This is a genomic window from bacterium (assembly GCA_026414725.1).
In the GTDB taxonomy this organism is placed as follows: domain Bacteria; phylum Ratteibacteria; class UBA8468; order B48-G9; family JAFGKM01; genus JAAYXZ01.
In genome coordinates this window covers 1-56,588 of the sequence record JAOAIL010000008.1, presented here as the reverse complement: position 1 = coordinate 56,588, position 56,588 = coordinate 1, and the positions used below count along the sequence as shown (strand labels likewise).

Here is a 56,588-nt window from a genome sequence, read left to right as displayed (position 1 = left end):
CTCCTGTCCTTTTTATATTTTTACAGGTATGGCTTGTCTTCCATATAGAAATGCCTATACGGTCAGAAGAAAGGTTTGTATATGCCCCAAAAGTGCCAGCATTAACAGTGCCATCAGGGTGAAGTGTGACAATAAGAATAACTGGTTTTGTTCTTATAAGTTTTGTAAGTTCTTTATATATAAGTTTCTTTGCCATTATATACTCGTTTTTATAACTCTTGTTTCAGTTATTATAATATCCACCTTCTGGTCCCATATATCTACAGGGAGTTTTTTATCCAGAACTTGAAAATCAAAGGCAAGTGAAACCTTCAGCATATCTCTGTTAGCAATTTTAAGAAATTTATCAAAAAAACCTTTCCCCATTCCTATTCTACTGCCATATATATCAAAAGCAACACCAGGAATAATAGCAACCTGTATAGATTCAGGAGGGAATGGATTTTTTTTAAACGGCTGGGGAATTTTTTTTGTCCTATCTATATCCTCTACTGAATATATCCTTGATGGTATAAATGTCTGGGCCTCCCACTCATTATAGGGAATACATACCACCTTATTTTTTTCAAGGGCGTCATTTATGATAATATCTGTCATTACTTCTTTATCAAAATAACAATAGACGAGGATAGATGAGGTGTTTTTATAAAAATCCTTCTCTATCAGTGTTTTCTGGACTTTTATACTTTTTTCTATCCATAAGTTTTCATCCAGATATTTTCTTCTCTCCAGTATTTCCCTTCTGATTTCGCTTTTCATAGTCATTTTTCAGTCGTTCTATATGCTTTAGAAAAAACTTTATTTTCTTTTCATATCCTGAATCTGAAGGAATGTAAAATATTTTATTCAAGGGCATATATATCTGCGGAACATAATGTTCTGGGAAATTATGAGGGTAAAGATATTTTTTCTGTCCTTTTTGGGTTAGATGTTCTGGTATATCCACTATCCTTTCTTTTTTAATCTCATCTATTGCATTTTCAATCGCCTTATAGGATGAATTACTTTTTGGTGCTGTAGAAAGATATATCGCTGTCTGAGCCAGTATAATCTTTGCTTCAGGCATTCCAACAACATCTACAGCATAGAAACAATTTGTAGCAATAGAGAGTGCCTGTGGTTCTGCATTACCTATATCTTCTGAAGCAAAGATAATCATTCTCCTCGCAATAAAACGTGGGTCTTCTCCACCGACTATCATCTTTGCGAGCCAGTAAAGTGAAGCATCAGGGTCAGAACCACGCATACTTTTAATAAAGGCAGAGATTGTCTCATAATGCTGGTCTTCGTCTCTATCGTAGGCAATGATTTTATTCTGAACAATTTCTTTTACTGAATCATATGTTATGTTTATCCCTTTTTCTGAAGGTACAGATAGTATGGATAATTCAAGTATATTCAGTGCTCTTCTCGCATCTCCTTCACTAACTTTTGCAATATAAGAGAGTGTCTCTTCAGTAATTACTATTTTTATATTTCCAAGTCCTCTTTCACTGTCTACAATTGCACGTTTTAATATTTTTTTTACCTCATCTTCTGAAAGAGGATTAAACTGGAATACCGTACTTCTTGATAGTAAAGGGGTATTTATGTAGTAATAAGGGTTGTGTGTTGTAGCACCTATAAGGATGATAGTCCCTTCTTCAACATCTTTCATCAGAGCATCCTGTTGGAGTTTATTGAAGTGTGCTATTTCATCAAGGAAAAGTATAGTTTTCTTCCCCGTTTCTTTTAGTCGCTGTTCAGCAACTGCTATAACCTCTCTTACATCTGCAACTGTAGAGGTTACTGCATTAAGATGATGGAAATAATTTTTTGTATGTCTTGCTATAATAGTAGCAAGAGCGGTTTTACCACAACCGGGTGGTCCATAAAAAATAAGAGAGGTTATTTTATCCTGTTCAATCATATTTCTGAGGGGTTTACCTTCTCTCATGATGTGTGTCTGACCTACAAAATCAGAAATGGATTGTGGTCTCATTCTGATTGCAAGTGGCTGGTTTTTAAAAGTATCTTTCTTTTCGGATGTTTCAAAAAGTTCTTTCATTTGTGCTAAATGTTTATACTTGTTCTACCCTTCTTTCTTCAAAGGAGAAGGAATCTTATATAGAAAGGTAGTGGGCGGTGCAGGACTTGAACCTGCGACCTCTCGCTTTGCTCTTCAGGAGGGGGTGCTTCCCCCTTCCTGATATAGTCCTCCCCCCAATACGGAATACACGAGGGAAAATACTTTTCCCTCTTACCCTTTGGAGGTCTCGGTTCAATCCTTTTTCAACGAAGAACTATAGTGGGCGGTGCAGGACTTGAACCTGCGACCTCTACGATGTCAACGTAGCACTCTATCCAGCTGAGCTAACCGCCCTGTAAATAAATTGTATCATTTTTTTATTACAGATGTAAATAACCCTGCATTTCTCAAAAGTAATCTCTCTGGCAATGGATTGTTTCCTTATGACAAAGTAAGTATGCAGTTGTAAAAGGATAGTACTGCTATGATTCTTCCAGCAAATTCAAGAAATCAGAAGGATATTAAAACACAGTGAAACCAGACAGCATTAAATCTTTTTCTATCTCTTGAGGAACTGGGGACGTAGGTAGTGATATATGATATAGGGTATTTAATACAACTTATAACCATTAAATCTGTTCAGGATTGACTTCTACTGTTGCATCTAATTCAGAGACCAACTTTTTTATCTCTTCTCTATCAAAGTTATCTCTGAATCTTAAAAGATATTTCCAGATACCCTTTCCTTTTTTTACGGGTGGGAAAGAAGGGCCAGAATAAAATAGTTCATATCCTTTTTCCTTTATATACTCCTCCACCAACCTTTTCTTGCGTTCAAAAACATCTTTTCTGGTACCTTTTATCTCTATTTTTATCATCTCTGAAAATGGCGGATAAAGAAGTTGTTTTCTTACAGATATTTCTTTACTGTAAAATATTTCCGGGTTATTCTCAACCAGAGCTCTGTATATTTCAAGGTTTGGGCTTCTTGTCTGTATAAGAATTTTACATTCAGGATTATCTATAAGCCCTTTTATCTCATTGATAGTAATTAAAAACTTCTCTTCGCTGTTATAGTCAGGGGTATTAAGGAAACTCTCTCCATTTATTATAATTACAAGAGAAAATCTATATCTCATAAAAATTTTCTTAATGGCAATTGTACCAATAACAATATCAGAGTCCTCATAGGTATTCATTCCACTTGTAAATTTTGTAATTTTAAAATCAGGATAAAATGTTTTTAATACCCTGAATATCTTTTCAATACCATATACCCTTTCCTCCACTCTTTTACTTTTACAGGCAGGGCACTTTTTTTCAAAAGGTATGGTTGTTTTACAGAATCTGCACAGTAGATTTTTCCCGTCTTCTGATAGAACCGTAGGATAACTACAGGTATCACATGGAAACTTATATTCACATTTTTCACATCTCAGTATTCTGGAAGTACCTTTACTGTTATGTATAACAGCAACCTTTCCTTTTTTAAGTAGTGTCTCCTCTAAGATTGAAACTGTATCTGTTGCAAAAAATGAAATGTCTTTATCAACTGTTTTTCTGCTTATAAATACAGTATATATAGACGGTAATTTCTCTTTATTATGGACCTCACTTGAATAGTTATGTTTATGGATATCAAGATATTCTCTTATAGAGAGGGCTGTTTCTCCTATAATAAAAGGTATTCGGTAAAACTTGCATCTGAACTCCGCAACTTCAAAAGTGTTGTATTTAGGGGTTTGTTGTTCATTATAAGCATGGTCATTTCCCCTGTCTATTATGATTGTTTTTATATCTGCCACAGGAGAAAATACAGCAATCCTTGTTCCGATAACAATGAGATTCTTTTCTGTTAACATTTTCAGCCATATGGCTATCTTTGCATCCTTTTTCAATTCAGAATGGAATAAAACTACTCTGTTTCTGTATGTGTTAAAGATTTCCCTGTAATATTCTTCAGCGAGAGATACTTCAGGGAATAACAGGAGTATTGAACCATTCTGTACTGATTGGATAATCTTTATATATATTTCTTTCCTCTTTACATCTTTCGGGAAGAGAAGATATTTCTTGCTATAACTCTGACAGATAGAGTCCTCTTTATTAGTTAATGATATGATGGAATGTTTATATTTCAGTGGAAGGCCTCCTATCATAGCAAAGAGTGTCTGTCCTAAAGAGGAAAAGTATTTCTTTGAGATAAAATCAGATAGAGTGAAAAGGGCATCATTCAAAAGAGGAAGAGTATCATACACAGAAAGAATATTTTTATAGGTGTTTATATCTGCATCTGTAATATCTTTGACAGAAATAACCAGCCCTACTTTTTTTTGTTTCCCAAAGGGAGCACAAACCCGTACACCTCTGCATATATTTTCTGAAAATTTGCCTGCAAGATAAGAAAATGGTTTATCAACAGGAATATCAAAAACCACTTCAACTATTTTCATCTATTCCTGCCTTTAAGAGTTTTATGTACTGTGGCGTGGTTCCGCAACATCCACCTATAAATCTTACCCCGTCTTCTACCATCTGGAGACAATTGCTGACAAACTCTTCAACACATTCAGGATAGATAACTTTCTCCTTATCAAGATATGGTTGTCCTGCGTTGGGTTTTATCCATAGAGGGATATCTGTGATATCTTTTAATTTTTTAACTACTTTTACCATCTCTTTACTTGAAATTCCACAATTTATTCCAAGAACTCCAATTTTTTCTCTTTCAGCAAATTTCACTATGTCTTCCAGTCCCTGTCCCATAAGTGTTTTAGGATTATCTCCTGATGTTAAGGTTATAGAAGGAAGCACAAAACAATTAAGATTTTCTCTAATAGAACTGAAAGCAACTTTTAATTCTTCAAGGTCCTGGAATGTCTCAAGGAGGATAAAATCCACACCTGCTTCAGTTAATATCGTTGCCTGCTGTACAAAGACATCACGCGCTTCTTCAGTTATAAGATTTCCGTAGGGTTCAAGGAGTTCTCCCGTTGGTCCTATATCTCCAGCGATGATAGTATCTTTTCCTTGTTTTGCGTCAACAGCAATTTCTACTGCCCTTGAATTTATATCCGTTATCTTTCCATACATACCCTTTTTGCTAAGTCGCAATCCATTAGCACCAAAAGTATTTGTAAGTATAATCTGTGCCCCTGCTTCAATATACTCTATATGGATTTTTCTTATAAGGTCAGGGTTTTCAATAACGGCGAGTTCTGGGGTTTTTCCTTTGTATCCGAGGATTTCAAGATAAGTTCCCATACTTCCATCTGTTATCACAACTCTTCTTTGCTTTGTTAACTCTTCTATGTTCATTTTTTATTCCTTTCAGAAACAAGTCCATTGATAAAGCAATAACAGGTATTTCCCACTGTATTTACATTATAACCTCCTTCAAGCAAAATAAAAATATTTTCTGTTATTAGAGATATTTTTTTTGCCATTTCGTAATAGTGTTTATCTTCAAGAGGCATATTTAGTAATGGGTCTGAATGGTGAGCATCCAGACCGAGAGATATACCTAACAGGTCAGGAGAAAACTTTTTAATTATATCCACTGCCTTTTCAAATTTCTGAAGATAATTTTCTGGTGTGCTATCTGGAAATATCGGGAAATTATAACAATTACTAAAAGAGGATATACCTGTGCCAGGGAATGCAGGGTATTGATGTAAAGAGATATATATTATATTTTCTTCTCCTTTCAATATCTCTTCTGTCCCGTTACCATGGTGCCCATCTATATCTACTACAGCAATTTTTAATCTATGTTCTTTTAGTGTTTTTTTTACTGCAACTGCCATATTATTGAAATAGCAGAAACCCCCTAACCTATTTCTACCTGCATGATGTCCAGGTGGTCTGGCAAGTGAGAATGCAATATCTCCATTAATAGCAATAGAAGCAGCATTAATTGCAGAACCACAGGATAATGTGGCATAGTAGTAGATATTATGGATATTTGGAGTATCAGAGTCATAAAAGAGGTTTTCCTTTACTTTTTTTACTAACTCTTCTGTATGTGCTAGTAATATATCTTCTTCAGTACATGGATTAGGGGAAATAAAATCTCCTATCTCTTTTTTTTGTAAAAAATCCTTTATTACCTTTACTCTTTCAGGAGATTCAGGATGTCCTGGTTCACGATATCCAAGAAACTCCTCAGAATATAAAATCTTCATATAGAATAACTTAAAAGTAGAATATTAATAAGATATTTTCTTTTTATCTTCCATAAGTTTTATCTATCAAGGAAATAAAGTAATTCTCTCATATCAATAAATCGTTCTTTAGGTTCGGATTTTGTAGATATATCAATAACATATTTTATATTCTCCGGTATTTCAAATCCAAGTTCAGAATATACCCTCTGAATTGTTTTACCAAAAGAGTAGATATCAGACCTTATATCTACAGGTAGTCCTTTCATCCTTTCAGGAGCGATATAACCTTCAGTTCCTCCCCCAGGACTGTTCTCCTGTTTTAAATGATGCAGGAAAAACAATTTTTTTGTTGCTAATCCAAAATCAGTCATTTTGATTTTATCCATTGAGTAGGAAAGAAGTATATTTGATGGATTAACATCCTTATGGATAATACCATTCCTATGTATATATTCAAGTCCATATCCTGCTTTTTTTATTATTTCTACTATATTTTCGTGATTAAAAAGTTCAGGTTTTGTTCTGATTGCTTTTAAAAGGTCTGTATCTAGAAATTCCATAAAACTGAAGTAGTTGCCCTCCTGTTTTCTTATCCCAAATACCTTAACTATATTTGGATGTTCAAGCATAGTAGCCATTTTTACTTCTTTTACGAATCTTCTTATTTGCCATCTGTCCAGTCGTCTCGGATGTAATACCTTAATTGCTATTATTGAGTAAAATTGTGGAATAGGCTCTATACTTCTTGCTTTATAGACAGTTGCAAATCCACCGGAGCCAACCATCTCTTCTAATATATAACCATCAATGATATATCCAGGTCTTACCCTGATTTCCATCTCCTGCACCTTTTTTTATAAATTATTATTTTACCATTAATTGATTTTTAAATCCATACCTTCTCTCTCTTGCACTTTTTTTATTAAAGAGGTATAATTTTTTTGTGGAGATAAGGTTAGAGGAAGTAAAAAATGCTTTTCTCTATATAGATAACTCCATCATTGAAGGGAAAATTGCAGATATAGACCTTCCCAAAAGAAAGATTATTTTTGAATTTAATCCGGACTCTCCTTTAATAACTGCAGAGATGGGAAAGCGGGGAGAGATATTCTTTGAATATAAAGGTAGTAAATACTTCATAGCAGGGAAGACATTTTTTCAGCCACCTTCAAGGGCGATGGTGACAGCAGAGACAAATATTGAAGTAGAGAGAAGAAGAGAACTAAGGTTTGAAACACCTGCTTTACCCGCAACTATTTTTTACACAGCAGGGATGTTTAGGAAAAGGCATATTATAAAAGGTACTATATTGAATATAAGTACAAAGGGAGCAAGGATAGAAACATCTGAGCAACTTGAACAGGATATTTCCTATGATGTAGAGACCAGTTTCCCTTATCGCCATTCCAAACTTGATTTTAAAGCATCCTTTATCATAAAGAATACAGGGAAATATAGAAATCTTTATATATATGGTATTCAATTTACTAATATGGATATTGTCTCTGAAAGCAATCTTAAAAGGTATCTATTCGGTTCAAAGCAATAGTTTACCATAGAAGTATTTCTAACCCCTCTATACCGTAATTAAATAGAGAGAATTCTTCTTTTATTACTTTCTCTTCTGTAAAGGCATTATTTCCACACCAGAGATTATCATCTCCATCTTTTTCATGTAGTGGTCCCCATGTATTCTGAAGAGAAGATATAAGTTCAACAGCAATAGTATTATTCCCATCCCTTACAAATTTTGTGATGTCAAGTATATATGGTTGCCACAAAATCTTTCCTGCTCCTTTCCCATTTACATTTACTTTAAATAGAATACCTGATGGATTAGAAAGTTTTACAAAAACCTGTTTTTTTCTTCTACGTATATTGAACGTTGCCTTATAGAGCATTCTTCCGCTGTAAAAAGGATAGCCCTGATGTACCCATGAACCCATCTCCAATACCTTTGGTTCTTCTGTTAATTTCCCTCTATAAGGGTCTATAAGTTTTACTCCAAAATCGCCTACAATATATGCGGGTTCTATCTCTGTAAGAAAATCATATTTTACTTTAAAGTCAATAATGTTCTCTCCTCTACTGACATACTCTGTTATCTTTATTTTTTTGAAACTTCTGTCCCAGTGCCATTCCAAATGTTTCTCATCTACTGGAATTTCCTTGCCATTAATATATACCTTCCCTTTCTGCATATCTTCTATAACAAGCGAACTTTTGGGTTTCTCTATTTCACTTATAAACCTGTACCTTAAAATAATCTCTCCACCTTTGCCTTCAAATATCCCTTTTTTTATCGCTACCCATGGTTGCCAGTATAACGCCTCTTCTACTCCAAAATATCTTGCTATTTCTTTCCTTACTCGCCAGTCCGGCTTTTCTTCTTCAAAGTGCTTCCCATCAAATGAAAAACTCATCCTGTCAAGCACAAGTACATTTTCATCTTGCCGTTCGAATTCAAATGGAGAAGGTAGTTTTATAATATCTGCATTTTCTAAATTCTGCATTTTTTTCTCTTTAGATGTATTTCTATAATCTGGGGAAAGTAAAAGCAATATAGACCCTGCAGGAGCCAGTGTAAATTTATATACAATACTATCGCCATCTTCCTTTATATCTGCTATATACATCTTCCCCGTCGTTGGTTCCAGTTTCAATAGTTTTCTATTACCTGCATTTTCTATGGTAAGTATATAGTGTCTTTCATCTTCCCTATCAGAATTTACTATAAAAAATATCTCTTCTTTTCCATCTATTCTGTGTTGAATGTATGTTTTTGTATAGTATCTACCATCAAGAGGTCTTAATGTATAGTTTGAGGGATGTAATGCTGTAATAATATTCTGGATTGATTCTATAGAGTTGGGTAAACAATAAACATTTTTGTTTTTAAGGATTTTATGCCACTTCTCTTTGTTATCTTTTCCTTCTATCTCTTCTGGTGGCTTACCGAGAATAATTAATATACCGCCATTTTTAGCAAATTGCTCCAGAAGAGATACAGTTTTTTCTCTCCATGTATAAGAAGGAGGGATTATTACTATTTTATAAGATATCTTTCCTATAATAAACTCCTTACCTTTAACTTTTCCCATATCTTCTATGAAGTTCTCATCACCGAGGTCACAGTCATATCCAGTATTTAAAATCGCTTCCAGTGCTTTTCTCATTTCACCATCTAATTCATCCGCTTCTTTTATATCATCTACTGGAATATCATCTCCTGCCTTCTTGGATATTACTCCAACTCTACTTCTGGATATTGCACTCTCTATGGAATGAAGAAGTAGTATCTTTACATCTGGTCTGCCTGAAGTAAGTGCAACTGCTATACGGGTAAAATAATCATTCAACACAGGAAGTTCCTTCCAGTAGGTCTGTTGATAGTTCCAGACAGGGGGATAGTCACGTTTTCTCTTACCTTTACCTGAATACCAACTAAGATGGGGACAGAAAAAGGTAACTCCTAATACGAGGTCAAAATCGCCCAGCCACTTAAAATCCTGAAATGTGTTGGTATGCCTGCTTACGCCAAATATCTCTGAAAGTACATACCTCCTTCCTGTCTGTCTGGCAGATGAAGAGACCTGTTTGATGGTAAAAAGCATAGGGATGTTTTTATCTATTTGCCTGCATAAGTGGTCTATACCTGGAATATGCTGGTATTTATAGTGTAACATTACACTACCATAACTACTTTCCATCTGTTGGGCAAAAGTATCTTCCATTAGATAATGTCCTGTATAGGCAATATTATGTCTATCACACCACTGATAAATTTGCTTGCTGTATGCTTCTATAAACTGTCGGTGCAATGTTCTGTAGATAAGTAATCGTATATAATAGGATTCTTCTCCATCAAAATATAGATATGGAAGGTCATTCCAGAAATCCCTATCTGTCCATTTTCTATATATTTCCGGTATCCCTTCATACCAGGGAAGTCCAGGAGATTTCGCTGCTCTTATATGAGGTTCATCTGTAAATATACCAGGTATCCTTTTACCAAACTCTTTACCTAATTTTTTATAATACTTCTCATAGGTCAGTTCTATAAATTTTTTCATCGCTTCAGGATGAAGTAGATTGGCGTATGACTCTCCGCTCCACCAAGATGTTCTCTTTGCATATCCTTTCACCATAACAAGTCGTTCACCACTTATTTTTTCAATATCCTCAATTGATATGGGTTCAAAATCTTTAAGTAGAAGACCGTTTCTATTGACTATTCTGTAGGCATATCGTATAGTTTCTTCTTCCCTTAATGGAGGTAATATCTCCCCTTCCTGTAATAGTACAGCACATAGATATGTTGATCTGTATTCATCTTTCATTCCTGCAATCTGACCACCTGCATTTCCACTTGGCCAGAGATCCTCATCATATAACCAGAGATATCCATTTTTCTTTCTTGCTACCTCAAGTGCAGATTCTATTGATTCAAACCATTCTTTACTCATATATTCCGTAATAAGACCTGGTCTGGAATGAAAAAAAACACCACTAAGTCCAACACTTAAAATATCTTCCATTTGCCTCGCTGTCTCTTTCGGTGTAATTTTGTCGTTTATCGCCCAGAAAGGTGCTGGTCTCATTATTACAGGTGGTTTTTGAAATTTTCTCCTATCCATATTTCCTTTTTCTCCTTTTTGGATGTTATTATACAATTAAAATTGACTTGTATCTACTATAGAAATATAATTTTACTATGAAAGTTTTTTATATTCTACTTATTATTTTTATAAGCGCTTTAATAGGAACTGCATTGGGGGAACTCCTCCTCTTGATTGTTCCGAATGGGACAGTTATATATGAAATCATATCAACCTCTATAAAACCATGCTGGTGTCTTGAAAATCTTGATTTGATAGTTCTATCTTTAAAATGTAGTATATCTTTTAATTTTAATGTGGTCACCCTTTTCGGTATAATGATAGGTGCTATATTTTCTCTAAGAAAAGTATAATCAATCTCTTTCTTTTTCCACTACAGGATGTTCCTGCCCTTCTATTATTCGTTCCATAAGTTCCTGTATCTGTCTATCACTCTCATCTACATAATTTTCTCTATGGGTTTTGAATTTCTCAATAAGTTGAGATGTGTAAAGACCACCCAAGAAGTGAGGAAGTATTACATAATCAGCACCATTCTCATAGAGAATCAAAGCATCAGAAATCTGTCTGGCAGTGAGAATAACTACTGCTTTTTTATTTTTCTCTCTTATAAATTTTACAAGCAATAGGTTTGTAGATAAGTCAGGTGCTGTTGATACAACCATATATGCTCTGTTAATTTTTAATATCTCCAGTAATTCAATATCTTCAGCGTCTCCATATACACAGTTTATCTTTCTATGTTTTAGTATCTTAATAATTTCAGGGTTAAAGTCAATAACAAGAACGTCAGAATATAACTTCTGTAAGCTTTTCAGAATATCAAAACCAGTTCTATTATAACCAATAAGGAAACATCCAAAACGTTTATTAATAATCTCCCTTTCTATAAGATTTTTTCTTTCAAAGATACCTAAATACTTTGAAAAGACAGAATAGATCTTGTCTGCATATATAATGAGGTACGTTGAAATACCTATTGTAATAACCCCTATAAGTGTAACGAGAGAAAGTATATCAGCGGAAATATGTCCTAACTTAACCCCCATTGCTGCTATAATGAGAGAAAACTCTGAAATCTGTGATAGTGTAGTGCCTGTCATAAAACCTGTCTTTTTGGTATATCCGGAAATTCCGGTAAAAAGCATAATTATAATGGGCTTTCCTATAAGAACAAAAATAGATAAAGGTAATGCATATAAAAGTAAATTTTCAATATCATGGAAGATTATATGATTTCCAAGAAATACAAAAAAGAAGATAACAAAAAAGTCTCTTAGAACTTTTAATTTAGAAGTAATAGCATAACTATATGGTGCTGTTGAAAGAAGAACCCCTGCAATTAACGCTCCCATCTCCATTGAAAATCCTGCATATCTAAAAAGAAAAGAAATCCCGAGGCCCCATACAATAACAAAAAGGAATAAGAATTCTTGTGAAGAAATAAGGAAATGAGTTATTTTAAAAAGGATGTATCGGGTAAAAAGAATTAGAATTCCAACGATTAAAATACCTTTAGTAATAACCAAAATAGCCTGTGATAACACTTCATTTTCAACGGATGAGAGGACAGTGAGGATGATTATAGCAACAAAGTCCTGTACAATTAGAATACCTGTAGATATTTTACCGTACAGTTTTTCTACATCCTCTTTATCAAAAAGTAATTTCATAGCAATAATAGTGGAAGAAAATGTCAGGCCTATTGTAATGTATAAAGAAGAAATTATGTCAAGACCAAACCATTTTGATATAAAAAAACCCAATAAGGAAGTTAAGAATATCTGTCCAAACCCAGTAGTTAAGGAGATTTTGCTATATTCTTTTATAATACTCGGAGAGAGATTAAGTCCAATGAGAAATAATAAAAATGATATTCCGAACTCAGAAAAGGTATTAATAAGTGTGGTATCCTGAATAAGATTGAGAAATGAAGGTCCTGCGAGGAGGCCTGAAATTATATAACCAATTATAAGTGGCTGTTTCAGTAATCTAATAATAAAGGACACCAGAAGAACTATAAGTATTAGAATACTAAACTGGGTAATCGGTACATTCTCCATTTCATAAATTCCCTATATATTTTAACTTTTATGGATGTAAAGGTAAAATATAATCTATAAATTTTAGAAATAATCAGGAGGTTGTATGTACAAAATATTTATTACTGCTTTAATGCTTACATCCAGTAATATCTTTATGACTTTTGCGTGGTATGCGCACCTTAAAAACTTAAATAGTAAGCCATGGATAGTAGCAGCACTTACCAGCTGGGGAATTGCCTTTTTTGAATATCTTATACAGGTTCCTGCTAACCGTATTGGCTATAATGTAATGAATCTCGGACAGTTAAAAATTCTTCAGGAGGCTATAACCTTATCTGTTTTTATACCTTTTTCTATAATTTATATGAAGGAGGGACTTAAGCAGGAGTATTATCTTGCATCTCTATTTATAATTGCAGCGGTAATATGTGTTTTTAAAGGGGCAATGGTAAAATAAAAGGCATCTCAATGAAAAGTATTTATATAAAAACATATGGTTGTCAGATGAATCTCTATGATTCAGAAAAGATAAAAGCGTTACTTATTAAAAATGGTTATGAGATAGTTGATAAACCTGAAGATGCAGATATTATTGCCGTTAATACCTGTTGTGTAAGGAAGCATGCAGAAAACAGAGCACTTTCTTTTCTATCTTCATATAAATATTTGAAAAAAAAAGGTAAAATATTCTGTATTTTAGGATGCATCTCCAGTTTATATAAGGAAGATATTTATAAAAAAAATGCTTTTATTAATGTTATCTGTAGTCCTGATAACTATAATCAACTTCCTGAGATATTAAAAATTTCTGATAAAGAAAAGATATGTATTACAGAAGAGAATAATAGCCCTTTTATTTCAGAATATATCCTTACTGATGGTAATGTTTCATCATTTATAACGGTAACAAAAGGGTGTGAAAATTTCTGTTCCTATTGTGTTGTACCTTTTACCAGGGGGAAACTGATAAGTAAACGGTCTGAAGATATTATCAAAGAGATTGGATATCTGGTTGAGAAAGGAGTAAGAGAAGTTATTTTACTGGGACAGAATGTTAATGAATATGGAAAGGATATTAATGAAAATTTCCCTTCTTTGCTTGATAAAATACACAGTATAAAAGAAATTGTTCGTATGGGGTTTATTACTTCACATCCAAAAGATATTCAGGATGCTCTTATATTTTCATTTAAAAATTTACCTAAACTGTATAAATACCTCCATCTACCTTTACAGTCCGGTTCTGACAGGATATTAAAATTGATGAATAGAAAATATACTCTTATGCAATATATGGAAATTATAGAAAAAGTCCGTAAGTCCACACCCGATATTACTATTACATCTGACATCATAGTTGGGTTTCCCTCAGAAACGGAAGACGATTTTAATGGTACAGTCCAGGCAATAAAACAGATAGAATTTGATGACCTTTTTGTCTTTAAATATTCTCCAAGACCACTCACATCAGCATCTCTAATGAAAGATGATGTACCTAAAGAAGAAAAGGAAAGAAGGCATAGAATTATTCTTGATATTCAGGAAGAGATTGCTATTAAAAGAAATAACAGATTTGTAGGAAGAACTGATGAGATTTTCATCCTGAAGGCAAACGATAAAAAAGGAGGCCATTCCTTTGGTAAAAGTTCTTCAAATAAAACAGTACTTTTCAAAGGAACTAATATAAAGGCAGGAACACTTCAAAGTATTACCTTTGTTTCTGCTGACCGACGTTATCTTTACGGATACTCTCCCTTTGAGAATAGAGAAGTATAAATATTGTAACTATCCCGAGTAAGATACATCCGATAATTCTATCATTCTGAATCATCTCTGGTATTACATATCCACTTTCAACTATTTCAAATTGTTCAGTATGTATATCCCGTTCTCCATAGTGGACAGGACAATGAAGATGATATGTGCCAGAAATTTCTATAGTATCTCCCACTATTCTATACCTACCTGTATATTTTATTTTTTCCTTATTAGAAGCATCTATAATAATCCCTATAAAGAAGTCCCCATCTTTTATGTTTATCCAGAATGCCTCACCTTCTTTCATTATATCCCCTATAACTTCACCTTTAACAGTAACAACCTTCCCATCATAAAATGAAGGATTTTCAAAAAGTGCCCTGACTGGAACAATCTTTTCTGACTTTTTTACATCAGATGAGGCAATGACAATCTCTAAAAAAATGACGGATATAACTATTAAGAAAAAATTTATTCTTTTCATATTCATTATCCACCTTTTATTCTGGACTTTTCAAAGATAACAGGAACCTGAATAACACAAATACAGATAGAAATTCTAAACGGCCTATCCACATCTGAATGATATATGTAATTTTTAATCCTGCAGGCATAAAAGGAGATGTAATTCCCATAGAAAGTCCAACATTAGCAGAGGCAGAAACAGATTCAAAAAGAGACGGAAGAAACGGATATCCGTAAACCACTCCTATTATCCCACCTATTAAGTAAAGGACGGTATATAAAATTATAATTATTGCTGCCATCTTTATATGGTTGTCTTCTATTGTAATATCTTTGATATGATGGAACCTTTCAACCACTACAGTTGCTCCAGGTGAAGTAAGAACGTTTATTTCTTTTTTTATACCTTTGAGAAGGATGCCTATCCTTAAAATTTTTATTCCTCCTGAGGTTGATGTAGAACTTCCACCCAATCCCATTGCTATAATAAGTCCAAGTATAGCAAGTGGAGGCCAGTATGAAAAATTATGTAAGGCTATATTTGAATATCCAACCCCTGTATGTGCAGAGATAAGTTGATAAAATCCTTCACGGAAGAATGATATAAAGTTAGGAAACGGGAAATGTATAATAAAACCACTGCATACAAGGAAAAAAGTTGTAAGGATGCTTATCATATAAAGTTTTAACTCATAATTCCTTAAAAGTTCCTTTGGTTTACCTGTCCATGCAGCATAGTGTACTCCAAAATTAACAGCACCCAGTAAACAGAACATTGCAGTAACCAGTTCAACAACAGGACTATGATAATAAAGGACATTTTGACTCTGTACAGCAAATCCTGCAGTGTCCCATCCAGCCATAAAAAGACAGATAGCATGAAAAAGTGCTCTTCCCGGAGAGATGTTTCTCAAGAGATTTATACTGAAAAGAATGCCTGTACCTATAACAAGATATGTTAAACTCACAAACCATATAAATCTTGCTGTCTGGATAATATTGGGCATTATCTTTTCTTCCCGTGCTTCTCCTACATATACTTTAAATACACTTCCCCCTCTAACAAAAAGTGTAAGGGCTACAAGAATAATGCCCTGTCCACCAATGAAACACATAAGATGCCTCCAGAAATTATAGGCGTAAGACATATGGTCAAGGTCATTTACAACAACAAGACCTGTGGTAGCAAAAGCACTCATTGCTTCAAAGGATGCATCCAGATAACTTATGTAATGTCCTGAAAGATATAGGGGAATAGCACCGATAAGCATTGCAATAATCCATGATAGAGCAACAACGCTCATACCCTGTCGCCAGTTAAGGTCTCTATCTTCATGGAACATTATAACAGGAATACTTCCAATTATAATTGAGATAAGTGCAGTAAAGAGAAAATTTATAGATGGTAACCATTCTTTGTTTATAACTCCAACAAAAAGAGGGATTAACATAATAACTCCAATCCCTTTTATAATCTTACCGAGGTAGTACAGAATAAGTCCTATGTCTTCTCTGGAAAAATAAGGTATCATGGTAAATTAAAAGTTAAATATACTTTTTGGCCTTCATTTTTTAATAAATACTGAGAGATAGAGTAAAAAACACAAGATTGCAGCAGCCGAAAAAGTAATAAGTGGATATATCAACTCTAATACAATTCCAACAATCCAACGCTCAATAATTTTTATATACTTTATTAATCTATCAATCATTGCTCACTCACTTCTCCAATCAGGGACTTAAATAAAAGTGATTCATGCTCTACTTTCGTAATAGCAATTATTTCATCTTTTTCTCTCAAAATAGAATTCATCTTAGGTATCATTATCTCACCATTTCTTATAATTGCTACAAGAACAGAATCCTCTGGTAATTCAATTTCGTTTAAAGTCCGATTTATTACAGGAGAGGTTTCAGGAAGGTCAACCCTTATTATTGAAAGATTTCCACGTTTGAATGTAAAAAGGGTTATGAAGTCCTCCCAGCTTACCTCGTCTTCTATTACTTTGGCTATTATTGCTGTACTACCTATTGCTATATCAACCCCTAATTGATAGAATATCTTCTCGTTCTTAGGGTCATTTACCTTTGCAACAGTCCTTTTTACATGAAATATATCCTTTGCAATCTGACATACAACAAGATTATCTACATCACTTCCTGTAACAGCAGCTACAACATCTGCTTTTGTAATACCTGCCTGTTTAAGAAGGTTTATATCACATCCATCACCCTGTATAACGAGAATATTCATTTTGCCTGCCAGTCGCTTTCCTGTTTCAGGGTCTTTTTCTATGAGTGTGACATAATTACTTCCACTCAATCTCTCAGCGAGGTTGCATCCGACATTTCCACCACCAACTATTATGATATTCATTGAAGTTTAAGTAACCTCCTTATTCTCTTTAATGCAGATAATCTGACAATACCGAGTATAAAGTCATTATCTTCAACAATTGTTCTTTCGTCAGGAATAATTGGTTCATCCCCTCTTATTAATGCAATTACCTTAAAGTCCCCTGAAATATTCAAATCATTAATATTTTTCCCTGTATATCTCCCAGTATTTTGGATTTCCAGAACATTTATTTTCTCACTCTCAAATAGATAACTGGTAAAATTTTTTCCTAAAAGTTTTTCTCGTAGAAAAGAAGCAAATATAGCTGTACTATTGACAGGGTCAACACCGAGATTTCTATATATCTCAGATTTACCTATATCTGAAACACGTGCAACAACTTTTGGCACATTGAATATTTTTTTTGCAATCTGTGCGACAACGATATTGGTATTATCGTTACTTGTGGTTACTACAAGGGCGTCTGCTTTTTCTATACCTGCTTCTCTTAAAACATCAGGGTCAAGTCCATCACCTGTAATATAGAGACCATTAAAACTATCCCCTAATTTAGAGAATGCCTTATCCTCTCTATCTACGATAACAACATTATGCTCATCCTGTAATAGATTTGCCAGATAAGAACCTATTTTTCCACAACCAATAATTATAATGTACATTTTATTAAATGTGAAAACATACCTTTATATTATACTATTTTATTCTACAACTTTCCATGATGTTTTACCACCGGGATAAAGCAAAAAGACCTCTCCTTTTAGATTTTCCTTTCTTATGATGGTTTTTACATCTGAAATTACTTTTTGTGTCTTTTCACTTTCAGTGAAGAACACAATAGAAGGTCCAGCACCACTCAAGCAACCTCCGAGGACAGATAGAGGTTTTTTGTCCACTAAAAATGTTTTTAGATGCGGAATAACTTTTACTCTGTATGGTTGGTGTAATTTATCGTCAAGACCAAGTTTCAACAGGTCCAATTTTTTTAAGAAAAAAGCAGCACATAGGAATGCCATACTGGAGAGATTATAAACTATGTCAGAAACAGAGATACTTTGAGGAAGAACTTCTCTGGCAATCTTTGTAGAAAGTCCTTTTGCTGGGATAAATGCAATAACTCTGAGATTGTCAGGTGGTTTAACGGAGATGACTTTCAGAGTATCAACTTTACCAATGGCAAATCCACCATAAAGAGAAGCAGCAATATTATCAATATGTCCTTCAATGGGAAGTGCAATTTTAAGGATATCTTCTTTTTTAATTTTCTGCTCTATAAATAAAAATGCTGAGATAATGCCTGCAATAATTAAAGTTGCACTACTTCCAAATCCTCTTTTGAAAGGTATATTATTTTCCATGTTTACTTTTACAGGGAATACGTCTTTACCATTAGTTTTCAATGTAGAATTAAATGCTTTCAGAAATAATAAAAGTATCTTTTTAGAGGATACATCTTCAAATGATTTTGAAAATTCCATTTCTGTTTTTTTTGCTCTTTCTACAATGAACCCATTATACAGTTTCAAACTTAAACCAGCGCAGTCAAAACCACTACCCATATTACCTATACTTGCAGGGACTTTTACATATATCTTTTTTATCATTTCATCCCCTCTTTTAAAAAGTAGTTTATGAGAGAATCTCCTTTACATAAACCATATATTCCATAAGAGCAGGATATTTCATCAAATGTTTCTACTTCATCAGGAGGCAATAGTGGATTATATATCAGGAAAGGTACCGGTTCAGAAGAGTGTGCCCCTGTTTCTACAGGAGTATAATGGTCTGGAAGGATTGCAATCACAGTATTCTCCATATCTATATGTGGAAGTATATTCCCTACAAGTCGTCTGTCAAAATCCTCAATACATCTAATTTTAAGTTCTATATTACCTTCATGGCTTGCTTCATCTATTGCTTCTACATGCACATAAACAAGGTCATGACTTCTCATAGCATCCACACAGGCATCTGCTTTGCCTTCATAGTTGGTATTCCAGAGCCCTGTTGCCCCTTTCACATTTATAACATCAAAACCACAGTATATCCCAATCCCCTTTATAAGGTCCACAGCAGATATTACTGCACCTTTTATTCCAAACCTTTCATAGAATTTATCCATAACCGGCTTTCTACCAGGGGACCAGGGCCAAAGCATATTTGCTGGGTCTTTCCCCTGTCTTTTTCTCTGAAGATTAACAGGGTGTTTGTCAAGTATATCATAGGACTCCTCTATTATCCTGTTTAAAATCTCTGCAGTTCTGACTGCTTCTTTACTTTTAGGTTTAACTAGCAGTTGTTTATATGGAGTGCTTGTATAGTCATGTGGTGGAAAACACTCAACATCAGAAGAATATCCGCCTTTCAATACAAGTATATGCCTGTAACTTACTCCAGGATAAAAAATAATCTCATTACTACCTAATCTTTTATTTGCCTCTTCTATTAAAATTTTTGCTTCATCAGAAGATATATGTCCTGCTGAGTGGTTTTTAATTCTTCTGTCTTCTGTTATGGTGATAGTATTACACCTTAAAACCACATCTATCTTATCAAGATTAATACCCATTGCACCTGCTTCAAGTACTCCTCTACCATGAAAATATTTCAGAGGGTCGTATCCAAGAATTGAAAGATTTGCAACCCCGGAACAGGTAGAAAAATTTTCAGGGATTGTTTTGAAAAGTCCACACCTTCCTTTCTTTGTGAGATAATCAATATGGGGCTTTTTAGCAATCTGAAGAGGTGTTTTCCCACCCAGTTCCTTCAGTGGTCTATCCCCTGCTCCGTCCATTATTAAAATCACATATTTCATTTTAAATCTAAAAGATATTCTTTAAATCTTTCATAACTGTTTTCAATTATTACAAACTCTTCTTTTCTACTGTCAAGGTCTTTAAGAGAAGCGGGAACAGGTGGGTCTATCCCCAGTAATGACTTTATCTTTTCAGGAAATTTGGCAGGGTCTGCTGTTTCAAGAGATATTATAGGATAGGATTCACCTGATTTCTCTGCTGCTTTTATACCAACCGCACCATGTGGCTCTACTAAAACATGGTATTTCCTATAAAACCTCACTATTACATCATCAACCTCTTCTTCCCTTATAGAGAAAGAAACAAAATCTTTTCTCATACTTTCCATATCAGGGGAAACCTTTAAAACTCCTCTTCTTATCACCTTCCCATTATTATCTCTCTCATCCATAAGCCACCCACCATAAAGGTCAATAAGTCGTGCGAGATTACTGGGATGTCCAACATTCATTGCATTTGAACTGCATTCTCTTGATGGTACAACTGGTTGATACTCACCTGTCTGTAGAAATTTAGGGAACTCATCGTTTTCATTTACTGCAACAACAAATTTTCTTACAGGAAGTCCCATCATTTTTGCAAATACACCTCCCATAAGATTACCAAAATTCCCAGATGGAACTGAAAATACAATATATTCGGTATTCAATCTTGAATATGCATAGAAATAGTAAACAATCTGCGGTAGTAATCTTCCAAAGTTTATAGAATTTGCTGATGTAAGTGAAAGATGCTTAAATGCGCTATCATTAAAAGCCCTTTTTACTATTGCCTGACAGTCATCAAATTTTCCTTCTAATGCAATCGCTAATATATTACTTCCTAATGTCGTCATCTGTCTTCTCTGTCTTTCAGTGACTTCTTTGTAAGGAAAGAGTACAACAACATTCAAATTTTCAAGGTTATAAAAGGCGTTTGCGACTGCACCTCCTGTATCACCTGATGTGGCTACAAGTACTGTAATTTTTCTTTTTTCTTCCTTTGCAAAATACTCCATTATTCTTGCAAGCATCCTCGCTGCGAAGTCCTTGAAAGAAGCAGTAGGTCCTTTTGTAAGCCAGAGAATATAAAATCCGTTGTATATTTCCTGTAATGGAACTTCAAAGTTGTATGCGGTAGATACCATATGTTTAAGTTCTAAAGAAGAGATTTCTTCTCCTGTAAATCTGTGGATAATATTAAACGCAATCTCATCATAGGACTTGTCTTTAAATAAATCTATCTCATCCCTGCTTATGGTAGGGATTGAAGTTGGCATATATAATCCATAGTCCTCTGGTTGCCCCTTGAATACCACTTCTTTCAGCCCAACTACAGACGCTTCCCTGTTTGTGCTTCTGAATAGTATACCCATTTTTGTTCCTTTCATTTCTTTATATTATAATATCTTTGCTGGTTTTTGTTAAAAATTTGAAGAAGGAGTTCTTATGGCAAAGAAAACAGTTCTACAGGTAGGGGTAGGCGGTTTTGGAAAAAGCTGGGTAGAGATAATAAAAGATTCTCCTGAGTGGGAGCTTTTAGGGATTGTAGATATAAACAGGGAAAATCTTATATCAACAGCACAGCAATTTAATATACCAGAAGAGCAATGTTTCACATCACTTGAAGAAGCCATAAAACAAACTTCACCTGATGCCCTACTGAATGTAACTCCACCACATATACACAAACAGACCTCTTTGTTGGCCTTTGACTATGGCGTGGATGTTCTCGTAGAAAAGCCATTATCAGATAATATGGAAGATGCTTATGCGATTGTTTCTTATGCAGAAAAGAAAGGTAGAAAGATTATGGTGAGTCAGAACTACAGATATAGAAGTCAGCCAAGAACTATAAGGAAACTTATTAAAGAAAGAATCATCGGTAAAATAGGTTATATGCTGGTTAACTTTCAGAAAGAATCAAAGTTTGGTGGTTTCAGAGAGGAGATGGAGTATCCTCTACTCATTGATATGGCAATCCACCACTTTGACCTTATGAGGTATATTACAGGAGAAAACCCTGTAGGTTTATATACAAGAAGCTGGAACCCTTACTGGAGTTGGTTTAAGGGAGATGCTTCTGTCAATATATTTCTTGAATTTACAGAAAATGTAAAAATTTCCTATTGTGGTAGCTGGGTAAGTACAGGAAGGGAAACATCCTGGGATGGTGATTGGGAGATATATGGAGAGAAAGGGACTATCCTGTGGAAAGACAACAAGATATTTCTTATATCCAGAGAAATATCCCAAGAGATTGACCCTATAAAAATGGAGAAAGAAGATAGGTATCTATCTCTATATGAATTTTATTGTGCTTTAGAAGAAGACAGGGAACCTGAAACAAGCGGAAAAGATAATCTGGATACTCTTTCTATTGTATTTAAATCCATAGAATCAGCAAAAAGTGGTATTACTGTAAAGTTATATTAAAAGTTATATTAATATATTTTATCAGGCCAGGGTATCTCCATCACCTGCCCTGTTTCTTCACTCTCTAATGCTTTACTTATTGTAGCAACCCCTGCCCTACCGTCACGAGCTGTAGGAGGTATACATCTTCCCTGAAGATATCCCTCTATAAGTGCATCCCTCATTAATTCATCAGCACCACCATGACCACCTATGGCTGCTGGTATATCAATCCGTTTAGGTTTTCTGTCCTTAGATGTAAAAATATCTATTGTATTTTTATGTGTCCATGGACCAGCACCTATCTTCAGATGTGCTTCTCCCTTTGTCCCATAAATAAAAAACTCCCATTTGTTTTCAGGAGCAAAAAATATCTCTGCAACAGACATTCTGCAACCATTTGCAAAATCAATAAGAAGGATACTATTATCATTTACATCTATAGTCCCATCAAATACACATCTAATGGCATCTAAAGGAGGATTTTTTCTGTTAATGTCCTTTTTTCGCTCAGTAATGGACGAACCATTGTAAAAATGGAAATCACAGTTATTTTCTTCAGGACAGTTTGTACATAGCCGTCCTGTACATTCATCTCTACCACCATATAAATCCCTTCCGCCACTGGCAAAAACACGGACAGGGTCTGAGTTAGCAAAGTGAATAGCAAGGTCTACCATATGGATACCTTTCTGGAGTAAAGGAGGGCTACCATAGGAACTATGCCTGTACTTTCTGCGAAAATATGTGTGCCCTCTCTTCTGCGTAGCAATACATATTCCCATAACAATTTTTCCTATAATCCCTCCCTTAAGTATTTCACGAAATTTTACCACAGCAGAGTGATATCTTAACTCACATCCAACTACTATAGACAGTCCTTTCTTTTGTTGTAAAGTCCATAGGTCATCCGCTTCCTCTATAGTAATACACATTGGTTTTTCAATAAAGGCATTACAACCTGCATTAAGGATTTTTTTGCCTAACTGATAGTGGGTGGGGTCTCCACTGGCAATAAAAACCCAATCCATTTTTTCATTTTTAAGCATATCGTCTATATTGAAATATCTGTTCCAGTTATTACTTTTTAGAGGAAATTGTTTCTGTCCTATATCAAAGGCAGATGGGTCCATATCACATATAGCGACAAGTTGTGCCTCTGGGTGTTCTGAATATAACTGTGCAAGGTAAGCGCCACGTTCTCTTGCGCTTATCACTCCGAATCTGAAAGTTTTACTTTTCATATAATGCTCCTCTCCATTATTTCTTATTTAAATTTAGATTTATCATGGTAGGTATCAATCAAATTTTTAAGATTATAATGTACAAATTCCCTGTATGGAGCAGGAATTTTACCATCTGAATATGCAACCCAGAAATCTAATGAAGATGGTTTAAACACAACACTCTGAATGGTATTTTTTTCAGAAACAGATTGAAGCAATAATATGGCTTTTTCTATATTTATAGTTCCATAACTATTATATATTCCTTCCGCAAGTTTATAATATCTGTCATATCCCTGCCCTGTCTTGAAGTATTCAGAAAAAGAAAAATTAGTAGCAATAAGCACATAAGGATTAGCATAGATACTTCTTTTAGGAGTGGATGGACCTCTGACGACTGAATATTTTGCATCCGTGTCTACAACACATGCATTTCTTTCTGTCCAGTTACTCAATATATAAATTGTGCCTATTGTTTTTTGTGCTGATTTTAAGAGAGTAATTACTTCTTTCTGTCTCTTTCTTTCCATTATCTCGCGTGCTAAAATCATTCTCGGTATACCTGAAAAAGTTCTATTGTTGTAACCAAAAAGGTCATCTATCGCTACAGTCATACCATTATTATTCATAGCAGTAAGAGTTCCTATCTGTCCCAAAAATCCTATATCAGCGCTTACATTATCATTATTATACCGAATTATTATTACAGGGTATTTATGTAAGTTTATTCTACTGGTAACATCTAGGTTCCTCCCATGTAATAGCTCTTTATCTGCGGTTGCCTTTCCCCATACAACAAAGTTACTACAACCATAAAAATTTGTTTCAGAAAGTACAGCCGCAGATTTTATAATATCAACCGGGATTCCACTCCCATCCGATATTCCCTGAATTTCATCCAGTATTTTTTTATTAATGAAAGGTTCTGCTTTTTCCCATATTTTGATGAAATGATTGATACCATCTTGTTTTTTTATGGCATTGTTAATGGAAGTATTAGAAAATGCTTCATCATAAACTTTTGTAAGTTCTTTTTTTAAAAGAAAACCGATTTGATACCCCATCTGATAAGGAGTACCTTTAATATGTATTATTGTAATTCCATTTATATCTTTCTGTTTAAGTGCAAATCCGAAACGTCCCTCTAACGTTTCTTCTATAGGAATAGGAGTAAATTTACGGATAGAGACATCGCTATACAAATAGATACAATTAAACAATAGAAGAAAGAATATAACGATGTATTTTAAAGGTTGTGTAAATTTCATTTTTCTGGTCTTTCTAAATTTAGTTGACTATTGTAATGGATATCTTGTTTATTGTCAAAGTATGTTATATTTTGAAAATAGTGGTATAAACAGGACCGTCAGGAGAAAGTTCACTTTTTATTAATTCTAATTCTTTTATTTCCATATTACCAAATATTGTATCTCTGTATTTTTCAAGAATTTCTTTTAAAGAAGAAAGTTTAGGGATGGATTTAAATCTAGCTATCGTGATATGTTCTTTAAATCTAGCTTCTTTTTTACTTATCCCTTGTCTTTCTAAACCATTTTCAATAAAAACATTGAGTTTTTTAAGAATTCCTTTTGAATCCATCCCAATCCAGAAAACTCTTACATTTTTTTCGTCAGGAAAGATGCCTGTACCTTTTACAGTTGCTTTTACAGGTAAAAAATCTGTTGAAGCAGAAATAATTTTTTTGATAGACGGAATATTATCTTCTGATGTCTCACCAATAAATTTAAGTGTAAGATGAAGATTTTCCAGCGGTACTATTCTTCCTTCTTTTATCTTTTTTCTGATGTCAGATATAACTGTATTTTCTATCTTTCCCTTTATTTCATCAGGTATTCTAATACCTATAAAAAGACGCATTTTATTTCTTCTTAAGCCAAGGCATCATATCCCGCATTTTTTTACCTACTTCCTCTATAAGATGTCCTTCTGACTGTTTTTTCAATGCATTATATACAGGTCTGCCAACGCTGTTTTCCAGAATCCATTCTCTCGCAAAAGCACCACTCTGAATATCTGTAAGAACTTTTTTCATATTCTTTTTTACATTCTCGTCTATAACCATAGGACCTCTTGTCATATCTCCATATTCTGCAGTATCACTTATAACCTGTCTCATACCCTGTATGCCTCGTTCAATGATAAGGTCCACAATGAGTTTAAGTTCATGACAGGTTTCATAATAAGCAACTTCAGGTTGGTACCCTGCCTCTACCAGTGTTTCAAATGCATATTTTATAAGTTGTGTTGCTCCTCCACACAGGACTACCTGTTCTCCAAAAAGGTCTGTTTCTGTCTCTTCTTTGAAAGTGGTTTCTACTACACCGCAACGTGTTCCACCAAGTCCTTTTGCATAAGCAAGAGCAAGTTTTAAAGCATTACCAGTGTAGTTCTGCTGAACAGCAATAATACATGGAACTCCTTTACCCTGAAGAAACTGGTCTCTTACAAGGTCTCCAGGACCTTTAGGAGCGACCATATATATATCAATATTGGAAGGTGGTACTATCTGATAGAAATGAATGGAAAAACCGTGTGCAAATCCCAGGGCTTTCCCTTCAGATAAATTAGGAGCAATAAATTCCTTATAGACAAAGGGCTGTGCATTATCCTGTACGAGCATCATTATTGCATCACACTTTTTTGTAACTTCATTGGCAGATAGTGGTTTAAATCCATCATCCACTGCTTTTTTGTAGTTAGAAGTTCCTTCCAGATCACTTACAAGTACTTCAACACCACTATCCCTTAGATTTAATGCATGTGCCCTGCCTTGACTTCCATATCCAATAATTCCAACCTTTTTCCCTTTAAAGAAATTCAGGTCTGCATCACTGTCATAATATATCTTAGCCATTGTTCTCCTCCTTTATTTGATTATTTTTTCTGATTGAATTCTCTCGCCATAGCAATCTTTCCGGTTCTTATCATCTCTTTTATTCCATAATTTCTAAGCATCTCTATCATTGCATTTATTTTAGAGGTTTTGCCTGCTATTTCAAGGGTAAGGGACTGCTTACCTATATCCACAACCTTCGCTCTGAATATCTCTGCTATCTGCATTATATCCTGTCTTGCTCCAGGATTTAATGTTTTTACCTTCACAAGAGCAAGTTCCCTGTCAATGTAATCACCCTCTGTAAGATCAAAAACCTTTATCACATCAATAAGTTTATTGAGTTGTTTATAAATCTGTTCAAGTATCCTTTCATCTCCTTTTACTGTCAATGTCATCTTTGAAATAGTAGGGTCTTCTGTCTCAGATACACATAAACTGTCTATGTTGTATCCTCTTGCAGAGAATAATCCTGCAATTCTTGCAAGTATACCTGATTTGTTTTCAACTGCTATCACAATAGTGTGTGTTTTCTGTTCTTTTTCGTTGTTCCCTGTCATATTTTTTCTCCTTTTGCTGGATTTTTAAGCCAGTCCCTCAAGCATCTGGTCTAATGATGCACCTGCAGGAACCATAGGAAAAACATTTTCTTCTTCGCATATCCTGCAGTCCACAAGTACAGGTTTTTCTTTCTCTTTCAGTACATCTGGAATAATTTTGTCAAATTCTTCAGATGTATTAACCCTGTATCCAATAGCACCATATGCAGCAGCAAGTTTTACAAAGTCCGGCTGAGCATCTTTAAGACAGGTGAAAGCGTATCTTTTTTTATAGAACAACTGTTGCCACTGTCTTACCATCCCGAGATAGCAGTTATTAAGGATTATAATTTTTATAGGAAGTTTATTATAAACAGCAGTAGCAAGTTCCTGGATATTCATCTGGATACTTCCGTCTCCTGCTATATCAACAATAATTTTATCAGGGTTGGCTATCTGTGCCCCTATGGCTGCAGGGAATCCAAAACCCATAGTACCCAGTCCTCCTGATGTGATTAATGTCCGTGGTTTTCTGAATTTATAAAACTGAGCAGTCCACATCTGGTTCTGCCCTACTTCTGTACATATAATAGCATCGTCTGGAAGTAATTCTGAAATTTTTTCTATAATATACTGTGGTTTCAAACCATTTTTTTCATATGTTAGTGGATGTTTCTTTTTCCAGTCCATAATTTTTTTAACCCATGCTTCTATCTGAAGTTTCTCAGCTTTTTCAATAAGTTTATTCAGAATGTTTTTCGCATCACCCACTATTGGAATATCCACCACGATATTCTTGCTTATGGATGATGGGTCTATGTCAATATGAATAATTTTCGCATTTGGAGCAAATGTCTCAATCTTACCTGTTATCCTGTCATCAAATCTGCATCCTATAGCAATTAAAAGATCTGCCTCAACAACAGCATAATTAGCGTATTTTGTACCATGCATACCGAGCATACCGAGGGCGAGTGGATGATTTCCCGGTATACTTCCGAGCCCCATTAATGTAAAAACAACAGGGATTCCTGTCTTTTCAACAAAAGTTTTAAGTTGCTGTGATGCCCCGGAACTTATCACTCCACCTCCGATAAGCAACAAAGGTCTTTTTGCTTCTTGTATTGCCTTCCATGCCCTCTCTATTTGTAGCGGATGTCCTTCATAGGTTGGTTTATAACTCCGTATTTCAATATCATTAGGATATTTGAATTCTCCCTCTGCTCTTTGAACATCCACTGGCAAGTCGATAAGCACAGGACCCGGCCTTCCTGAACTTGCTATATAAAATGCTTCTTTAACAGTTCTGGCAATATCTTTAACATCTTTTATAAGATAGTTATGTTTTGTTATGGGCCTTGTTATTCCTGTAATATCAACCTCCTGAAATGCATCGCTACCAATAAGGTGTGTTGCTACCTGTCCTGTAATTGCAACGATAGGTATAGAATCCATATAAGCAGTTGCAATGCCTGTAACGAGATTTGTTGCTCCAGGTCCGGATGTTGCCATACACACACCGACCTTTCCTGAAGACCTTGCATATCCATCTGCAGCATGTGCTGCTCCCTGTTCATGCCTAACAAGAATGACTTTAATACCGCTATCGTAAAGATGGTCACAGAGAGGCAGTAATACACCACCCGGATAACCAAAGATAGTCTCCACACCTTCCTTTTTTAAAGCTCTCACCATTATCTCTGCGCCTGTCATTTTTCTCTCCTTAAAACATTACCTTACCACTGTCTGTTCGCGTGAAGACCCCACAGAAATCCTTGTAATGGGTACACCTATTATCTCTTCAATCCTTTCTATATATTTCCTTGCATTTTCAGGTAGGTTATTATAACTTTTAATCTGTGATATATCTTCTTTCCATCCATCCATCTCTTCATATATCACATTACAATTTGAAAATACCTTTGTATTAAAAGGATAATCCTTGTAAATTTTATTATCAAATTCATATCCAACCGCTATCCTGATTTTTTCAATTCCGGTAAGAACATCTAACTTTGTCATAGCAATTTCATCCAATCCATTAACTAATGCAGCAAATTTTACAAGAATAGCATCAAACCATCCACATCTTCTTGGCCTTCCTGTAGTAGCACCATATTCATTTCCTATTTTTCTGAGTAGTTCGCCTTCCATAGTCCTAAGTTCTGTGGGAAATGGACCCATCCCTACTCTCGTAGTATAACTTTTCATTACCCCTATGATACGGCTTATCTTTTTAGGAGAAATTCCCAGTCCAGTACAGGCACCACCTGCAATACAATTGGAAGCAGTGACATAAGGGTATGTACCGAAGTCAATATCAAGAAATGTGCCCTGTGCACCTTCTGCAAGAATACTCTTTCCTTTTTCTATCTCCCCATTCAGATAGGCAGTTACATTCTTCACCATCCTTTTTATTTTTTCTCTGTAGTTCTTTGTTTCTTCATATATTCTGTCAACTGCCAGCATCTGTTCCTTATAATATTCTTTAAACAGATAGTTTTTCAGTTCAAGTGCAATCTTCAGTTTTTCAGTAAATATATCCTCTTCAAGGAAGTCAATAACCCTTATACCTATCCTGTTAAATTTATCTGCATATGTGGTTCCTATTCCTCTGCCTGTTGTTCCGAGTGCACCCTTACCACGGAATTTATCTTCTATCTGGTCCAGTATCTTATGATATGGTAGTGTCATATGGGCGTTTTCTGCTATAAAAAGCCGTCCTTCTACAGAAATACCATTTTTTTCAAGATAGTTAATCTCCTCAAAAAGTGATACGGGGTCAAGAACAACTCCATTGCCTATAACACATACTTTATCAGGATAAAGAATACCCGAGGGAACAAGATGAAAAACATATTTTTTATCTTTCAGGACCACGGTATGTCCTGCATTTCCACCACCCTGATATCTTGCTATGATATCCATCCCTTCAGCAAGATAATCAATAATTTTACCCTTTCCTTCATCTCCCCATTGCGTTCCTATCACAACTGTTACCATTATATCCTCTCCTTAATTTTTTCAACGATTGCTCTTCCCATCTCTTTTGTTCCAACATAATTTGTATCTCCGGGGTCCCTGAAATCATACGTAAGATATCTACCTTCTTTTATTACTTCTGCTAATGCTTGTTCAATCTTTGTTGCTTTTTCACTCTCCCCTATATAATCTAACATCATAATTCCAGCAAGCAGCAATGCAGAAGGATTTACCTTATTCTGTCCTTTATATTTAGGAGCACTACCATGTGTTGCTTCAAAAACTGCTATATCTTCTCCTATATTTGCTCCGGGGGAAAGGCCCAATCCACCAACAAGTCCTGCACAGAGGTCAGAAAGGATATCTCCATAAAGATTGGGACATACAATAACGTCATAAAGTTCTGGTTTTTGAACCAGTTGCATAGCCATATTGTCAACAATTTTATCTTCAAACTCAATATCAGTATATTCATCAGCAACTTTCCTTGCTGTTTCAAGAAATAGTCCATCTGTAAACTTCATTATGTTTGCTTTATGTACAGCAGTCACTTTTTTCCTTTTATTTTTTCTGGCATATTCAAAAGCAAACCGCACAATTCTTTCAGAATTCTTAATAGATATGGGCTTAATACTTATCCCTGAATCTTTATTTACTTCCTTCCCTGATAGTTTTTCTATAAAATTAATAAGTTCTTTTGTTTCCTCTTTCCCCTGCTGGAATTCTATACCTGAATATAGGTCCTCCATATTTTCTCTTACTACAATGATATCTACATTAGTGTATTTACTCCTCACTCCCTCATAAAGTTTAAAAGGTCTGAGACAGACATAAAGATTAAAATGCTGTCTGATATACACATTTACACTTCTAAAACCACTACCTACAGGTGTTGTAAGTGGTGCTTTAAGACATACTTTATTTTCTGCTATAGACCTCAATGTTTTTTCAGGTATAGGGGTTCCATACTTTTCAATGGCACATTCGCCGGCTTCCTGAATATCCCATTCTATATCCACACCTGTTGCTTCTATACATTCCTGCACCACTTCAGTAATTTCAGGTCCTATTCCATCACCTGGTATAAGAGTAATTTTATATCCCATTGCTAACCTCTTTTATAATTTAAATCCCCTGTTTTCCTTTATATAATTAACCACTCCGCCTGTTTTTATAATTTTTAACATAAAATCAGGCAACACGGATGACTTTATAAAAGAACCTTTAGTGATATTCCTTATCTCGCCTTTTTCTACATCTACTTCTATTGTATCATCTGTGTCAATACTATCCGTATCTGCTTCTATAAGTACTAAACCTACATTTATACCATTTCTGAAAAATATCCTTGCAAAACTTTTTGCAATAACTGCAGGAATTCCTGCATATTTTATGACAAGGGGTGCCTGTTCCCTGCTTGACCCACATCCAAAATTTTTACCAGCAACAATGAAGTCTCCTTGTTTTACTTTTTTATAAAAGTCCGGGTCTATATCTTCCATCAGATGCGTAGCCAGTTCATTCATATCAAGTGTCTTGAATTTATACTTCCCTGAGATAATATAATCAGTATTTATATCATCTCCAAATTTATGTGCATTACCTCTCAATATCATTTTTCTCTTCTCCTGATAGTTAGTTAGAGTAGATATAGAAAAAAATAATACCATAGATTTCTTCTATGGACAAGTTCTTATTCAATATATAGGAGGTTTTTGATATCAATACATATTATAACTTTTTATTATTCATACCTCAGTGCCTGTATGGGGTCAAGATATGCTGCTTTTCGTGCAGGGTATATTCCAAATGTAATTCCGACTGCGACAGAGATTGTAAAGGCAAGCAATATTGCCCATGGAGTCAAAATTGTGGTCATCCCGGCAAGTTTTGTAACGATTTTAGGTATAATTATTCCTAACAATATCCCTATTAAACCACCGATAGAAGATAGGATAACTGCTTCTGTCAAAAACTGTTTTATAATATCCTTTCTTTTTGCTCCCAGTGCTCTTCTGATACCAATTTCTCTTGTCCTCTCCGTTACTGTTGCCAGCATAATATTCATAATTCCTATACCACCAACAATAAGAGAGATGGCAGCAATAGAACCAAGTACTATATTAAATATTTTTGCTGTATGTTCTGCCTGTTTTAATAATTGGAGTGGAACAAGAATTTCGTAGTCCTGCTGTTTATGGTTTGTTTTCAAAAGATCTTCAACTATTGCAGCTGTATTGATAATCTGAGACATATCTCGCACTTTTATTATGAAGCGATGGTATTTTACCCATGTCCTTTCTATTGCTCTCAATCCTACTCCTGTTCTTTCTCCAATAGTATATTCGCCATAATATATCCTTTGTGTAGTAAGTGGCATATAAACGTCAAAATTTATATCTTCTGCTTCAAATCCTGTACCTGAAGTAATGGACTTTTCTCCTGCAACTCCAATAACAATGAAATAATTTGAACCAATCCTTATGCTTTTACCGACTGCTTCTTCAAGAGGGAATAATTGATTTTTTATTGAGGAGCCTATTACTACATATGGCTTTATAAGTTCATTATCCACCTCATTGAAAAAACGTCCTTTAACCACCTGTAGATTCATTACAGAAAGATATTCAGGAGATGTTCCAACAATACGGGCAGAGATGTTTTTTTCAAGGTACCATACATCTCTTTTATCTTCCCATGTCGGTACAACAGTTTCAACAGATGGAATTGTTTCTATTCTTCTTAAATCCACAGGTGTCATTCCATAAGCAGGAAGCATTACTACCTGTTGTTGACCTGGTGGAGTTGGTGGTTTTACTGCCTTAACTATAATGTTATTACTACCAAGTTCTTTTATCTTTTCCCGTGCTTCATAACTTGCTCCTTCCCCAATAGCGAGCATAGCAATAACTGAAGCAACACCAAATATAATGCCCAGAGCAGTAAGTAGTGAACGTAATTTATGAAGGTATATATTTTTCCAACCCGCCTTTACAGTTCTCATTATATGTGATATGTTTACCATTATACCTCTCAGTCATTTATAATTTCACCGTCAAGTATTCTTATAGTTAATTTCCCATAAGCGGATATATTAATATCATGAGTAACGATAAAGAGGGTTGTTCCCTGTTTTTCATTCAGATTTTTTAAAAGTTCCATAATTTCCTTACCTGTTTTTGTATCTAAATTACCTGTTGGTTCATCAGCAAGAATGAAAGAAGGATTGTTTATCAATGCCCTGGCTATTGCTACTCTTTGTTGCTGCCCGCCTGAAAGTTCTGCGGGCTTATGTTTTATTCTGTCTCCAAGTCCTACTATATCTGCCATTTCTATTGATTTTTCTGTTATTATTTTCTCATCAATTCCCTGGTAGAAAAGAGGAAGTCCTATATTTTCTATTACTGTAAGATGGGGAATAAGATTATATGACTGGAAAATAAATCCAATCTTTCTGCTTCGTATCTCTGAAAGTTCATCATCATTTAAAGAAGATACCTCTTTCCCATCTATGTAATATCTTCCAGAAGTAGGTCTATCAAGACATCCGAGTATATTAAGAAGAGTTGTTTTGCCACTACCAGAAGGTCCCATAAGAGATATATGTGCTCCTTTTTCTATAGTAAGGAAGATGTTCTTAAGTACCGGAATCTGAAGATGACCGAGAGTATATGTCTTTGTTATATTTTCTAATTTAAGAATGTATTCCTTCTCCATCTATTATTCCATCCGTTCAGATGGTCTCCTGCTTCTATTAATATCTTCTTTTTTTATTCCTTTCTGTTTTTCATCTTCTATTGTATATGTACCTGTGGATTGTGCTTCATAAGGTGTTTTGTTTTCTATTGTAGATGATTGTACCTGTTGTGGCTGATTAGTTTTTTTTATTTCTGATGACTCCTGTTTAAAAACACCTTTTTCTTCTATCTCTGTTTTTCTCATAGTAGCAGTTATACCTGTCCCTGATTTGATAACAACCTGTTCTCCTTCTGAAAGACCTTTTTTTACTTCAACCATTGTCTCACTGCTTTCACCTAACTCTATTTTTCTGTCTGTTATATTGTTGTTTTTGAAGACCGTACAGTATGGTTCACCTGACTTAAAAAATACAGCATTGATAGGGATAGCAATAACATCCTTTAACTCCTTTATAAAAACCTCTACTTTAGCACTCATCCCAGGTTTAAGAAAATCTATACTTTTATCAAGTGCTATCCGTGTAACATATACATTTATATCTGGATTAAGAAATTTTAATGTGGTATCAGGCATAACAGAGATTTTTACAACTTTCCCTGTTAATATTATATCAGGAAACGCATCTATTTTAATTTGTGCTGGCATACCTGTTTTTATGTTTTTTATAGATGACTCATGTACTTTGATTTCCACTCCCATAGTGTTAAAATCAGGTAGGTTTAAAAGTTCCTGATACTGTCTTACCGAAGTCCCCGGCTGTATGGGAGATGAGGTTGCCCATGGTCTATCACTTGTAGCATATGTAACAAAACCAGGTCTGGTTGCTTTTATTGTACATTTATCTATCTGTTTCTCAATATCTTCCATATTGTTTTTGTTAAGTATGTAAGACGCTTTTTTACTTCTAAGATTTGCCTCACCCTGAATAATCTTTGCCTTTGCTGTTTCTTTTACACGTTCAAGTTGTAGTTTCGCTTCTCTGTAGTTTGATAGTAATTTCTCCACTTCTTTAGGAAACTCATACTGCAAAAATAGTCCATATTCAAGTTCTGCCTGTTCCTGCCTGACCTCTTTCTGTTTAAGTGAAAGTTTATCTGCTTCAAGTTCACTTTTTGTAACATATCCCTTCTCGGCAAGTTTTTCACTCCATTCAACGGTATCTTTTGCCCGAGCCACTTCTTCTTTTGCAAGGTCTATGTTATTTTCAAGAGTTCTTTTTCTATTCAGTGCATCACCGCCAAGTTTATTACTTTTAATTAAGGAAGGAATATCTACTTTATCACTGTTATCTACAATTTCCTTTACAAGAGTATCTCCTAAATATTTTTTTATGTCCATTTCAGCAAATCTTACATTTAGTTCTGCCTGGTTGATATTACTCTCGTTATCTTTTTTAAGGATTTCCATCTGTTGTTGTTCCTGTGTATAGGCGGCTAAACTGTTTTCTACTGTAATTTTCAATTGTTCTAACTTATCTACCAGGTCTTTTGAGTCAAGTTTTATAAGAACCTTTCCATTTTTAACATCTTCTTCTGTTATTTGTGTCCCCTCATCCACTACCTCAAGAATGTTTCTGGTCCCAGGAACTTCATTTACAATCTTTTGTGACTCAAGAGCTACAAGGTTTCCTCCTTCAATAACAGATATTGTAAGGTTCTGCCGTTTGACTGTATATAATATAAGCCCACTCGCTTTCCGTTTCTGCATCTGAATTTTTGTTCCAATGATAAATATAATGAGTAATGAAATTACCAGATATAAAAGTTTATTCTTTAACAGTATTTTTAACCATTTTGTCATATATCGCCTCCCACATGCCGTTTTCGTTTAAATCAAGCATTTCTGCAGAATTAAGGAATCTTAGGTATGATATGAGATAATTCACTACTGCTGTAGCAAGGTCGTTTTTAGCAGCGAGATATGCTTCTTCTGCTTCAAGAACGTCTCTTGTGGTGGCTCTCCCTGCCTGAAGTAAAAGGTCTGTGCTTTCTACTCTTCTTTTTGCAAGCAATAAACTATTTTGCTGGGTAAGATAACTCTGATAGTACTCTTCCAGATTTCTATATTGCTGATAGACCTCTAATATAACTGTATCCCTTTTATTCTCAAAATCCCTCTGTTTTCTATTAAGGTCAATAAGTGCTTTTTTATAATAATTTCTGTTGGGTATTTTATCTAAGGGAAGGTCAAACTCAATACCTGTTTTATAGGATGTTTCATTTAATTCAATATTTGGATAAGAATGTGCGTCAGTATTGCCTGTGATACGAACTATAAAATTTACTTCTGGTTTAAGACGGTTCAGTGCAACTTTGATTTTTCGTTTTGAATCTTCTACTCTATCATAGGAAGTAAGAAGATCCATACGTTTTTTTATTGCATTGTCAATATAACTTTTTAGATCAATCTGTGTTTCTATCAGTCCTGATTCTATCATATTTTCTATTAAGGTATCTTTTATGGAAATAGATGAGTTCGTTGAAAGTCCAAGAAAGACCTTGAAGTTATCAAGGGCTGATAGATAAGTGTTTTCAGCATTTACCCATCGCTGGTAAGCAGTATATTCATTCTGCTTTGCCTGGTCTACTTGAAGTGGTGGAATACGTCCTGCTGATGCAAGCATTTCTATTCTTTCTCTGGTATCTTTAATACTTTTATAGTTGTTATAGAAATTTTCCATTCTTTTTTGAAGGAGGATAATATTTAAAAATTTTTCAGATGTTTCAATAGCAAAATTTTTCTGATATTTTATAAAATCTCTTATTGTATAAACTGCTTCTCTTTCTGCTTGAATAAGGTCCTCCTGTGCAATTTCTCTTCCTGCCCCTTTTAACAATGGCTGGAGAATATCAAGTGAAACCATTGTTTGGAAGTCAGTTTTTTTATCACCTGTAAGATAACGTATGAAATCCTTTGTTATATCAAATGTAATCTGTGCTCCTGTAGCAAGCCATCTTAGTAATTTAAAGTTAACCTGTCCAGAGATATTCTTATCATCATTCCCTTCGTTGAAATACAAACCACCTCCAAATCCATATCTTGTTTTGAATAGATACCTTTGATAGGTAAGGTCCAGAATATTCAGATACACATCTTCTTGTTTTGACTTGTAGGTTCTGTTGTTATTTTTAGCAATGGATGTAGCAAGTTTTAAATCAATTATAAGTGTTTCTGAAGATGTTTTATCAGTAATAGTATTATCAGGCAGGATATCATTTTTAATTTGTTTCTGTTTTTCTTCAAGGATTAAAGAGACCTCTCTGTCTGCCGACTTTTCTATATAATGAGAAGTACATCCTGCCCCTAATAGAAAAAGAGATAAAAAAATCAGTACTTTTTTTTTCATTTTACATTAAACTTTAGACAGAAATACAAATTAATAGTTTAGTATATTCTAACTGGCTCTTTTTTTTCTGATGAGGTGTAGATTGCATCTATTATTTTCATAAGTATCACTGCCTCTTCAGGTTTAGAGTAAGGTTCTTCTTCTCCCTTTATACTTTTCACAAAATTAATAACCGCCCTTTCCCTTCCCATTTTTTCATCAGGTTCTGTTATTATCTTCCTGTTAACAGGTTTTCCATATTCCATTGTATAGATTTCACAGTCATCAATTGCTGTTTCATCTATACCATCCCTGTTGAATAATCGCCTTATCATTCCTCCTGCTTTGGTCCCCTGGAACGTTACGGAAACTTCTTCTCTTTTGTTCATTTCAGCCCAGCTATTCCTGGTAAAAAGGACCTGTCCTGTTTTAAACCTTATAAAACTTTGTGCAGATGTTTCAACATCCATTTTGCCACCTTCTACATCAGGAATACCCCAGGGGCCTTTAAAGTCAGGGTTACCTGAAAAATCGTTGAATATACCAGAAAGAACCCAATCAGGTTCAGGGAACTGCATAAAATAAAGGGCAAGGTCTATCATATGCAAAAGGTCTATTACAGGACCACCCCCTGAAAGAGATTTCTGTGTAAACCATCCTCCAAATCCAGGGATACCACATCTTCTTATCCAGAGTGCTTGGGCTGAATTTATTCTTCCGATATCTCCATTTTTTATGTATTTCATAAGTGCCTGTGCTTCTGGCCTTGCTCTGTTGTTGAAGTCAAACATTAATGTTTTCTTTTCTTTCTTGGCAATATCTACCATCTTTTCTGTTTCAGAAGAATTTAAGGCAGGTGGTTTTTCACAAAAAACATTTTTACCTGATATAAGGGATTTAACAACAGTTTCACAGTGTAGATAATTAGGGAGGCAGATACTGATACAGGATGCTTTTTGTTCTTCTTCCAGCATTTCTTCAAGAGAAGAATATACATTTTTTATTCCATAAAATTTTGCTTTTTCTTCTGCTCTTTTTACATCTAAATCAGCAATTCCTGTTATTTCTACACCTGCTTTGATATATCCCTGAATATGATAGTTAGCAATACCTCCTGCCCCTGCCACTATTGCTTTTATTTCGTTCATAATTACCTCCCTTTTATTTAAATTCTCCCTCAAATCCTATATCTTTTCTGAAATGCTTACCTTCAAAATCAATAGTATTAGCTGCTTCATATACTTTTCTTCTTATCTCTTCAAAAGTATTACCAGTTGAAGTTATGGCGATAACTCTACCTCCTGATGTGAGTATCTTTCCATTTTCTCTCTTTGTTCCTGCATGAAAAAGTATTACATCTTTGGCTTCTATATTTTCAATATTTTTTATCTCTTTATCTGTCGCATATTTACCTGGATAACCGGATGATGCAAGGACTACACATAATGATTTTTTATCACTCCATCTGATACAGCATCTTCTCAATGACTGTTCTGTCACCGCTTCCATTATTTCTATAAGATTACTTTCAAGACGAGGCAGTATTACTTGTGTTTCAGGGTCCCCAAACCGTACATTGTATTCCAGTACATAAGGACCGTTTTCTGTAAGCATTAATCCAAAATATAGAACCCCTCTATAATCAATATTTTCTTTCTGAAAACCTGTTATTGTGGGGAGAACGATATTTTTCTGTATCAGGTTTTCTATCTCTTTATTAAATATAGAAGGAGGGGAGTAACATCCCATTCCTCCTGTATTTGGTCCTTTGTCATCATCAAAAACCCTTTTGTAGTCCTTTGCAGGAACCATAGGTATAAAATGTAATGTATCTGTAAATATAAGATAAGACATTTCTTTACCTTCAAGACAATCTTCTATGACAACCTTTTGATTTTTACTTCCAAATATCCTGTCTATATAGATTTTTTTAAGAAAGTCATCTGCTTCATTGAATTCCTTTGCTACCAGAACGCCCTTTCCTGCTGCAAGACCATCGTATTTTATAACACAGGGGAAGGTTCTTTTTGAAAGAATATTAATACTTTTTTCATAACTGTCTGCTATTTCAAAGTCGGCTGTAGGGATTTTATATTTCTTCATAAATTCTTTAGCAAATGATTTTGATGCTTCCAGTTCAGATGCTTTTTTTACAGGTCCGAATATCTTCAGTCCTCTTTGCTGGAAAATGTCAGAAATACCTTCTGATAGAGGACCTTCAGGACCAACAACGGTAAGGTTGATATTATACTTCAGGGCTATATCTACAAGATATTCTGGTTTATCAGTGCCTGAAATGATGCATTCTGCAATATCGCAGATACCTCCGTTTCCTGGAACAGCAAATAATTGTATATTCTCATTGTCTTTCTTAATCTTCCATATAATTGCATGTTCTCTACCGCCACTGCCTATTACCATTATTTTCACTCTTCTGCCTCCTTTATGTATTATAAAAATATTTGGCAATTAAAACAATAATGGTAGTTAGAAAATTATTAAAAAAATGTACACTTATAGATAACCATAAATTTTCATATTTTTCAAAAAGATATGAAAGAAAAATTCCAAAAGTAAAAAGACCTGTAAGAACAAAAATCTCATTATGTAGAAGAGCAAAAATCAAAGAACTTAAAATTATGGATGCCTTTACAGAAAATCTCTTTTTTAATCCTGTATAGATAATACCTCGGAAGATTATTTCTTCTGCGAAAGGGGCTACTATACAACTCAAAATAAACATTATGAAAAGCAGATAAAAAGAATCTGTCTGAAAATAAATAAGCATAACCTGTTGTGGCTCTGGGGAAAATCCAATTTTTTTAAAAACTGCAAAAGAAATCCCCATTATAAATAGAAGGACTGGTAAAAAAAGAAAGTAATAATAAAATCCTTTAATAAAATAGTTAAACGGCTGGTTTAAAAGATAAGCAATATAGGTCTTATATCGTGTAAATATAAACCATAACAGTAGAACTGTCATAACAGATGATGAAAATAATGCCCATACTGTTATTAAAAGATTATCTGAAAGGAAAGATTTAATTTCTTTTGTAAAAAATGAAAAAAGCAGGGAAAAAATAATAATGAAAGAGGTTATACCTATTGCAACAGGAAAGTCAGGTAGAACATCACTCTCCGATAATTTTTGTATCTTCATCCAGGAAGATTCCTCTAAGATTCATTTCAAGTGTATGTGGTGCAGGGGATACTGCAAAGCCGGTTTCTTGACTTATTAAATCGCTCTGTATAAGTTTTACGAGATGCTGATTAAATGTCTGCATACCCACTTCTTTATCAGCAGCCATTGCAGAATATATCTTATTCATTTTGTTTTCCTGGATAAGTTTGGAGATTAGAGGAGTTACTACCATTACTTCGCAGACAGGTAAAAGCCCTTTTTCATCCTTGCGTGGAACAAGTTTTTGACATATGGATGCTCTAAGATGATATCCAATTGTTTTTCTTACCTGTTCCTGTTGAGAAGCAGGGAAAAAGTCCAGAATTCTTGCTATGGTTGAAAGTGTGTCAATAGTATGTAGTGTAGTGAATACTAAATGTCCTGTTTCACAGGCATTAACTGCTGCCTGAAATGTATCAACATCTCTTAATTCACCTATCAGTATTATATCAGGGTCTTCTCTTAAAACATGCTTCAGTGCTTCGCTAAAAGATAGCGTATCTATTCCTACTTCCCTTTGGTCAATGGTACATTTTTTATCTTTGTATAGATATTCTATAGGGTCCTCTATAGTTATGATATGTTTTTCTTCATTGTTGTTAATATGTTCTATCATTGTTGCAAGTGTTGTTGACTTTCCACAACCTGTGGGTCCTGTAACAAGGACTAAACCATCATGAAACATAGATATTTTTTCCAATACAGGAGGTAAATTTAATTCGCTGAAGGTAGGTATGATGTCTTTTATCCTTCTTAAGACAAGTCCTGTATATCCCCTCTGTTTGAAAGCATTAACTCTATATCTCCCAACATCAGGGTCATCAAAAGCAAAGTCGGCTTCTTTTACTTCTTCAAATCTATCTATGTGTTGCTGAGGCATTATCCTTTTTAGTATTAGGTCAATATCTTCCTTGCTAAACGGTTTTTCCCAATCCTCAACGGTTTTTAGTTCTTTTCTAATACGTAGAATAGGTTTTCTTCCAAACTTTATATGAAGGTCGGATGCATCCCGTTCTTTCATGATTTGCAGTAATGAAAGAAATTTATCCATTTCCTTCTCCGTATTCCAAAAATTCTTCCATTACATTCTGAATAGGGTCTTTTTCTTTAATATTAGACGAAACAGGAGCTCCATTTAGTACTTGATGCGCTCTCTCTGCTAATTTACAAATCAATTCGTATATATTGGCTTTTTTATCAAATTTATCCAGTAATTTAATATTTCTGTTCATTTTTCTACAAGTTTTATTATTGCCATATCGGCACTGTCACCCGTCCTTTTTGGAAGTTTAATTATCTGTGTATATCCACTGTTTCTGTCTTTATATCTTTCTGCTATCTCTTTTATCTTTTTTAGTGTGGGTGGATGATTTATAATAGTATTTATTCGTCTATAACTTGCAATGTCTCCTTTTTTACTGATAGTTATTATTTTTTCTATGGCTCTCTGTAGTTCTTTTGATTTTGTTAAAGTTGTTTCTATTTTCGTATGCTGAAAAAAGGAGATAAGCATGTTTCTTATAAGTGCTTTTCTATGCGATTTTGTTCTACCGAGTTTTCTTATATCTTTTTTGTGTCTCATTTTTCTGCCTCTTGTTTTTCTAATTCTTTTTCTGTTTTAAGTTGAAGTCCCATATCTTTTAATATACTTTCCAGTTCAGAAATAGATTTTTTACCTAAGTTTTTAATCTCTTCCAGTTTCTCTCTCGGGGTGGAAAGCAAGTCTTTTAATGTTTCTATTTTTGCTGATGATAATCCGTTGAGTATACGTGTATTAAGTTTAAGTTCAGATATGGATTTATTTAAATCGACACCATGTTTCTTTTCTGTTTCTGATACCTTATCCTGAATCTCTTCAACGTCTCCTAATTTCTGCTGGTCTCTTACAATGGAAAAATGATGACTCATAAGTTCCGTTGCTGCTTTTAAAGCATCCTGAGGTGATATTGCACCAGTTGTCCATATCTCAAGGATTAACTTTTCATAGTCCACAAACTGCCCTACTCTTGTATTTTCAACATCAAAGGATACCTTTCTTACAGGAGAGAAAATACCATCCATAAGGATAGTTCCTACCGGAGGAGCAGGTCTGATAAGTTTCATCTTTTCATATGGAAGATATCCTCTTCCTTTGCTAATTTCAATTTGAAATTTAAGGTTTTTCCCTGGCATTAAAGTAGCAATGTGAAGGTCCTTATTTAAAACCTCCGCGCTATTATCATTGATTAAATCACCTGCACATATCTCTTCCTTTCCATTTATCTCTATCTCCGGTGTCATATGGGGAAACTCAGAAATCAATGGTTTCAACACAACTTGTTTTATGTTCATCACTATCTCTACTACATCTTCTTTAACCCCTTTGATTGTTGTGAATTCATGTGAGACCCCATCTATTTTAATAGCTGTTATTGCAATTCCCTCAATAGATGAAAGTAATACCCTCCTTAAAGTATTTCCTAATGTTGTTCCATAACCTCTTTCAAGTGGTTCAATTACTACCTTTCCATAATTATCTCTATATGTTTCTTTTTCCCAAATCACCCTTTCCGGAAATATAAATTCTTTCATGTCTTCTCCTTTTTGGAGTTCTTGGATTATTTAGAATAAAAGTTTACTATCAGCTGTTCATCTATAGGTAATGTTACCTCGCCCCTTTCAGGTTCCCTTACAATCTCTATGACAATATTTTCATTATCAATTTTCAACCATGAAGGAACTATACGGTTTTTATATTCCTCAATACATTCCTTAACTATTGCTGTATATTTGCTGTTAGGACGAAGTTTTATTACATTACCAGGTTTTACAATATAACTTGGTCTATCAACTCTTTTCCCATTAATCATTATTTCACCATGGGCTATTGCTTGTTTTGCCATCCTTCTGGAATAGAACCAATTTGCTCTGTATATTGCATTATCCAGACGACTCTCTAAAATTTTAAGAAGATTTTCACCTGTTACCCCTTTTTTTCTTTTTGCTATCTCAAAATATCTTCGAAATTGTTGTTCCAGAACACCATAATAAAATTTCACTTTGTTTTTTTCCATTAATTGTAGTCCGTATTCAGATAGTTTTTTTCTTTTTAAAGAAGAAACACTCTTCTTCTTTTTCCCTTCATGAGGGGAAAGGGGACATTTTGCTGTTTCACATCTTCTACCTTTAAGATACAGCTTTTCTCCATATTTTCTGCATATTTTACATACAGGTTTACTTACCTTTGCCATTTTCTTTCTCTCCTTTAATCTATTTTATACCCTTCTCCGTTTTGGTGGTCGGCATCCGTTATGAGGAATAGGCGTAATATCTTTTATCGATATAACATCAAGTCCTGCTGATTGTAATGCCCTGATAGCGGTTTCTCTCCCAGGTCCAGGACCTTTAACAAACACATCCACTTCTTTCATATTAAACATCGTCTGTGCCTTCCTTGCGATATTTTCTGCTATCAACTGGGCGGCAAAGGGAGTGCCTTTCCTCGTTCCTTTAAAACCAACAGTTCCTCCACTGCCCCACAAAAGTACTCTTCCATCCATGTCTGTAATTGTTACTACAGTATTGTTGAATGTTGCTTTTATATGAGCAACTCCTCTTCCTATTTCAACATTTTTCTTTCGCTTCTTTACATATTTTTTCTTATTTTCAGCCATTTTTTATCCCTCTTTTTTTGTCTCTTCTCTTTGTGTTTTAATTGCTTTTCTCGCTGCCTTGTCTCTTATAACACCTACTGTTTTTCTGGGACCCTTTCTTGTTCGTGCATTAGATCTTGTTCTTTGTCCCCTTACAGGAAGTGAAAGGCGATGTCTTATCCCTCTGTAAGTATTTATGTCTATCAATCTTCTTATATTTTCCGTAACTTCCTTGCGCAGGTCCCCTTCTATGGTATAATTCTTCTGTAAGAATGCCGCTATCTTTCCTATTTCTTCTTCTTTTAATTCTTTTACTTTTTTATTCCCATCAATACCTGTAGATGTAAGTATCTTTTTGGCTGTAGTTCTGCCAATACCATAGATATAGGTCAATGAAATCTCTACTTTTTTATTATCCGGTATCTCTACTCCTAATATTCTTGCCATTTTATGCTCCCTTTAATATTAAAAAGCAATAAACTAAATCTGATAAAGATTTTAAATATTTTTACCCCTGTCTTTGTTTATGCCGTTGTCCATCCTGTGGATTGCTACAAACAACCCGTATCTTACCTTTTCTTCTAACAATTTTACATTTCGGACATATTTTTTTTACAGATGCTCTCACCTTCATTTTTTACACCCTTTTCCTTTCAATTTATAATCTTTTTATTATTCTTCCCCTTGTCAAATCATATGGCGATATTTCTACCAATACCTTATCTCCAGGGATTATTTTGATATAATACATTCTCATTTTTCCGCATAAATAAGCTGTTATCGTATGTCCATTTTCTAATTCTACCAGGAAAGCAGTTCCTGGTAGTGCTTTTGTAATAGTCCCTTCCACTCTTATTTTTTCCTCTTTTTGTTCCATAAACATTCATGCGGTCAGTATTTCATAACCTTCTTTTTTAATTAATATACAGTTTTCGTAGTGGGCTGCAAAACCTCCATCTTTAGTTACTACAGTCCATCCATCTTCCATTATTTTTACAGAGGAGGAAAATTCTGTTATCATCGGTTCTATGGCAATAACCATGTTTTCCCTAAGTAATTCTCCTGTTCCATACTGTCCGAAGTTAGGAACTTCAGGATATTCATGAAGTTCTTTACCTATTCCATGTCCAGCAAAGTCTTTCACTACAGAAAAACTATTATGTGTTACAAAATCTTCTATGACTGCTCCAATATCACCCGTTCTTTTTCCATCTATCGCCATATAAAGACATCTGTTAAATGATTCTCTCGCTACATCTATCATCTTTTTATGTACATCTTGTACCTTACCGATAGGAAATGTGTCTGCACAATCGCCATAGTACCCATCATATATCACACCTATATCAATAGAAACAATATCCCCTTCTTTTAACATTTTCTCTTTTGAAGGGATACCATGCACAACCTCTTCATTTACTGATACACAGAGCATAGCAGGATAACCTCTGTAATTTTTAAAAGCAGGTACTACTTTATGTTTTTTAAATAACTTTTCTGCCTTTTTTTCTATATCGTATGTAGTTATTCCTTCTTTAATCATCTCTCCTAATTCTATAAGGATAAGTTTACATATTCTACATGCAACCCTTATCTTTTCTATCTCTTCCTTTGTTTTTACCATTCAGTAACTTTCTTTATCTCTGATAAAGTGTCTTTAAGATTGCCTTCACCATTAACCATAAAAAGTAGTTTTTTCGTTTTGTAATATTCTATCAAAGGTGATGTGAGTTCTTTATAAATATCTAACCTTTTCCTTACCACATCTTCCCTATCATCTATTCTTTGAATAAGTTTACCACCGCATACATCACATATGTTTTCTTTTATAGGTGGTAGATTTATAAGATGATAAATCTTTCCACAACTTTCACATACCCTTCTTAAAGAGAGACGTTTTACTAAAAACTCATCATCTGCTTTTAGATAGATTACCTTTACATCATTATTATCAAGTAATCTGTCAAGCATCTTTGCCTGATTTATAGTTCTTGGAAAACCATCCAGTATAAAACCATTGTCATATCTTTGTTTATCCAATTCTTTTTCAATCATTTCTATAACAATCTCATCAGGAACAAGTTCCCCTGACTCTACATATTTTTTTGCTTGCTTCCCTATCTCTGTTTCCTTTTTCAAATTTTCTCTTAGAATATCCCCTGAAGAGATAAGAGGTATTTCCCATTTTTCACTTAAAGAACTTCCAACTGTTCCTTTTCCTGCCCCAGGAGGGCCAAGCAATATAAGTATCCTTTTCTTCATTTTTTTGCTTTCTTAAGAAATCCTTGATAATGCCTTACAAGGAGATGTGCTTCAACCTGTCTCAATGTTTCAATTAAAACTGAAACAATAATCATTACGCCTATACCACCAAATAAACTTGCTACTATGTAAGGGATTCTTTTGTAAACATGCATAATAACATACGGAAAAATTGCAATTGCTGTGAGCATTAGAGAACCAGGTAAAGTCAGACGATTCAGAATTCTTTCCAAGTATACTGCTGTTGATTTTCCTGGTCTTATACCCTGTATAAAGCCACCATATTTTTTTAGGTCATCCGCTACATTATCAGGATTAAAGATAATACTTGCATAAAAATAGCAGAAGAATATGGTGAGTATAGCATAAAGTAACATTCCTACTCCACCTGTAGGAGATAGCAAACTCGCTATTTTTTGTAAAATCCTGTTTGTAGAAAAAGATAGAAAGGTAGCAGGGAAGGTAAGGATTGATATAGCAAAGATAAGGGGAATAACCCCTCCCTGATTGAGTTTAATCGGAAGATATGTTGTCTGTCCTCCATAAACCTTTCTGCCCACTACCCTTTTAGCATATTGAACAGGTATTCTTCTTTCGCTTTCATTTATTATAATTGCAAATGCAACAACAAGAAAGATTAGAATTATCATAATCAATACAGCAAAGAAACTGATTTCACCTGCTGCAACTAACTGTACGACTCTGTGAAAAGCAACAGGCATTCTTGAAAGGATACTTGCTGTGATTATTAAAGATATACCATTTCCTATCCCTTTTTCTGTTATCTGTTCACCTAACCACATAAGAAATATAGTTCCTGTAGTAAGGGTTACAACAGTAATGAATCTAAAAAGCCAGCCAGGATTTGGAACAATGACTATTTCACCAAAATGTGCAGGATTTTCAAGCCATATACTAATGGCAAGTCCTTGAAATATACATAGCCCTACGGTTCCAAATCTTGTAATCTGTGTAAGTTTTCTGCGCCCTTCTACTCCACTCCGTCGTAGATTGTCAAAATAAGGTATTATAGATGTTAACAGTTCAAGAATAATAGAGACACTTATATAAGGCATTATTCCGAGTGCAAAGATAGTTGCATTACTGAGTGCTCCGCCTGAGAAAAGGTCAGCAAGTCCGAGTAATGTATTCGGGATATGCTCAAAAAATTTTGCCAGAGCTTTCCCATCTATTCCTGGAGATGGAACATAACAACCTATTCTATACACGGTTAAAAGCAGAATAGATATAATAATTCTTTTTCTCAGGTCTGGAATTTTAAAACTATCTCTAAAACCTTCTAACATTACTTCTCCTCTTTCTTAATTTTAATCAACTTTCCACCTGCTTTTTCTATCTTCTGCTTTGCTTTATCTGAAAACATATGTGCATGAATTTCAATTTTTTTCTTTAAAATACCTTTTCCTAAAATTTTTACCATGATTCCCTTTTTTATAATCCCTTTCTCTTTAAGAATCTCAGGAGTTACCACAGCATTTTCATCAAATGTTTTCTCTATCCTATCTAGATTAACAGTTTCTGGATAAATCTTTTTCAGGTGAGTAAAGCCATACTTTGGTAATCTTCTTATCAATGGCATCTGCCCGCCTTCAAAATTATAGGGAAGAGAAAACCCCTTTCTCGCTTTATGTCCTTTATGTCCTCTCGTGGAAGTTCCTCCATGTCCTGAGCTATCTCCTCTACCAACACGTTTTCTCTTATGTTTTGACCCTGCTGGTGGTTTAATCAGTTCTAACTTCATCTTCTTCCTTCCTTTTTAGTTTCAAAAGTGCTTTTATTGTGGCATTTATTACATTTAGAGGGTTTGTGGAACCAAATGATTTACAGGTAATATCTGAGATACCGCAAACTTCAAAAAATGCACGCATGGCTCTTCCAGCAACCATCCCATGTCCACGAACCGCTGGTTTTATAACTACACGTGAGGCGCCAAACTTTGCAGAAACTTCATGAGGTATAGTGGTTTCTTTAATAGGCACTGCTATCATATGTTTTTTTGCCTTCTCTGTTGCTTTCCTTATAGCTTCTGGGACCTCAGCGGCTTTCCCTATTCCAAAACCTGCTTTTCCTTTACCATCGCCAACGACTACAAGTGCTCTGAAATTAAGATTTTTGCCACCTTTTGTAACTTTCATTACTCTTCTTATTTCAACCACTACCTGTCTTTCTTCACTCGTATCAAATACTTGTTCCCTCATCAGAATTTTAACCCTCCTTTTCTTGCAGCTTCAGCAAAAGCTTTTACTCTACCTCCATATTTATAACCACTTCTATCAAAAACAACTTTAGTAATTCCTTTCTCTGTACACTTTCTTGCAAAAATTTCTCCTAATCTCTTTGCTCCTTCAACATTATATCCTTTTGTCTTATCTGGTTTGTTCTCCTTGAATTCTGAAGATAAACTTGAAACAGTTAATAAAATTTTACATGGGTAGTGTTCATCGTTCACAAGGGAAGCATAAAATCCCTTATTACTTCTAAATATAACTACCCTCGGGACTTCTGATGTGCCAGATATTTTCTTTTTTACCCTTAAATGCCTTTTTTTTCTTCGTGCCTCTTTTGTAATTTTCATTGTGTTGCTCCTACACCGGTTTTTCCTGCTTTATGTCTTACGTACTCGCCACGATATCGTATACCTTTACCTTTATAAGGTTCTGGTGGAAATATTGCCCTTACAGTTGCTGCAAAATTCCCTACTTTTTCTTTGTCCATACCTCTTATAAAAATCATTGTATTTCTCACAACTTCTACTTCAATACCTTCAGGGATATCAATTTCTACAGGTAGTGTGAACCCCAGCGTTAATACTAATTTCTTACCTTGGACTTCCCCTTTATATCCAACGCCATGTAATTCCAGTACCTTTTCAAATTTTTCATTTACTCCTTTTATTTTATTTAGAATTATTCGTCTTAAAAGTCCCTGTAATGCCTCTGTTTTTCTATATAATTTTCTATTTTCGGATGGGATTAGATTTTTAAGTGTTATAGAGCTATTCTCTAAAACTACTTCTATTTCTGAAGGAATTTTCTGTTCTAATTTCCCTGCTCTTCCTTCAAAAATAAGATTGTTCTCTTCTTTTTTCACCTTTACCCCTTCAGGTATTAAAATTGGTTTTTTACCTAATCTTGCCATGTTTTACCTCACCATATGTAAAATAAGAGCTCTCCACCTATTCCTGTTTCTTTTGCCTTTTTGCTGCTTAAGATTCCTTTTGATGTTGAAAGAACTGCTATTCCATACCCGGATTTGATTTCAGGAATTGTGTCTCTATCCACATATATCCTTCTACCAGGTTTACTAATTCTTTTTATTTCAGTAATTGCTTTTTTCTTCCCAGAGTATAACAGAAAAACTTTAAGATTTTTTACCTTCTCTTCTTCAGCAATTACATAGTCCTTTATAAACCCTTCTTCTTTTAAAACCTTAATAATCTCTTCTTTAAAACTACTGTACGGTATAGATATAAAATCCTTTTTCACTAAATTTCCATTTCTTATTCGGGTAATCATATCTGCTATAGGGTCTGTCATTACCATCTTATTCCTCCTACCAACTTGCTTTTTTTATACCAGGAATTTCACCTTTAGATGCAAGTTCTCTGAAGCATATCCTGCATATTCCAAATTTTCTATAATAAGACCTCGGTCTGCCACATTTCCAGCATCTGTTTTTTTTCCTTACAGAGAACTTTGGTTCCCTCTTCATCTTTTCAAAAAAACATTTTCTTGCCAATTATTCCTCCCTGATAGGAAATCCTAATTTTTTTAAAAATATAACTGTTTCTTTTCCTGTTTTAGCAGTGGTTATGATACTAACGTTTAGTCCTTTTACTTTGTATATTGTATTATAATCAATTTCAGGGAAAATGATATGTTCCTTAATTCCAATAGTATAACCGCCTTTATTATCTGTTGAATTTGGAGGTAGTCCATTAAAATCTCTTACACGGGGTAAAGCAACTGTAATCATTCTATCAATAAATTCATACATTCTGTTGCCTCTCAGTGTTACCATAACTCCACATATATCGCCTTTCCTTAAGTTAAAACCAGCGATTGACTTACGCGCTCTGGTGATTACAGGTTTCTGTCCAGTAATTAAAGATATTTCTTTCTGAATTGATTCAACAAGTTTTGCATCCTTATTATCTTTTCCTATTCCTGCGTTCACAACAACTTTTATAAGACGTGGTACCTGATACTGGTTTTTATAACCCATAATCTTCATCATCTCAGGTACAACCTTTTCCTTATAATATATTTTTAACCGTGGTTCCATATTATTTTACCTCTACAATTTCATTACATTTCTTACAGTATCTTGTTTTTGTTCCGTCCTGAAGAATTTTTATCCCCAATCTTGTTGGTTTAGAACATTTCATACAGAAGAACATTACATTAGAGCAGGAAATTGGCTTTTCCATCTGGATAATACCACCCTGTTTATCAACATCTTTAGGTCGTGTATGTTTACGGACAAAATTTATACCTTCAACGAGTATTTTACTTTCTTCAGGGAAAACCTTTATTACCCTACCTTTTTTACCTCTGTCTTTACCTTTTATTACCTGTACAAAATCACCCTTTCTGATTTTATATCCCATTTACAGTACCTCCGGTGCCAGAGATATAATTTTTGTAAATTGTTTATCTCTTAATTCTTTAGGGACAGGTCCGAAGACCCTTGTCCCCCTCGGGTTTTTTTCATTGTCTATTATAACAGCACAGTTATGGTCAAATTTAATTATTGAACCATCAGGTCTCCTTATTGGTTTTACTGTTCTTACGATAACTGCCTTAACCTTTTCTTTTTTCTTTACAATTCCATCAGGAATAGCATCTTTCACACTGGCAACAACTATATCACCTACATTAGCATATCTTTTGCGTGAATATCCAGGAATTCCAATTACCATTATTTTTTTTGCCCCTGTGTTATCTGCTACCATCAAAATTGATCTTAATTGGACCATCTTACCTCTCTTCCCCTCTTTCTAAAATATCAACTATTTTCCATCGTTTTAGTTTACTTAAAGGTCTGCTTTGAATAATTCTTACTGTATCTCCTTGCTTAGATAGATTTTTTTCATCATGAGCTAATACTTTTTTTCTTTTTCTGAAATATTTTTTATAAATTGGATGTTGTACTCTCCTTTCTATAAGTACAACCCTTGATTTATCCATTTTACTACTTAATACTTCACCAATCTTTTCAACTTTTTTCTTTTTTTCTGCTTCCATGTTTTTCCCCAATAATAGTTTTCAAAATAGCTATCTCCTTCTTATGTTTTTTTATAACAGAAAAATCCTTTATTTGTCCTATCCGTAATTGATGTTTTATTTTATATAATTGTCCTTGCAATTCTAATATTCTTGAGTTTATCTCTTCAGTAGTCGCTTCACGCCATTTTTTAAGTTCTTCTTTTTTCATTTTTACATCTCTTCTTTTATATTTTTAACTATTAGTCTTTTAACTATCTTGGTTTTCAATGGTATTTTATGAGAAGCTCTTCTTAATGCTTCTACTGCCATATCTTCTGAAACGCCTCCAATTTCATAAAGAATCTTGCCAGGTTGTACCACTGCAACCCAGTGGGATACATCTCCTTTTCCTTTACCCATACGACTTTCCGCTGGTTTTTTTGTAACTGGTTTATCAGGGAAGATTCTTAACCATAATTTGCCACGGTTTTTCAAATGATGAGTAATAGCAATTCTACCTGCTTCAATCTGGGTATTAGTAACCCATCCAGGTGCAATTGTTTGCAATCCATAATCTCCATAAAATAGTGTATTACCTCTACTTGCTTTTCCTTTCGTCCTGCCTCTTTGCGCCTTCCTGTATTTGACTCTTTTAGGCATTAACGGCATCTTGCTTCTCCTGTTCAGTGTTGTTTTCTAAAATATCTCCGAGGTAGACCCATACTTTAAGTCCTACGGTTCCAGACCTTAGAAATGCTACGGACACAGCATAATCCACTTTTGCTCTTAATGTATGAAGAGGAACCTTCCCTTCTTTGTATAATTCAGACCTTGCAATTTCAGTACCACCTATCCTTCCACTTATTCTTATTTTTATACCCTGTGCTCCTGATTGTAAAGCAAGAGCCATAGCTTTTTTTATTACTTGCCGATGAGGTAGTCGTTTTTCTAACTGCATTGCTATAGAGTCAGCTAAAAACTGAGCACTGAGTCCTGGGGTTATTTCTAATACATCTATACTTACCTGTTTCTTAAACATTTGATATATTTCATCCCTCACCATATCAATTTCAGAACCTTTTCTTCCCAGTACTACACCTGGTCTTGTTGTATGGATTTTTATTATCAATTTATCTGTCTTCTCAATCTCTATCTTACTTATAGTTCCGCGGGGATACCTTCTGAATAGATATTCTCTTATAGATACATCTTCCTTCAATGATTCTTTAAACTCTTTTTTACCTGCAAACCAGTTTCCCTTCCACCTTTCTACTATACCTATTCTCAGTCCTACTGGATTTACTTTCTGTCCCATTTTATTTATCTCTCCGTTGAATTTCTTCAAGAACAACAGTAATATGACTTGTTCTTCTTTTTATCATTACTGCACGTCCCATAGTTGCGGCACGGAACCTCTTTAAAGCCGGTCCCTCTTCTACTCTGATATTTTTTATTTTCCATTCACTTTCGGGTGATTTCTGTTTTCCATTTGATATTGCAGATTTTACTACTTTTTCTAAACTTTTACTTGCTCTTCTGGAAATGCTTCTTATAATAGATAGTGCTTCATTAACTTCTCTACCTATTAATGGTTTCACTATCTCTCTTACTTTCCTTGGACTGTGTCTTACATATTTGGCTCTTGCCATAACTTCCATCTAAACACCTCTTCGTTATGTTTTTTCTTTCGTCTTTTCAGTATGTGCTCCATGTCCCCTGAATGTCCTTGTATATGCAAATTCTCCCAGACGATGTCCTACCATATTTTCTGTGATATATACATTTATAAATGTTCTACCGTTGTGAACAGCAAAGGTATGTCCGACAAATTCAGGTATTATTACTGAAGCCCTTGCCCATGTTTTTATAATATCTTTCTTCCCACTTTCCTTGCTCTTCCTTATCTTTTTTAGTAGATTTTCATCTACATAAGGTCCTTTTTTCTTAGATCTCATTTTTATCTCCGTCTCTGCAATATCTTACTACTTGATGGTTTTTTCTTATTTCTTGTCTTATATCCCTTTGCAGGTACACCTGTGGGGCTTTGTGAGATATTTCCTTTTCCTCTACCTTCACCACCACCGTGTGGATGGTCAACTGGGTTCATTGCAGAACCTCTTACAGTTGGTCTTATACCCATGTGTCTCTTTCTTCCTGCTTTACCTATAGATATATATTTATTTTCAGGATTACTTACCTGTCCTATAGTGGCCATACAGTTTATGTCAAAAAGTCGAACCTCTCCAGATGGAAGACGTACCTGAGCATATTGTTCACCCTTAACCATAAGTGTAGCAAGGGTACCTGCTGCTCTTACAATCTTCCCTCCTTTTCCAGGGGTAATTTCTAGATTGTAAATCTGAACGCCTTCCGGGATATTTTTAAGAGGTAATCTATGTCCTGGTTTTATTTCTGCATCTTCACCACATTTAATAATATCACCTATATTTAATCCAATAGGAGCTATAATATAACTTTTAATCCCATCATAATAATGAATGAGTGCTATTCTTGCTGAACGGTTAGGGTCATATTCAATACTTACAACTTTTCCGGGAATTCCCTGCCTGCCTTTAAAATCAATCAACCTGTAACGTCTTTTATGACCGCCACCTCTATGTCTTGCAGTAATAACACCCTGGTTGTTTCTCCCGCCTTTTTTCCTCATACCTCTAACGAGCGATTTTTCAGGTTTATCTCTTGTAATTTCTGAAAAATCAGGAAGTATTGTATGTCTCTGTCCTGGTGTTATAGGTTTTAACTTACGTAATGGCAATTTTATCCCCCTCTTTCAGTGTTACTATAACTTTTTTATATCCTGATTTATAACCCTCAATTCTAAATCTATAATTCTTTTTTTTAGGAGGTATATTGACTATATTTATCTTTTCTACTTTCACATTATAAATTCCTTCTATTGCTTCTTTTATCTGTGTTTTTCGTGCTTTCTTGTCAACTTTAAAAGTATACTTATTATCTGCCATTGCTCCTGTTGTTTTTTCTGTAACAAGAGGAAACTTTATAATGTTAAAATATTTACTTCTCATTATGGTCTCCTCCTAAAAAGTTTTTTATAGCGTCAAAAGTATTTTTATCTGCAATTATTTTATCAACGTTAATAATAGTATATGCATTTAATCTTTCTGGAAGATCATATTTTACAGATTTTATGTTTCTCAATGACTTTACAATTACATTGTTTTTCCATTGTTCATTATTTAATATAAAAAGAACCTTTTTGCCATTATATCCCAGTTTTTTAAGGAAGTCAGCAAAAATTTTTGTTCTGGGTTTTTCAATATTTTCCGTTATGAAAAGCGCAAGAGCATCTTCTTGTATTTTGCATTTTAGTGCTTCTCTCAGAGCTATCTTTCTAACTTTTTGGGGAATACATTGTCTGTAATTTCTCGGTTTAGGACCAAAAACCACTCCTCCATGACGCCATAAAGGAGTTCTTATAGAGCCAACTCTCGCACGTCCTGTTCCTTTTTGTCTCCAAGGTTTCTTACCACTTCCTGAAACTTCACCTCTAGTTTTGGTAGAAGATGTACCCTGTCTTTGATTTGCTAGATAGGCTGTTATGTAATAGTAAATAACATTTTGATTTGGTGTACCACCTACAAGCTCTTCTGACAAGAACTCTTCCCCTATTATCTCTCCCGCCATATTATAAGTATTTATTTTCTTCATTTTTTCAATGCCTTCTTTATAACTATACATCCGTTACATGGACCGGGGACTGCCCCTTTTATAAGTAGAATGTTTTCATCAGGAATAACCTTAACAATCTGTAAATTCTGTACAGTTACCCTTCTGTTTCCCATATGTCCAGCCATACGTTTACCTTTAAGAACTCTCGGTGGAGTTGTACCACCTATAGAGCCAGGAGCTCTATGTGACATAGAACCATGAGTTGCAGGACCGCCGGTAAATTTATGTCGCTTTACAACTCCCTGAAATCCCTTACCAATAGATGTTCCTGTAATATCAACATATTCCATTTCTTTGAATATATCAACTGTGAGTTTTTGTCCGATATTAAAATTAGCAATTTCACTATCACTTTTTAATCGTATTTCTTTTAAAATTCTCATAGGAGGTACCCCTGCTTTTTTAAAACAACCGAGCATTGGTTTGTTTAATTTTTTCTCCGGTACTTCTTCAAAACCAAGTTGAATGGATGTATATCCATCATCCCCTGATCTTTTAATATCTGTTATATAACAGGGTCCTGCCTTTATTATAGAGACAGGTACAACAGAACCATCGTCTTTGTATATTCTACTCATCCCTATCTTTTTACCTATCAAACCAATATTCATTTTAATCCTCTAATAAATTATCTCCCTTATTACTTCAGGAGAGTTACAAAAGGTAGGACTTCTCCTACATAAACATCCTCTTTTCAACTCAATTTCATTTCAACCTCTACACCTGCAGGTAAACTCAATCTGCTCAGTGAGTCAACTGTTCTCGCTGTTGGTTCTATTACATCTATTATTCTTTTATGAATTTCTAACTGAAACTGTTCTCTACTTTTTTTATTTACATGAGGAGACCTCAACACAGTGTATATCTCCCTTTTTGTTGGCAGGGGAATAGGTCCAGATACTTTTACTCCTGTTTTTTTCAACATTTCAACAATCTCTTTAGCTGACCTGTCAAGTACCCTGCAATCAAAAGACCTCAGTTTTATTCGCATCCTTTTTTTCTCCATACTTTTAAAGTCCTTTCTACTCGCAATAAAAATTTATTATAACATAAAATTTTGCTCTTGCAAATTTTTTTTAATTATTTAATTATTTCAGTTACAGCGCCTGCTCCTACAGTTTTTCCGCCCTCTCTTATAGCAAATCTCTGGCCTTTTTCAAGAGCGACAGGATAGATAAGTTCTACCTCCATTTCTATATTATCACCTGGTATAACCATTTCTACACCTTCTGGCAATTTTATCTGTCCTGTTACATCAGTGGTTCTTATATAGAATTGTGGTCTGTAACCGGTGAAGAATGGTTTGTGCCTACCACCTTCCTC

General features: G+C 34.5%; 70 protein-coding genes and 1 tRNA gene (1 of these 71 running past the window's edge). 5 read left to right on the top strand and 66 right to left on the bottom strand.

The annotated features are described in order from the left end of the window. The 8 genes from N3D17_04440 to N3D17_04405 all read right to left on the bottom strand — a co-directional run. Window positions 1–196: the beginning of a flavin reductase family protein gene (locus tag N3D17_04440; GenBank protein MCX8082625.1), read on the bottom strand. The gene continues 353 nt to the left of window position 1, outside the view; the window shows 196 of its 549 coding nt (coding positions 1–196); it begins with the start codon at window positions 194–196; its stop codon lies beyond the left edge, outside the window. Continuing rightward, window positions 196–759: a 5-formyltetrahydrofolate cyclo-ligase gene (locus N3D17_04435; GenBank protein MCX8082624.1), complete on the bottom strand. Its 564-nt coding sequence runs from the start codon at window positions 757–759 to the stop codon at window positions 196–198. Before N3D17_04435 ends, N3D17_04440 begins: the two co-directional genes overlap by 1 nt. Next, window positions 707–2,047 (bottom strand): replication-associated recombination protein A, encoded by a 1,341-nt coding sequence (locus N3D17_04430; protein MCX8082623.1) that lies wholly within the window; start codon window positions 2,045–2,047, stop codon window positions 707–709. The genes N3D17_04435 and N3D17_04430 overlap by 53 nt, the downstream gene beginning before the upstream one ends. A gap of 241 nt (window positions 2,048–2,288) precedes the next feature. Continuing rightward, window positions 2,289–2,362: transfer RNA gene (locus tag N3D17_04425), tRNA-Val, on the bottom strand. Between the two features lie 275 nt (window positions 2,363–2,637). Next, the gene (priA, locus tag N3D17_04420) at window positions 2,638–4,461 is read right to left on the bottom strand and encodes a primosomal protein N' (GenBank protein MCX8082622.1); all 1,824 of its coding nucleotides are present in this window, start codon (window positions 4,459–4,461) and stop codon (window positions 2,638–2,640) included. Beyond that, window positions 4,448–5,326: a homocysteine S-methyltransferase family protein gene (locus N3D17_04415; protein MCX8082621.1), complete on the bottom strand. Its 879-nt coding sequence runs from the start codon at window positions 5,324–5,326 to the stop codon at window positions 4,448–4,450. The genes priA and N3D17_04415 overlap by 14 nt, the downstream gene beginning before the upstream one ends. Further along, window positions 5,323–6,192, bottom strand: a complete 870-nt coding sequence (locus N3D17_04410) for a histone deacetylase (protein MCX8082620.1) — start codon at window positions 6,190–6,192, stop codon at window positions 5,323–5,325. Before N3D17_04410 ends, N3D17_04415 begins: the two co-directional genes overlap by 4 nt. 59 nt (window positions 6,193–6,251) lie before the next feature. After that, window positions 6,252–7,013 (bottom strand): serine/threonine protein kinase, encoded by a 762-nt coding sequence (locus tag N3D17_04405; protein ID MCX8082619.1) that lies wholly within the window; start codon window positions 7,011–7,013, stop codon window positions 6,252–6,254. A gap of 104 nt (window positions 7,014–7,117) precedes the next feature. On the opposite strand from N3D17_04405, the gene N3D17_04400 reads away from it, so the two are divergent. Further along, window positions 7,118–7,723: a PilZ domain-containing protein gene (locus tag N3D17_04400; protein MCX8082618.1), complete on the top strand. Its 606-nt coding sequence runs from the start codon at window positions 7,118–7,120 to the stop codon at window positions 7,721–7,723. A gap of 1 nt (window position 7,724) precedes the next feature. Here N3D17_04400 and N3D17_04395 read toward each other — a convergent pair whose 3' ends face one another. Continuing rightward, window positions 7,725–10,811: a hypothetical protein gene (locus N3D17_04395; protein MCX8082617.1), complete on the bottom strand. Its 3,087-nt coding sequence runs from the start codon at window positions 10,809–10,811 to the stop codon at window positions 7,725–7,727. 77 nt (window positions 10,812–10,888) lie between these two features. Here N3D17_04395 and N3D17_04390 point away from each other — a divergent pair, with 77 nt between their 5' ends. Next, window positions 10,889–11,146, top strand: a complete 258-nt coding sequence (locus tag N3D17_04390) for a hypothetical protein (GenBank protein ID MCX8082616.1) — start codon at window positions 10,889–10,891, stop codon at window positions 11,144–11,146. On the opposite strand, the gene N3D17_04385 is transcribed toward N3D17_04390, so the two are convergent. Then, complete coding sequence (locus N3D17_04385) at window positions 11,147–12,856, bottom strand: cation:proton antiporter (protein ID MCX8082615.1); 1,710 nt, start codon at window positions 12,854–12,856, stop codon at window positions 11,147–11,149. 85 nt (window positions 12,857–12,941) lie between these two features. On the opposite strand from N3D17_04385, the gene N3D17_04380 reads away from it, so the two are divergent. Both N3D17_04380 and miaB read left to right on the top strand, forming a co-directional pair. Further along, window positions 12,942–13,295 (top strand): DMT family protein, encoded by a 354-nt coding sequence (locus N3D17_04380; GenBank protein MCX8082614.1) that lies wholly within the window; start codon window positions 12,942–12,944, stop codon window positions 13,293–13,295. Between the two features lie 11 nt (window positions 13,296–13,306). Next, a complete protein-coding gene (gene miaB / locus N3D17_04375; protein ID MCX8082613.1) occupies window positions 13,307–14,614 on the top strand; it encodes a tRNA (N6-isopentenyl adenosine(37)-C2)-methylthiotransferase MiaB in 1,308 nt (435 codons plus the stop codon). On the opposite strand, the gene N3D17_04370 is transcribed toward miaB, so the two are convergent. From N3D17_04370 to thrC, 7 genes are all read right to left on the bottom strand, one after another. Next, window positions 14,547–15,080 carry a DNA-binding protein gene (locus N3D17_04370; GenBank protein MCX8082612.1) on the bottom strand — a complete coding sequence of 178 codons (534 nt, stop codon included), beginning with the start codon at window positions 15,078–15,080 and terminating at the stop codon, window positions 14,547–14,549. The genes miaB and N3D17_04370 overlap by 68 nt on opposite strands. Window positions 15,081–15,096: 16 nt before the next feature. Next, complete coding sequence (locus N3D17_04365; protein MCX8082611.1) at window positions 15,097–16,593, bottom strand: TrkH family potassium uptake protein; 1,497 nt, start codon at window positions 16,591–16,593, stop codon at window positions 15,097–15,099. Between the two features lie 176 nt (window positions 16,594–16,769). Beyond that, window positions 16,770–17,438: an NAD-binding protein gene (locus tag N3D17_04360; GenBank protein ID MCX8082610.1), complete on the bottom strand. Its 669-nt coding sequence runs from the start codon at window positions 17,436–17,438 to the stop codon at window positions 16,770–16,772. Then, entirely contained in the window at window positions 17,435–18,079 is a 645-nt protein-coding gene (locus N3D17_04355) for a TrkA family potassium uptake protein (protein ID MCX8082609.1), read from the bottom strand. The genes N3D17_04360 and N3D17_04355 overlap by 4 nt, the downstream gene beginning before the upstream one ends. Before the next feature lie 39 nt (window positions 18,080–18,118). After that, window positions 18,119–19,021 (bottom strand): homoserine kinase, encoded by a 903-nt coding sequence (gene thrB / locus N3D17_04350; GenBank protein MCX8082608.1) that lies wholly within the window; start codon window positions 19,019–19,021, stop codon window positions 18,119–18,121. Continuing rightward, entirely contained in the window at window positions 19,018–20,232 is a 1,215-nt protein-coding gene (locus tag N3D17_04345; GenBank protein MCX8082607.1) for a cofactor-independent phosphoglycerate mutase, read from the bottom strand. The genes thrB and N3D17_04345 overlap by 4 nt, the downstream gene beginning before the upstream one ends. Continuing rightward, window positions 20,229–21,602 (bottom strand): threonine synthase, encoded by a 1,374-nt coding sequence (gene thrC, locus N3D17_04340; protein ID MCX8082606.1) that lies wholly within the window; start codon window positions 21,600–21,602, stop codon window positions 20,229–20,231. The genes N3D17_04345 and thrC overlap by 4 nt, the downstream gene beginning before the upstream one ends. A 58-nt stretch (window positions 21,603–21,660) precedes the next feature. Here thrC and N3D17_04335 point away from each other — a divergent pair, with 58 nt between their 5' ends. Beyond that, the gene (locus N3D17_04335) at window positions 21,661–22,647 is read left to right on the top strand and encodes a Gfo/Idh/MocA family oxidoreductase (protein ID MCX8082605.1); all 987 of its coding nucleotides are present in this window, start codon (window positions 21,661–21,663) and stop codon (window positions 22,645–22,647) included. An 8-nt stretch (window positions 22,648–22,655) separates the two neighbouring features. Here the strand turns inward: N3D17_04335 and N3D17_04330 are convergent, their stop codons facing one another. From N3D17_04330 to tuf, 49 genes are all read right to left on the bottom strand, one after another. Beyond that, the gene (locus N3D17_04330; GenBank protein MCX8082604.1) at window positions 22,656–23,870 is read right to left on the bottom strand and encodes a Gfo/Idh/MocA family oxidoreductase; all 1,215 of its coding nucleotides are present in this window, start codon (window positions 23,868–23,870) and stop codon (window positions 22,656–22,658) included. Window positions 23,871–23,893: 23 nt separating this feature from the next. Continuing rightward, window positions 23,894–25,120 (bottom strand): C45 family autoproteolytic acyltransferase/hydrolase, encoded by a 1,227-nt coding sequence (locus N3D17_04325; GenBank protein MCX8082603.1) that lies wholly within the window; start codon window positions 25,118–25,120, stop codon window positions 23,894–23,896. A gap of 64 nt (window positions 25,121–25,184) precedes the next feature. Continuing rightward, window positions 25,185–25,730, bottom strand: a complete 546-nt coding sequence (gene thpR / locus N3D17_04320) for an RNA 2',3'-cyclic phosphodiesterase (GenBank protein MCX8082602.1) — start codon at window positions 25,728–25,730, stop codon at window positions 25,185–25,187. 1 nt (window position 25,731) lies between these two features. Continuing rightward, window positions 25,732–26,727 (bottom strand): ketol-acid reductoisomerase, encoded by a 996-nt coding sequence (gene ilvC, locus N3D17_04315; GenBank protein MCX8082601.1) that lies wholly within the window; start codon window positions 26,725–26,727, stop codon window positions 25,732–25,734. A gap of 20 nt (window positions 26,728–26,747) precedes the next feature. Then, a complete protein-coding gene (ilvN, locus tag N3D17_04310; GenBank protein MCX8082600.1) occupies window positions 26,748–27,266 on the bottom strand; it encodes an acetolactate synthase small subunit in 519 nt (172 codons plus the stop codon). 24 nt (window positions 27,267–27,290) lie between these two features. Then, window positions 27,291–28,958, bottom strand: coding sequence for a biosynthetic-type acetolactate synthase large subunit (ilvB, locus tag N3D17_04305; GenBank protein ID MCX8082599.1), 1,668 nt, complete (start codon window positions 28,956–28,958; stop codon window positions 27,291–27,293). A gap of 18 nt (window positions 28,959–28,976) precedes the next feature. Continuing rightward, window positions 28,977–30,251: an adenylosuccinate synthase gene (locus N3D17_04300; GenBank protein ID MCX8082598.1), complete on the bottom strand. Its 1,275-nt coding sequence runs from the start codon at window positions 30,249–30,251 to the stop codon at window positions 28,977–28,979. Next, on the bottom strand, window positions 30,248–31,333 hold the full coding sequence (locus N3D17_04295; GenBank protein MCX8082597.1) for an isocitrate/isopropylmalate dehydrogenase family protein: 1,086 nt from the start codon (window positions 31,331–31,333) through the stop codon (window positions 30,248–30,250). The genes N3D17_04300 and N3D17_04295 overlap by 4 nt, the downstream gene beginning before the upstream one ends. Before the next feature lie 12 nt (window positions 31,334–31,345). Then, on the bottom strand, window positions 31,346–31,843 hold the full coding sequence (locus N3D17_04290) for a 3-isopropylmalate dehydratase small subunit (GenBank protein ID MCX8082596.1): 498 nt from the start codon (window positions 31,841–31,843) through the stop codon (window positions 31,346–31,348). 128 nt (window positions 31,844–31,971) lie between these two features. Beyond that, entirely contained in the window at window positions 31,972–33,252 is a 1,281-nt protein-coding gene (locus N3D17_04285) for an ABC transporter permease (GenBank protein MCX8082595.1), read from the bottom strand. 8 nt (window positions 33,253–33,260) lie between these two features. After that, on the bottom strand, window positions 33,261–33,944 hold the full coding sequence (locus N3D17_04280) for an ABC transporter ATP-binding protein (GenBank protein MCX8082594.1): 684 nt from the start codon (window positions 33,942–33,944) through the stop codon (window positions 33,261–33,263). Window positions 33,945–33,947: 3 nt separating this feature from the next. After that, on the bottom strand, window positions 33,948–35,726 hold the full coding sequence (locus N3D17_04275) for an efflux RND transporter periplasmic adaptor subunit (protein MCX8082593.1): 1,779 nt from the start codon (window positions 35,724–35,726) through the stop codon (window positions 33,948–33,950). Beyond that, window positions 35,692–37,272, bottom strand: coding sequence for a TolC family protein (locus N3D17_04270; GenBank protein MCX8082592.1), 1,581 nt, complete (start codon window positions 37,270–37,272; stop codon window positions 35,692–35,694). The genes N3D17_04275 and N3D17_04270 overlap by 35 nt, the downstream gene beginning before the upstream one ends. Before the next feature lie 38 nt (window positions 37,273–37,310). Beyond that, window positions 37,311–38,399: a Gfo/Idh/MocA family oxidoreductase gene (locus N3D17_04265; GenBank protein MCX8082591.1), complete on the bottom strand. Its 1,089-nt coding sequence runs from the start codon at window positions 38,397–38,399 to the stop codon at window positions 37,311–37,313. 13 nt (window positions 38,400–38,412) lie between these two features. After that, window positions 38,413–39,672, bottom strand: coding sequence for a phosphoribosylamine--glycine ligase (gene purD, locus N3D17_04260; protein ID MCX8082590.1), 1,260 nt, complete (start codon window positions 39,670–39,672; stop codon window positions 38,413–38,415). Window positions 39,673–39,694: 22 nt separating this feature from the next. Continuing rightward, window positions 39,695–40,411, bottom strand: a complete 717-nt coding sequence (locus tag N3D17_04255) for a CPBP family intramembrane metalloprotease (GenBank protein MCX8082589.1) — start codon at window positions 40,409–40,411, stop codon at window positions 39,695–39,697. Continuing rightward, a complete protein-coding gene (locus N3D17_04250; GenBank protein MCX8082588.1) occupies window positions 40,383–41,483 on the bottom strand; it encodes a PilT/PilU family type 4a pilus ATPase in 1,101 nt (366 codons plus the stop codon). The genes N3D17_04255 and N3D17_04250 overlap by 29 nt, the downstream gene beginning before the upstream one ends. Then, on the bottom strand, window positions 41,476–41,664 hold the full coding sequence (locus N3D17_04245) for a DNA-directed RNA polymerase subunit omega (GenBank protein MCX8082587.1): 189 nt from the start codon (window positions 41,662–41,664) through the stop codon (window positions 41,476–41,478). Before N3D17_04245 ends, N3D17_04250 begins: the two co-directional genes overlap by 8 nt. Further along, window positions 41,661–42,014 (bottom strand): 50S ribosomal protein L17, encoded by a 354-nt coding sequence (gene rplQ / locus N3D17_04240; GenBank protein ID MCX8082586.1) that lies wholly within the window; start codon window positions 42,012–42,014, stop codon window positions 41,661–41,663. The genes N3D17_04245 and rplQ overlap by 4 nt, the downstream gene beginning before the upstream one ends. After that, a complete protein-coding gene (locus N3D17_04235; GenBank protein MCX8082585.1) occupies window positions 42,011–43,003 on the bottom strand; it encodes a DNA-directed RNA polymerase subunit alpha in 993 nt (330 codons plus the stop codon). Before N3D17_04235 ends, rplQ begins: the two co-directional genes overlap by 4 nt. 26 nt (window positions 43,004–43,029) lie before the next feature. Then, window positions 43,030–43,662: a 30S ribosomal protein S4 gene (rpsD, locus tag N3D17_04230; protein ID MCX8082584.1), complete on the bottom strand. Its 633-nt coding sequence runs from the start codon at window positions 43,660–43,662 to the stop codon at window positions 43,030–43,032. A 24-nt stretch (window positions 43,663–43,686) separates the two neighbouring features. Beyond that, entirely contained in the window at window positions 43,687–44,085 is a 399-nt protein-coding gene (gene rpsK / locus N3D17_04225; GenBank protein ID MCX8082583.1) for a 30S ribosomal protein S11, read from the bottom strand. A 3-nt stretch (window positions 44,086–44,088) separates the two neighbouring features. Then, window positions 44,089–44,511 (bottom strand): 30S ribosomal protein S13, encoded by a 423-nt coding sequence (rpsM, locus tag N3D17_04220; GenBank protein ID MCX8082582.1) that lies wholly within the window; start codon window positions 44,509–44,511, stop codon window positions 44,089–44,091. A gap of 61 nt (window positions 44,512–44,572) precedes the next feature. After that, complete coding sequence (gene rpmJ, locus N3D17_04215; protein ID MCX8082581.1) at window positions 44,573–44,698, bottom strand: 50S ribosomal protein L36; 126 nt, start codon at window positions 44,696–44,698, stop codon at window positions 44,573–44,575. A 24-nt stretch (window positions 44,699–44,722) separates the two neighbouring features. Next, window positions 44,723–44,941: a translation initiation factor IF-1 gene (gene infA, locus N3D17_04210; protein MCX8082580.1), complete on the bottom strand. Its 219-nt coding sequence runs from the start codon at window positions 44,939–44,941 to the stop codon at window positions 44,723–44,725. A 6-nt stretch (window positions 44,942–44,947) separates the two neighbouring features. Continuing rightward, window positions 44,948–45,688: a type I methionyl aminopeptidase gene (gene map / locus N3D17_04205; GenBank protein ID MCX8082579.1), complete on the bottom strand. Its 741-nt coding sequence runs from the start codon at window positions 45,686–45,688 to the stop codon at window positions 44,948–44,950. After that, complete coding sequence (locus tag N3D17_04200; GenBank protein ID MCX8082578.1) at window positions 45,682–46,326, bottom strand: adenylate kinase; 645 nt, start codon at window positions 46,324–46,326, stop codon at window positions 45,682–45,684. The genes map and N3D17_04200 overlap by 7 nt, the downstream gene beginning before the upstream one ends. Next, complete coding sequence (secY, locus tag N3D17_04195) at window positions 46,323–47,633, bottom strand: preprotein translocase subunit SecY (protein ID MCX8082577.1); 1,311 nt, start codon at window positions 47,631–47,633, stop codon at window positions 46,323–46,325. Before secY ends, N3D17_04200 begins: the two co-directional genes overlap by 4 nt. Continuing rightward, window positions 47,633–48,088 (bottom strand): 50S ribosomal protein L15, encoded by a 456-nt coding sequence (gene rplO / locus N3D17_04190; GenBank protein MCX8082576.1) that lies wholly within the window; start codon window positions 48,086–48,088, stop codon window positions 47,633–47,635. The genes secY and rplO overlap by 1 nt, the downstream gene beginning before the upstream one ends. After that, window positions 48,069–48,545 (bottom strand): 30S ribosomal protein S5, encoded by a 477-nt coding sequence (gene rpsE, locus N3D17_04185; protein ID MCX8082575.1) that lies wholly within the window; start codon window positions 48,543–48,545, stop codon window positions 48,069–48,071. Before rpsE ends, rplO begins: the two co-directional genes overlap by 20 nt. Continuing rightward, entirely contained in the window at window positions 48,545–48,922 is a 378-nt protein-coding gene (gene rplR / locus N3D17_04180; GenBank protein ID MCX8082574.1) for a 50S ribosomal protein L18, read from the bottom strand. The genes rpsE and rplR overlap by 1 nt, the downstream gene beginning before the upstream one ends. Further along, window positions 48,919–49,485, bottom strand: a complete 567-nt coding sequence (rplF, locus tag N3D17_04175) for a 50S ribosomal protein L6 (GenBank protein ID MCX8082573.1) — start codon at window positions 49,483–49,485, stop codon at window positions 48,919–48,921. The genes rplR and rplF overlap by 4 nt, the downstream gene beginning before the upstream one ends. Before the next feature lie 8 nt (window positions 49,486–49,493). Then, window positions 49,494–49,889: a 30S ribosomal protein S8 gene (rpsH, locus tag N3D17_04170; GenBank protein ID MCX8082572.1), complete on the bottom strand. Its 396-nt coding sequence runs from the start codon at window positions 49,887–49,889 to the stop codon at window positions 49,494–49,496. Window positions 49,890–49,899: 10 nt separating this feature from the next. Continuing rightward, entirely contained in the window at window positions 49,900–50,085 is a 186-nt protein-coding gene (locus tag N3D17_04165) for a type Z 30S ribosomal protein S14 (protein ID MCX8082571.1), read from the bottom strand. Beyond that, window positions 50,086–50,631, bottom strand: a complete 546-nt coding sequence (gene rplE / locus N3D17_04160; protein MCX8082570.1) for a 50S ribosomal protein L5 — start codon at window positions 50,629–50,631, stop codon at window positions 50,086–50,088. It lies immediately after the preceding gene. Between the two features lies 1 nt (window position 50,632). Continuing rightward, entirely contained in the window at window positions 50,633–50,956 is a 324-nt protein-coding gene (gene rplX / locus N3D17_04155) for a 50S ribosomal protein L24 (protein ID MCX8082569.1), read from the bottom strand. Beyond that, entirely contained in the window at window positions 50,957–51,325 is a 369-nt protein-coding gene (rplN, locus tag N3D17_04150) for a 50S ribosomal protein L14 (protein MCX8082568.1), read from the bottom strand. A 1-nt stretch (window position 51,326) separates the two neighbouring features. Then, complete coding sequence (gene rpsQ, locus N3D17_04145) at window positions 51,327–51,593, bottom strand: 30S ribosomal protein S17 (GenBank protein ID MCX8082567.1); 267 nt, start codon at window positions 51,591–51,593, stop codon at window positions 51,327–51,329. Next, complete coding sequence (gene rpmC / locus N3D17_04140) at window positions 51,565–51,783, bottom strand: 50S ribosomal protein L29 (protein MCX8082566.1); 219 nt, start codon at window positions 51,781–51,783, stop codon at window positions 51,565–51,567. The genes rpsQ and rpmC overlap by 29 nt, the downstream gene beginning before the upstream one ends. Window positions 51,784–51,785: 2 nt before the next feature. Continuing rightward, window positions 51,786–52,223: a 50S ribosomal protein L16 gene (gene rplP / locus N3D17_04135; GenBank protein ID MCX8082565.1), complete on the bottom strand. Its 438-nt coding sequence runs from the start codon at window positions 52,221–52,223 to the stop codon at window positions 51,786–51,788. Next, the gene (gene rpsC, locus N3D17_04130; protein ID MCX8082564.1) at window positions 52,207–52,869 is read right to left on the bottom strand and encodes a 30S ribosomal protein S3; all 663 of its coding nucleotides are present in this window, start codon (window positions 52,867–52,869) and stop codon (window positions 52,207–52,209) included. Before rpsC ends, rplP begins: the two co-directional genes overlap by 17 nt. 1 nt (window position 52,870) lies before the next feature. Continuing rightward, entirely contained in the window at window positions 52,871–53,212 is a 342-nt protein-coding gene (gene rplV / locus N3D17_04125; GenBank protein ID MCX8082563.1) for a 50S ribosomal protein L22, read from the bottom strand. A 15-nt stretch (window positions 53,213–53,227) separates the two neighbouring features. Further along, on the bottom strand, window positions 53,228–53,509 hold the full coding sequence (gene rpsS / locus N3D17_04120) for a 30S ribosomal protein S19 (GenBank protein ID MCX8082562.1): 282 nt from the start codon (window positions 53,507–53,509) through the stop codon (window positions 53,228–53,230). Window positions 53,510–53,511: 2 nt separating this feature from the next. Then, entirely contained in the window at window positions 53,512–54,330 is an 819-nt protein-coding gene (gene rplB / locus N3D17_04115; protein MCX8082561.1) for a 50S ribosomal protein L2, read from the bottom strand. Beyond that, window positions 54,317–54,601 carry a 50S ribosomal protein L23 gene (gene rplW / locus N3D17_04110; GenBank protein MCX8082560.1) on the bottom strand — a complete coding sequence of 95 codons (285 nt, stop codon included), beginning with the start codon at window positions 54,599–54,601 and terminating at the stop codon, window positions 54,317–54,319. Before rplW ends, rplB begins: the two co-directional genes overlap by 14 nt. Beyond that, a complete protein-coding gene (rplD, locus tag N3D17_04105; GenBank protein ID MCX8082559.1) occupies window positions 54,591–55,244 on the bottom strand; it encodes a 50S ribosomal protein L4 in 654 nt (217 codons plus the stop codon). The genes rplW and rplD overlap by 11 nt, the downstream gene beginning before the upstream one ends. Beyond that, window positions 55,241–55,876: a 50S ribosomal protein L3 gene (gene rplC, locus N3D17_04100; GenBank protein MCX8082558.1), complete on the bottom strand. Its 636-nt coding sequence runs from the start codon at window positions 55,874–55,876 to the stop codon at window positions 55,241–55,243. The genes rplD and rplC overlap by 4 nt, the downstream gene beginning before the upstream one ends. Before the next feature lie 83 nt (window positions 55,877–55,959). Beyond that, window positions 55,960–56,271: a 30S ribosomal protein S10 gene (rpsJ, locus tag N3D17_04095; protein ID MCX8082557.1), complete on the bottom strand. Its 312-nt coding sequence runs from the start codon at window positions 56,269–56,271 to the stop codon at window positions 55,960–55,962. 74 nt (window positions 56,272–56,345) lie between these two features. After that, window positions 56,346–56,588: elongation factor Tu (tuf, locus tag N3D17_04090; protein ID MCX8082556.1), on the bottom strand; the 243-nt coding region annotated here is incomplete at its 5' end.

Bases quoted from the DNA above. Each gene is read 5' to 3' on its own strand.
- N3D17_04435 (MCX8082624.1), bottom strand. From the start codon at position 759: ATGAAAAGCGAAATCAGAAGGGAAATACTGGAGAGAAGAAAATATCTG.
- N3D17_04430 (MCX8082623.1), bottom strand. From the start codon at position 2,047: ATGAAAGAACTTTTTGAAACATCCGAAAAGAAAGATACTTTTAAAAAC.
- priA (MCX8082622.1), bottom strand. From the start codon at position 4,461: ATGAAAATAGTTGAAGTGGTTTTTGATATTCCTGTTGATAAACCATTT.
- N3D17_04415 (MCX8082621.1), bottom strand. From the start codon at position 5,326: ATGAACATAGAAGAGTTAACAAAGCAAAGAAGAGTTGTGATAACAGAT.
- N3D17_04410 (MCX8082620.1), bottom strand. From the start codon at position 6,192: ATGAAGATTTTATATTCTGAGGAGTTTCTTGGATATCGTGAACCAGGA.
- N3D17_04405 (MCX8082619.1), bottom strand. From the start codon at position 7,013: ATGGAAATCAGGGTAAGACCTGGATATATCATTGATGGTTATATATTA.
- N3D17_04395 (MCX8082617.1), bottom strand. From the start codon at position 10,811: ATGGATAGGAGAAAATTTCAAAAACCACCTGTAATAATGAGACCAGCA.
- N3D17_04390 (MCX8082616.1), top strand. From the start codon at position 10,889: ATGAAAGTTTTTTATATTCTACTTATTATTTTTATAAGCGCTTTAATA.
- N3D17_04385 (MCX8082615.1), bottom strand. From the start codon at position 12,856: ATGGAGAATGTACCGATTACCCAGTTTAGTATTCTAATACTTATAGTT.
- N3D17_04380 (MCX8082614.1), top strand. From the start codon at position 12,942: ATGTACAAAATATTTATTACTGCTTTAATGCTTACATCCAGTAATATC.
- miaB (MCX8082613.1), top strand. From the start codon at position 13,307: ATGAAAAGTATTTATATAAAAACATATGGTTGTCAGATGAATCTCTAT.
- N3D17_04370 (MCX8082612.1), bottom strand. From the start codon at position 15,080: ATGAAAAGAATAAATTTTTTCTTAATAGTTATATCCGTCATTTTTTTA.
- N3D17_04365 (MCX8082611.1), bottom strand. From the start codon at position 16,593: ATGATACCTTATTTTTCCAGAGAAGACATAGGACTTATTCTGTACTAC.
- N3D17_04360 (MCX8082610.1), bottom strand. From the start codon at position 17,438: ATGAATATCATAATAGTTGGTGGTGGAAATGTCGGATGCAACCTCGCT.
- N3D17_04355 (MCX8082609.1), bottom strand. From the start codon at position 18,079: ATGTACATTATAATTATTGGTTGTGGAAAAATAGGTTCTTATCTGGCA.
- thrB (MCX8082608.1), bottom strand. From the start codon at position 19,021: ATGATAAAAAAGATATATGTAAAAGTCCCTGCAAGTATAGGTAATATG.
- N3D17_04345 (MCX8082607.1), bottom strand. From the start codon at position 20,232: ATGAAATATGTGATTTTAATAATGGACGGAGCAGGGGATAGACCACTG.
- thrC (MCX8082606.1), bottom strand. From the start codon at position 21,602: ATGAAAGGAACAAAAATGGGTATACTATTCAGAAGCACAAACAGGGAA.
- N3D17_04335 (MCX8082605.1), top strand. From the start codon at position 21,661: ATGGCAAAGAAAACAGTTCTACAGGTAGGGGTAGGCGGTTTTGGAAAA.
- N3D17_04330 (MCX8082604.1), bottom strand. From the start codon at position 23,870: ATGAAAAGTAAAACTTTCAGATTCGGAGTGATAAGCGCAAGAGAACGT.
- N3D17_04325 (MCX8082603.1), bottom strand. From the start codon at position 25,120: ATGAAATTTACACAACCTTTAAAATACATCGTTATATTCTTTCTTCTA.
- thpR (MCX8082602.1), bottom strand. From the start codon at position 25,730: ATGCGTCTTTTTATAGGTATTAGAATACCTGATGAAATAAAGGGAAAG.
- ilvC (MCX8082601.1), bottom strand. From the start codon at position 26,727: ATGGCTAAGATATATTATGACAGTGATGCAGACCTGAATTTCTTTAAA.
- ilvN (MCX8082600.1), bottom strand. From the start codon at position 27,266: ATGACAGGGAACAACGAAAAAGAACAGAAAACACACACTATTGTGATA.
- ilvB (MCX8082599.1), bottom strand. From the start codon at position 28,958: ATGACAGGCGCAGAGATAATGGTGAGAGCTTTAAAAAAGGAAGGTGTG.
- N3D17_04295 (MCX8082597.1), bottom strand. From the start codon at position 31,333: ATGGGATATAAAATTACTCTTATACCAGGTGATGGAATAGGACCTGAA.
- N3D17_04290 (MCX8082596.1), bottom strand. From the start codon at position 31,843: ATGATATTGAGAGGTAATGCACATAAATTTGGAGATGATATAAATACT.
- N3D17_04285 (MCX8082595.1), bottom strand. From the start codon at position 33,252: ATGGTAAACATATCACATATAATGAGAACTGTAAAGGCGGGTTGGAAA.
- N3D17_04280 (MCX8082594.1), bottom strand. From the start codon at position 33,944: ATGGAGAAGGAATACATTCTTAAATTAGAAAATATAACAAAGACATAT.
- N3D17_04275 (MCX8082593.1), bottom strand. From the start codon at position 35,726: ATGACAAAATGGTTAAAAATACTGTTAAAGAATAAACTTTTATATCTG.
- N3D17_04270 (MCX8082592.1), bottom strand. From the start codon at position 37,272: ATGAAAAAAAAAGTACTGATTTTTTTATCTCTTTTTCTATTAGGGGCA.
- N3D17_04265 (MCX8082591.1), bottom strand. From the start codon at position 38,399: ATGAACGAAATAAAAGCAATAGTGGCAGGGGCAGGAGGTATTGCTAAC.
- purD (MCX8082590.1), bottom strand. From the start codon at position 39,672: ATGGTAATAGGCAGTGGCGGTAGAGAACATGCAATTATATGGAAGATT.
- N3D17_04255 (MCX8082589.1), bottom strand. From the start codon at position 40,411: ATGAAGATACAAAAATTATCGGAGAGTGATGTTCTACCTGACTTTCCT.
- N3D17_04250 (MCX8082588.1), bottom strand. From the start codon at position 41,483: ATGGATAAATTTCTTTCATTACTGCAAATCATGAAAGAACGGGATGCA.
- N3D17_04245 (MCX8082587.1), bottom strand. From the start codon at position 41,664: ATGAACAGAAATATTAAATTACTGGATAAATTTGATAAAAAAGCCAAT.
- rplQ (MCX8082586.1), bottom strand. From the start codon at position 42,014: ATGAGACACAAAAAAGATATAAGAAAACTCGGTAGAACAAAATCGCAT.
- N3D17_04235 (MCX8082585.1), bottom strand. From the start codon at position 43,003: ATGAAAGAATTTATATTTCCGGAAAGGGTGATTTGGGAAAAAGAAACA.
- rpsD (MCX8082584.1), bottom strand. From the start codon at position 43,662: ATGGCAAAGGTAAGTAAACCTGTATGTAAAATATGCAGAAAATATGGA.
- rpsK (MCX8082583.1), bottom strand. From the start codon at position 44,085: ATGGCTGAAAATAAGAAAAAATATGTAAAGAAGCGAAAGAAAAATGTT.
- rpsM (MCX8082582.1), bottom strand. From the start codon at position 44,511: ATGGCAAGAATATTAGGAGTAGAGATACCGGATAATAAAAAAGTAGAG.
- rpmJ (MCX8082581.1), bottom strand. From the start codon at position 44,698: ATGAAGGTGAGAGCATCTGTAAAAAAAATATGTCCGAAATGTAAAATT.
- infA (MCX8082580.1), bottom strand. From the start codon at position 44,941: ATGGAACAAAAAGAGGAAAAAATAAGAGTGGAAGGGACTATTACAAAA.
- map (MCX8082579.1), bottom strand. From the start codon at position 45,688: ATGGTAAAAACAAAGGAAGAGATAGAAAAGATAAGGGTTGCATGTAGA.
- N3D17_04200 (MCX8082578.1), bottom strand. From the start codon at position 46,326: ATGAAGAAAAGGATACTTATATTGCTTGGCCCTCCTGGGGCAGGAAAA.
- secY (MCX8082577.1), bottom strand. From the start codon at position 47,633: ATGTTAGAAGGTTTTAGAGATAGTTTTAAAATTCCAGACCTGAGAAAA.
- rplO (MCX8082576.1), bottom strand. From the start codon at position 48,088: ATGAAGTTAGAACTGATTAAACCACCAGCAGGGTCAAAACATAAGAGA.
- rpsE (MCX8082575.1), bottom strand. From the start codon at position 48,545: ATGAGGGAACAAGTATTTGATACGAGTGAAGAAAGACAGGTAGTGGTT.
- rplR (MCX8082574.1), bottom strand. From the start codon at position 48,922: ATGAAAATTACAAAAGAGGCACGAAGAAAAAAAAGGCATTTAAGGGTA.
- rplF (MCX8082573.1), bottom strand. From the start codon at position 49,485: ATGGCAAGATTAGGTAAAAAACCAATTTTAATACCTGAAGGGGTAAAG.
- rpsH (MCX8082572.1), bottom strand. From the start codon at position 49,889: ATGGTAATGACAGACCCTATAGCAGATATGATTACCCGAATAAGAAAT.
- rplE (MCX8082570.1), bottom strand. From the start codon at position 50,631: ATGGAACCACGGTTAAAAATATATTATAAGGAAAAGGTTGTACCTGAG.
- rplX (MCX8082569.1), bottom strand. From the start codon at position 50,956: ATGGGATATAAAATCAGAAAGGGTGATTTTGTACAGGTAATAAAAGGT.
- rplN (MCX8082568.1), bottom strand. From the start codon at position 51,325: ATGGTCCAATTAAGATCAATTTTGATGGTAGCAGATAACACAGGGGCA.
- rpsQ (MCX8082567.1), bottom strand. From the start codon at position 51,593: ATGGAAGCAGAAAAAAAGAAAAAAGTTGAAAAGATTGGTGAAGTATTA.
- rpmC (MCX8082566.1), bottom strand. From the start codon at position 51,783: ATGAAAAAAGAAGAACTTAAAAAATGGCGTGAAGCGACTACTGAAGAG.
- rplP (MCX8082565.1), bottom strand. From the start codon at position 52,223: ATGCCGTTAATGCCTAAAAGAGTCAAATACAGGAAGGCGCAAAGAGGC.
- rpsC (MCX8082564.1), bottom strand. From the start codon at position 52,869: ATGGGACAGAAAGTAAATCCAGTAGGACTGAGAATAGGTATAGTAGAA.
- rplV (MCX8082563.1), bottom strand. From the start codon at position 53,212: ATGGAAGTTATGGCAAGAGCCAAATATGTAAGACACAGTCCAAGGAAA.
- rpsS (MCX8082562.1), bottom strand. From the start codon at position 53,509: ATGAGATCTAAGAAAAAAGGACCTTATGTAGATGAAAATCTACTAAAA.
- rplW (MCX8082560.1), bottom strand. From the start codon at position 54,601: ATGAGAAGTAAATATTTTAACATTATAAAGTTTCCTCTTGTTACAGAA.
- rplD (MCX8082559.1), bottom strand. From the start codon at position 55,244: ATGAAGAAAATAAATACTTATAATATGGCGGGAGAGATAATAGGGGAA.
- rplC (MCX8082558.1), bottom strand. From the start codon at position 55,876: ATGAATATTGGTTTGATAGGTAAAAAGATAGGGATGAGTAGAATATAC.
- rpsJ (MCX8082557.1), bottom strand. From the start codon at position 56,271: ATGGAGAAAAAAAGGATGCGAATAAAACTGAGGTCTTTTGATTGCAGG.